Below are 56,680 nucleotides of genomic sequence, written 5' to 3'. Positions count from 1 at the left end.
CACCGACACCACCAGCGTGACATCCGTGACCGTCGATCCGTTCGTCAGTTGGCCCTCGACCGTCGCCTCCTCACCCAGCGCGGTGGCCGGGGTCAGGAAGACCGGGAGCTTGCCGTAGTGCAGGGCGATCGCGCCGCCGAACAGCAGTCCGGCCACGGCCAGGGCCGAGAGCATGGCACCGGGCCCACCGCGGGGATCGGGACGGCTGGGCGGGCTGGGACGGCGCCGGCCGTTGTCGTCCGCCATGAATCACCCTTCTGCGCACATCTCGGGCCAGCATCGTGCTCAGTGAACGGCTGATCTGACAAGGGCCGCGGCCGTCGGCGGGCACGCCTTCCGAGGTGCGCGTGACTGTGGATGTGAACCACGCCACTCGTCCGTTATGTGCCCTTCACCTCGATGACACGTGATGATGTCGGCGTGGACGTTCGCGTCGCCACCGCCGAGGACCTCCCCGCCTTGGCGGCGACCCTCGCGGACGCCTTCGGTCAGGATCCGGTGTGGACGTGGATGATTCCCGATCGCGACCGGCACCGGCGCCTGACCAGGCTTTTCGGGGCGTTGCTCGGGCATGCCCTGCCTCGCGGGCAGGTCCGGACGACGCTGGACCGGCAAGCCGTGGCGGTGTGGTCGGCGCCGGGCCAATGGCAACTTCCCCTGCCCTCGGTAGCGCGTGCGGCGCCGCACCTGATCCGCAGCGCTGGCCCCCGCCTGCCCCGGCTGCTGCGCCGGCTCGGCGAGATCGAGCGAACGCATCACCAGCAGCCGCCGGGGCACTGGTACCTGGAGTTCATCGGCACGGCCGCCCCGGTTCGGGGCCAAGGGCACGGAACCGCCCTGCTCGGCGAGGCGTTCGGGCGGTTCGACGGCGCCCCGGTGTACCTGGAGTCGTCGAACCCCCGAAACCTGCCCTTCTACCGGCGCCACGGGTTCGAGGTGACCGGCCAGGTGCCGGTGACCTCAGGCCCGCCGCACTGGATGATGTGGCGTCACTGACGCCGGTAGACGCTGACCGCCCATTCCTCGATCGTGGCCAGATCGGGCTCGGCGGGCAGGGGAGTGCGCCCGGTCTCCAGCGCCTGCACCACCTCGGCCGCGACCGCGTCGATCTCGGCCAGCACCACGCTCAGCTCTCGCACCTGCCCGGACTTCACCTCCAGCACCCGCTGCCGCTCGTCCTGCGGCATCGGCAGAGTCAGCCGGCCGTGCTGCACCAGTTCCCGGCCCTGCATCGCCAGCCGCAGGGCGTGGGAGGCGTACTTCACGTCGTATCCGAACCGTTCGACCAGCTCAGGTCGGTTCGGCACCTTGCGCCCACCGTTGGTCAGGGCATCGCGCTGGGCCTGCATGAAGCCCAGGAAACGCCGGGCCGCCTCCTGCGACAGGAACGCCTGCTGCAGCCCCCGCAGCTCGTGCCCGAGCTCGTTGCAGAACATCAGCTGCGACTCGGGGGCGAACAGCGGCAGCAGCGCGGTCGGGTTCCCCTTCACCGCCAGCTGCAGATACTTGCGCAGGCCGTACATCACCAGATCGGTGTCACCTGGTCCGGAGCGCGCTCCTTCGGCCTGCGACCGGGCCACATAGCTGTCGCGCACGCTGCGCAGCCCGAGCAGCCAGTGGGCCGGCTCGACGTACACGCCCATCTCGTCATGGTCGTCGGTGCCCGCGATCGCGATGCCGTGCAGCCCCGAGCCCACCGTGGAGCGCAGGATCTGGCCGGTCTCGGCCACCTCCCGGTCCCCGTACTCCAGTACCGGAACGGCCAGCAGTTCTCGCGCACCCATGACGACCTCCTGGTTTTGGGCAGTCGGATATCGTGCAACATCCGGCGCCCCCGGCGCACGCGATTTGTTTTCGGTCCCCCCAGAAGAACGGTGCGGTGGTACGGCAGATGAGCCGAGTGATCACGAACGAGGCGCAGCTGCGCGAGATCGTCGAACTGCCCCACCCGGACATCGCGAACAAGGCGGTCGACCGGATCGACCCCGAGTCCCGGCGGTTCATCGAGCTCAGCCCGTTCTTCCTGCTGGCCACCACCGCGCCGGACGGCAGCTGCGACGTCTCGCCCCGGGGCGACCCGGCCGGCAACGTGCTGGTGCTGGACGAGAAGACGATCGCGTTCGGCGACCGCAAGGGCAATCGCCGCCTGGACAGCCTGCGCAACATCCTGCAGTCGCCGCGGGTGGGCATGCTCTTCGTGGTGCCGGGGATCAGCGACACGATCCGGGTGAACGGCACGGCCCGGATCGTCGCCGAGGCGCCCTACCTGGAGCGGATGACGGTGCAGGGCAGCACCCCGCACCTGAGCGTCGAGATCACCGTGGAAGAACTGTTCAGCCACTGCAGCAAGGCGTTCGTGCGCTCCAGGATCTGGGACACCGGCACCTGGCCCGAGCGCAAGGCGGTGCCCACCGGTGGCCAGATCGCCAAGAGCCAGCGCAACCTCCAGGTCGAGGCCCAGGTGATCGACGACATGCTCGCCCTGGACTCCCGGCACGGCCTCTACTGAAGGTGCTGGTCCAGGAAGGCCAGTAGGGCGTCGAACGTGGGGGCGGGGCTGTCGGACCGGCTGACCTGGCCGTTGCGGCTGGTGTGGACCACGACGCTCGGGGCCGGGTCGGCGCCGCTCAGGTAGGCATCGGTGTGGCCGACGTCCTGCACGAGCGTGAAAGTGGCTGGGGCGCCGGCGTTGTTGTAGGCGGCGAAGAGCAGCTGGGACTGGTTGTAGGGCACGAGGGCGTCGGTGCTGCCGTGCGCAATCCAGATCGGCGGCGCGGAACTGGTGACGTACGTGGTCGGGTTGGCCCGGCGGGTGGCCTTGGGATCGGACTGGATGGCGAAACCCATCAGCTGGGATTCCGGGGACGAGGCGGGGTTGTGCTTCTGGCCGCCCCGGATTCGGTGCTCGTCCATGGAGAGGAAGTCCGTGGGACCGAAGAGATCGATGACCGCCTGGACCGCGCTGGATTCCGAGGCATTACCGAGATCGCCCTCGAGGAAGTCACTTCCGGCCGATACCCCGGCCATCACGGCGCCCCAGCCTCCGCTGCTCGTGCCCATGGCCGCGAAACGGCTCTTGTCCAGGTTGTATTCGCCGGCGTGGGCACGCAGCCAGCGGATCGCGGCCTTGATGTCGTGCACCTGGGCGGGGAACTTCGCCTGGTCCGAGCTGCGGACGTTCACGCCCACCACCGCGTAGCCGTGCGGGGCCCACCGATCGGCCAGGCCTTCGGCGGTGGTGGCGCCGCTGAGCTCGGACGAGGTGGATTTGGTGTCGTCACTGCCGAAGGCCGATCCGGCCTGGAAAAGGACGACCGGAAAAGGCCCTTCGCCCACGGACGGGACGTAGAGATCGAGGAGGTGCCCTCGTCCCACATTTTCGGCGTAGGAGAGATCGATGTGACGAGTGTAGACGTCGGCCGGGCTTTCGGTAGTTTCCGCGGTTTGCGGGGTTTCGGCGGCGCTGTCCTGAGATTTTCCTGTGCAGGCGGTCAGTCCGGCGGCCACCAGCGCACCCAGTCCGGCCCGGCGGGTGAAGCGGGGTACCGGGATCAGGCGGGCACTGGCGGCGGGGAAGGACATGTCCCCAGGCTACGTTCGCAGCGCCGGAATCGGGAGAACGCCGACTCAGGGCTCTCTCAGCTGGACCGAAACGCCTCAAGTGCTCCGGTGATCGGGACGACAACCAGCTGGGGCAGATTCGGGCGGGGGATCGGACCAGGGATGCAGGATCCGGAGGGGACCAGGGTGTCGTGGACCGGGCGTTCCGGCACGACCCTGGAGCGGTCACGATGGATCTTCGGCGTGCTCACGCTGGCCTCCACCGTGTTCACCATGCCGCACATGCTGGCCGCGGCCGCCGACGACTGGGACACCCTGAGCGTCTCGCTCGTCATCCTGCTGGTGTCCTGGACGGTCAGCTACCGCCTCGCCCGGGTCGGCATCTTCAACGACGTGGCCGAGGCCCTGGCCCTGATCGGGGTGATGTCCAGCCTGGACGAGCCCGCGGTGGCGTTCGGCTTCGTCTTCCCGATGATCTGGTTCCGCTCGCTGTACGGCTCCAACCTCCAGGTGGCGGTGCGGATCGTGCTGTACGAGATCTCGCTGATCTTGGAGGTACCGGCCTCGCACCTGCTCGGGCAGCCCGACGATCCGCACGCCTGGGCCTTCCTGCTCGGCGGGATGACCGGTTACGTGGCCAGCGGTCTGGCCGGTCGCTGGGTCGGGGCCGAGAGCATCGGCCGGGACCTGAGCGTGGGCCGTGAGCGCATGGTGGCCGAAAAGGGTACCGCTCTGCTCGGACTCACCGATCCGGCCGCGATCCGCGAGATCGCCTGGTCCGCCCATGCCGAGATCGTCCGTTCGTCCAAGGATTTGCGGATAGTCAAGCTCGACATGCGGGGCGAGGGACTGGTCCTGGACCGCACACTGGGGACTTTCGCCGCTGAGGTCGGGCCGATGACCTTGGCCGACATCGGGGTGGACCCTTCCGAGGGGCTGGACCACGAGGACGGGGTGATCGGCCCGCTGGCGATTCCGCTGCTCGACCGGGCTGTCGGCCGGGCCTGCACCTGGATGGTCCTGCGGTTCAGCAACTACGGTTTCGTGGCGTACATCGTTCTCGGGCACCCGCAACGGCTGGAACCGGAGCTGCTGTCCGCGGTGCGCAGCGTGTGCAACCAGACCGCGCTGGCCATGCAGAACAGCCGGGTGCACAGCCAGCTCAGCGAACAGGCGCTCACCGACGGCCTGACCGGGCTGGCCAACCGGGCCGGTTTCACCGAGGCGGTGCACCAGATGTCGGCCCGGCGCGAAGACCAGTCGCTGGCCGTCCTGTTCGTCGACCTGGACGACTTCAAGGAGGTCAACGACACGCTCGGCCACAAGGCCGGCGACGAACTGCTGCTCCAGGTGGCGAATCTGCTGCGCAGTGTGACCCGGGCGCAGGTGGACGTGGTGGCCCGGCTGGGCGGCGACGAGTTCGCCGTCCTGTTGCACAACACCCCGCTGGAGATCGCTGAGCAGGTAGCCGAGCGGATCGTGCTGGGCGTCTCGGTGCTGGAGGTGACCAACGGCCTCGAGGTGGGGGCCAGCATCGGGGTGGCGATGGCCTCGGCCAAGGTGCGGATCGAGGACCTGCTGGTGCATGCCGACGTGGCCATGTATGCGGCCAAAGCGCACGGCAAGGGCCGGATCCAGGCCTACCACCCCGGGCTGCTCAAGAGACCGGAGCCCGATTGAGGACGGTGTGCGCACCGGCCGCTGCCGGGTTCAGTCGTCGAGGCTGCCGGCCCGGTCGAGGGCCGGTTCGGTGTTGGCCGTCGCCTTGGCCGCGAGTTGCCTTGCCTTGTCCAGGGTCTCGGCCTCGGAGAGGCTGCCGGTGGCGCTCAGGTCCAGGTAGTACGTGCGCTGCTGGGCGTACCAGTCCAGGCTGCGGCTACGCGGGTTCCAGACCGCGAAATCGCCGAGGCCTGGGATGAGTTCGAGTTGGCCCTCGGCCACCTCCTGCTCGGACGCGGCGATGTCCCGCTCCCGCAGTTCGGTGTCGATCCGGTCCAGGGTGGAGGGGCGTGAGGTCATCGTCATCGTCGCGTCCTCGCCCAGGACCGAGTCGTCCAGGCTCCAGGTGCACCAGCCGTCGTGCTCCGAGCGCTCGTAGTCGGCCTCTCCGCCGAGGATCTGGTTCACGTCCGCCAACGGCAGCATGTAGCACTCGAGGCTGTCGTTCCCGGGCCGGTCGAACACGCTGAACGCGCCCCAGCCGACCAGGCCGATCACCACGGTGCCCACGCTCATCACTACCATCTGGGCCCACTCGGGGGCACCGTTGCGGCGGCCCCAGGGCACCTTCCGGCGCCGCAGCTGCGGGGAGTTCTTGGCCTTCGCCTCGCCGGGAGTTCCCCAGCCGGGGGCCTGGTGTTCACCGGCCGGCCGATCCTGAATACCTTCGCCGCCCGGTGACTTTGCGGCTTCTTCCGGCGTTCCGTACAGCGGGTTCACAACTGCGGCCTCGGGTCGGCAGAACAGAGCGGGTCCGGTCATTCCCTCACAGTCCGCGCGGTCGTCGCAAGGCCCGCTAATCACTTGGCCGGAGTCCGCTGGAGTCGCCGGATCCGGGTGGTCCAGTAGCGTGATCGATGAGCAACGTTCGGTACGGAAAAGTGCCGGACGTGCTCTTGGCACCGGTTTCCAGCAGGATGGGCGCGTGAAGTTGGTTCCCCTTTCGATGCGGATCCGCCGGCTGGCCCGTACCCGGCTCGGCCTGCCCCGCCTGCGCCCTGGTCAGCTCGAGGCCGTGAAGGCCCTGGCCAAGGGCCGGGACGTGATGGTCGTGATGCCCACCGGCGCGGGCAAGTCGGCGGTGTACCAGCTGGCCGGCCTGCTGCTGGACGGCCCGACCGTGGTGGTCTCCCCGCTGATCGCCCTGCAGCGCGACCAGCTGGCCAACCTGGCCCGGCACGGAGAGAACGCGGGCCTGGGCGCGGTCGCGGTCAACTCGGCGCAGAGCCGGGGCCGGACCGACGAGGCCTGGGAGTCGCTGACCGCCGGTGACGCCGAGTTCGTCTTCCTGGCCCCGGAGCAGCTGGCCAACCAGGACGTCCTGAAAAGGCTCTCCGAGCTCAAGGTCTCACTGATCGCGATCGACGAGGCGCACTGCGTCTCGGCCTGGGGGCACGACTTCCGGCCGGACTACCTGCGCCTGGGCGACGTGGTCGAGACGCTGGGCCGCCCCCGGGTTCTGGCGCTCACCGCCACCGCCGCCCCGCCGGTGCGGGCCGAGATCGTCGAGCGGCTGCGGATGAGCAACCCGGTCCAGCTGGTCACCGGATTCGACCGGCCCAACCTGGAGCTGGAGGTGCGGCGCTTCACCGAGGCCCGGCACAAGGAGAAGGCGGTCGTCGAGCGGGTCGCCGGGCTCGAGGGCAGCGGCCTGGTCTACGCGGCCACCCGGCGTGCCACCGAGGAGTACGCCGAGCAGTTGCGCGCCCAGGGCCGTACGGCCCGGGCCTACCACGCGGGACTGAAGGCGGCCGAACGCGAGGAGGTGCACCACGCGTTCCTGGCCGGTGAGGTGGACGTGGTGGTGGCCACCAACGCGTTCGGGATGGGGATCAACAAGGCGGACGTCCGGTTCGTCGTCCACGCGGACGTCCCCGATTCGATCGACTCCTACTACCAGGAGATCGGCCGGGCCGGGCGCGACGGCAACCCGGCCCTGGCCTGCCTCTACTACCGCCCCGAGGACCTCTCGCTGCGTAATTTCTTCGCCTCCGCCGGCGCGGACGAGGAGTTGCTGGCGACGGTGGCCGGTGCGGTACTCGAGCACACCAAGACGGACGGGTCGGTCGGCGTGGTCGAACTGCGTCGCGAACTGGAGTTGACCCACACCAAGCTCACCGGCGCCGTCAATCTGCTGGAACAGGCCGGGGCGCTCGCGCTGAAGGACTCGGCCCTGTCGTACACCGACGTGGACGTCCCGGCGGCGGCTGCTGTCGCGGCGGCCGAGGCGATCGACGAAGAGCACACCCAGATGGACAAGTCGCGGGTGTCGATGATGCGGGGGTACGCCGAGACGACGGGGTGCCGGCGCGACTTCCTCCTGGGCTACTTCGGCGAGGAACACCCGGACGGTGGCTGCGGCAACTGCGACTCCTGCAAGTCCGGCTCCACCGCCGAGCAGGAGGCCGAGGCCGAGGAGGTGCCGCCGGAGGTCGCGGCGGTGCAGTTCGAGACCAACCAGCGGGTCCGGCACCGGGAGTGGGGCCCGGGCGTGGTGATGCGGGACGAGGCCGACCGGATCACCGTGCTGTTCGAGCAGGTGGGCTACCGGACGCTGGCCCTGGCCGTGATCGCCGCGGACGCAACGTTGCTGGTCCGCGAGGACTAGGGCGGTTGTCCACAGGCGAGAAAAGCGGTCGCCCGAAACCGATAGAGTCTTCGGCATGGGAAGCCCGAAATCTGCAGTCGACGGTCTCGAAGCCAAATGGGGCGAGACCTGGGAGCGAGAAGGTACGTACCGGTTCGACCGGACCCGTGAGCGCTCCGAGGTCTACTCCATCGACACCCCGCCGCCGACCGTATCGGGCTCCCTGCACGTCGGCCACGTCTTCAGCTACACCCAGACCGACACCATCGCCCGGTTCCAGCGGATGTGCGGCCGTGAGGTCTTCTACCCGATGGGCTGGGACGACAACGGCCTGCCCACCGAGCGCCGGGTGGAGAACTTCTACGGCGTCCGGTGCGACCCGTCGGTCCCGTACGTCGAGGACTTCACGCCGCCGGCCAAGGTTCCGTCCAAGCGGCAGGACTTCGTCGCGGTCAGCCGGCGCAACTTCGTCGAGCTGTGCGAGCAGCTCACCGCCACCGACGAGAAGGTCTTCGAGCAGCTGTGGCGCACCCTCGGCCTGTCGGTCGACTGGTCGCTGACCTACGCCACGGTCTCGCAGTACTCGCAGAAGATCAGCCAGCGGGCGTTCCTGAAGAACTACGAGCGCGGCGAGGCGTACTCCTCGGACGCGCCCAGCCTGTGGGACACCACCTTCCAGACCGCGGTGGCCCAGGCCGAGCTGGAGGACCGGGAGCGCCCGGGCGCCTACCACGACCTGCGTTTCCACCGGGCCGACGGCCAGAGCGTCACCATCTCCACCACCCGGCCCGAGCTGTTGTCGGCCTGCGTGGCGCTGGTCGCCCACCCGGACGACGAGCGGTACCAGCCGCTGTTCGGCACCACCGTCACCACGCCGGTGTTCGGGGTCGAGGTGCCGATCGTGGCGCACCGTCTGGCCCAGCCCGACAAGGGCACCGGCATCGCGATGATCTGCACGTTCGGTGACACCACCGACGTCATCTGGTGGCGTGAGCTGGAGCTGCCCACCCGGGCGATCATCACCAAGACCGGCCGGCTCACCTCGGAGACCCCGGCCTGGCTGGAGACCGAGGCCGGGCGCGCCGCCTTCGCCCGGATCGCCGGCAAGTCGGTCTACGGCGCCCAGCAGGAGACGGTCGAGATGCTGAAGGAGGCCGGCGACCTGCTGGCCGACCCGAAGCCGATCACCCACCCGGTCAAGTTCTTCGAGAAGGGTGACCGCCCGCTCGAGATCGTCACCAGCCGGCAGTGGTACATCCGCAACGGTGGCCGCTCGGAGGAGCTGCGCACCGCCTTCGTGGGCCGCAGCAGCGAGATCGAGTGGCACCCGGAGCACATGCGGCACCGGTACGACAACTGGGTCGAGGGCCTGAACGGCGACTGGCTGGTCTCCCGGCAGCGTTTCTTCGGGGTGCCGATCCCGCTGTGGTACTCGCTGAACGCCGACGGCGAGCCGCAGTACGACAAGCCGCTGGTCCCGGACGACGCGCAGCTGCCGGTCGACCCGCAGTCGCACGTCCCGGCCGGGTACACCGCCGAGCAGCGCGACCAGCCGGGCGGTTTCACCGGTGACCCGGACGTGATGGACACCTGGGCCACCTCCTCGCTCACCCCGCAGATCGTCACCGGGTGGAGCGAGGACGAGGACCTGCACGCCCGCACCTTCCCGATGGACCTGCGCCCGCAGGGCCACGACATCATCCGGACCTGGCTGTTCTCCACCGTGGTGCGCAGCGCCCACGAGTTCGGCCAGGTGCCGTGGAAGCACGCCGCGCTCTCGGGGTGGATCCTCGACCCGGACCGCAAGAAGATGTCCAAGTCCAAGGGCAACGTCGTGGTCCCGACCGACCTGCTGGAGCAGCACGGCGCCGATGCGGTGCGGTACTGGGCCAGCAGCGCCCGCCTCGGCGTGGACACCGCCTTCGACCCGGGCCAGATGAAGATCGGCCGGCGGCTGGCGATGAAGATCGTCAACGCCTCCAAGTTCGCGCTCGGCTTCGGCTCCGCGGCCGGGGCGGTCACCGAGGGCACGATCGTCGAGCCGGTCGACGAGGCCGTGCTGACCCAGCTGATCGTCCTGGTCGAGGAAGCCACCAAGGCGTTCACGGCCTACGACTACTCGCGCGCGCTGAAGCTGACCGAAGAGTTCTTCTGGCAGTTCTGCGACGACTACCTGGAACTGGTGAAGGACCGGGCCTACGGCGAGGGCGCCGGTGCGGTCTCCGCCCAGACCGCGCTGCGGACCGCGGTCTCGGTGCTGCTGCGCCTGTTCGCGCCGTTCCTGCCCTACGTCACCGAAGAGGCCTGGTCGATGGCCACCTCGGAAGACGGCAAGCGCCTGCCCGGCTTCGGGGCCGGCTCGATCCACCGCGCTGCCTGGCCCGCCCCGGTCGAGGTCCGCGAACTGCTGCAGAACTCCGACGAGCCCGCCACCGGCGAGCTCTCGGTGCTCGCGGTGGCCGCCGACGTGCTGCGCCAGATCCGTAAGACCAAGTCCGACGCCAAGAAGTCGGTCCGCGCCGAGGTGGAAAAGGTCGTGGTCTCCGACACCCCGGCCCGGATCGCCGCCGTCCAGGCCGTGATCGGAGACCTGCGCGCCGCCGGCACGGTCGCCGAGCTGGTCACCGTGCCGGTCGACGAGGCCGACGCCAAGGTAGAGGTCACCCTGAAGGAAGCCGAACCCACCGCCGGCTGACCTTCTTGCCGAGAGCCGGTGCCTGGACGCTGAACAGCGTCCAGGCACCGGCTTTCCGCTTTCCAGGGGGCTCATCGCGGCTGCTCCATCCCGGAGAGCCTGCGCTGGGGGAGCGTGCGGCTGGGGGAGCGTGCGGCTGGTGGAGTGCGCGCTGGTGGAGTGCGCGCTGGGGGAGTGCGCGGCTGGAGGGAGTGCGCGGCTGGGGGAGTGTGCAGCTGGAGGGAGTGTGCGCTGGGGGAGTGTGCGCGGCGCCGGGGTCGCCTTGGGGTGGCGGCCTTGCGGGTATGGGCGGGCCGGGGAGTGTGCGCCACCGCATCGCGCCCGGCAAGGAGAGGCAGTCCCCGACCGTGAGGGGTTGGGCGGGCGCTGGTTCGGGCGATTCGAGAGTGCGTAAACAAAGTGCCGGAGGGCGCACTTTGTTTACATGATGTCGTGATTTCGCCGGGTAGTGGCAGGGGTGGAGAAGGAACAAGCCAGGGCTGGGTGGCGGTACGGGCCCAGATTTCCGCGGCTTCTTGTGGGTGGCACCTCAGCGAAGCTGACGAGCATTCGAAAATGTGTACACCTGGTACCGGACGTACCACATGGACACGTTGCGGCCGCCTCCCCAGCGGCCGCCCATTCTCGGTTTTGCCGGCGAACCGAGTCGCAGCCCTGGTCCGGCTCGGCGGACGGGCCCTTGCCCGCGCTGATGAACTCACCCCGCACCTGCGCCCACACTCCGTATCCACATTCCGTGGCCACGCCTCGCAACCCCGCGGCCCGTTGCCGGCCTGCACCGGCGCTCCACGCGCCGCCCAGTGAACTCGCGCCCAGTGAACTCGCACCCAGGCAACCCGCACCCAGGCAACCCGTACCCGGTCCCCGCACAGTCCCCGCGCCCACGTCTGTCTGTGCTTCTGGAACTGCCTGTGCCGCCTGGGGGAGTCGCCCGAAACTCGCCCTCCTCTCGCGGCATTGGACCGCAGCACGGCGTGGAGGTGCGGATGGGAGGCGCGGGGTTAATCTCGGGAGGAAGTGGACGGGCGGGAGTTTTGCGGGTGATGAGGCCCCGGCCACCCGGCGAGGCGGGAAATGGCCGGGCGTGCAGGGCGGGACGTGGAGGATGGTCGTGGCTCGATGACTCGTACTGGCGACGGCGCTGGTGAGCGCGATCTTGATGGCCTGCCCAACGTTGACGAAGAGGGGGAGGCCGCGCCGGACATCGATCCGGAGCCGGACATCGACGTGGCGGGTGTCGATGAGGCGGAGGACCCGGCCACCCGCACCTGGTTCCTCACTCCGAGCGAGCGGGGCAACCCCTCGTCCTCGATCGACCGGGTGCCCAGGGACGACGGCCGGGGCTGGGTTGCCGGTAATCAGGTGCGCCCGGTGGTGCACGGAGCCCAGTATTTCCGCCGGCTCCACGAAGAGCTCGACGCGCTGAAAAGTGGCGATCGGCTGTACTTTACCGACTGGCGCGGTGACCGGGACGAGAAGCTGCTGGAGGACGGGCCGACGATCGGGGAGATGCTGACCGGTCTGGCCAAGAACGGCGTTGAGGTGAGAGGGCTTCTGTGGCGCTCGCATTCGGACAGCTTCGCGTTCAGTGCTCAGGAGAATCAGCGGCTCGGCACGGAGATCAATCTGGCCGGTGGGGAAGTTCTTCTGGATCAGCGGGTTCGGCGCTTCGGGGCGCATCATCAGAAGCTTTTCGTGATCCGGCACCGGGGTGAGCCTGATCGGGACGTGGCCTTCGTCGGCGGTATCGACCTGTGTTATTCGCGCCGGGACGATGCCGAGCACCACGGGGATCCGCAGCAGGCGCCGATGGATCAGCGGTATCAGGGGCGGGCGCCCTGGCACGATGCAGCGCTGGAACTGCGCGGGCCGATCGTGGGTGATCTGCTGCGGACTTTCATTGAACGCTGGGATGATCCGACGCCGCTGGATCGCCGTACTCCCTATCGTATGCTGATCCAGCGCCGGGCCCATATGCCGCGTCGGCCGAAGAAGTTGCCCGAGTCCTTCCCGGATCCGCAGCCCAGCGGCCGTCATGCCGTGCAGATCCTGCGTACGTACGGTGCCAAGCGGCCGCGGTATCCCTTTGCCGCCGATGGCGAGCGGAGTGTGGCCCGGGCTTACGAGAAGGCTTTTCGCCAGGCCAGGAGCCTGATCTATTTCGAGGACCAGTACTTGTGGTCGAAAGTCGTGGCCGCGGGCATTGCCGAGGCTCTGCGGCGGGAGCCCGAGCTGAGGGTGATCGCGGTGGTGCCGCGGTATCCGGACCAGAACACGCCGCCGAATCGGCTGGGTCAGCTGGATGCCATCCGCACGCTGAAAGAGGCCGCGCCGGAACGGTTCGCGGTGTACGACCTGGAGAATGCCGAGGGCGTGCCGATCTATGTGCACGCCAAGGTGTGCGTGGTCGACGACGTGTGGATGACCTGCGGTTCGGACAATTTCAATCGCCGGTCCTGGACCAACGACAGCGAGCTCACCTGCGCCGTGCTGGACCCGGAGCACGATCCGCGTGAGCCTCGTCAGCTGGGCGCCCGTAAGCTGCCGCGCGAGCTGAGGTTGCAGCTGTGGGCGGAGCACCTCGGCCTCGGAACCGACGACCCGCGCCTGCTCGACCCCGCTTCGGCCTTCGACCTGTGGGCCGAAAGAGCACAAGCAATGGACGATTGGCACGCCGGCGGTCGCACGGGGGAGAGGCCGGGCGGGCACGCCCGGGTGCACCGCCCGGAGCCGATCGGACGACTTACCCGCCTGTGGGCCACCCCGGTGTACCGGACCGTCTACGATCCGGACGACCGTCCCCGTCGTCTACGCTCAAAGATCCAGTTCTAGCGGCCGGCGGACGGCTGCGCTCAGCGCGTCGAGAATCGGCAGCTGGCCCTTGACCAGCTTGGTCGCGGCGGTGGGCAGGTCGAACCAGGCCGCCCGGTCCATCTCCGGGAACCACTGCATCTTCCCCGAGCCGCGCGGCCACTCCATCTCGAACAGGTTGCTGGAGAAGGTGCTGACGTCGTGCTCACCGTGCACCGCGAAGGTGGTGATCACCTTGCCGCTGGACTGCTTGGTGTCGCCCAGCTCCAGATACGGGCCCTCCGGCGCGGGCGAGCCCATCTCTTCCCGGAACTCCCGCAAGGCCGCGGCCAGGGCGTCCTCGCCCGGCTCGAACAGCCCCTTCGGGATCGACCAGGCGTGCTCCTCCTTGCGCGCCCACAGCGGCCCACCCATGTGTGCGATCAGCACCTCGAGGTCGCCGTCGTGGTCGAACCGGTAGACCAGCATCGCTGCGCTTCTCTTCACCACGGGCGCCATCATGCCGGAACCCGGTTCACCGGCCCATCCAGTTCAACGAGCCTTCAACTGCGGCGTGCGTACCAGATCCCCTCGGCCACCCTCTGGTAACCCAGACGTTCGTACAAGGGCAGCCCGGCCACGGTCGCGACCAGCGCCGACGCCCGTTCGGGCCGGGAGGCCAGGATCGAGGTCATCACCGCAGATGCCAGTCCGGCGCCCCGATGCTCCGGCAGGGTGGCCAGCCAGTAGATGCCCAGAACTTCGCCGTCGTCGTAACTCACCGCCGCCGCCCCGGGCACTCCGTCCCGCCGGGCCAGCCAGGTGCGCCAACCGGGATCGCCCAGCACAGCCGGGGGGATGAATCCGCCCTTCACCCAAGGCTGCACCTCCGGCCGGGGGAACCCGTCCACGATGACGCGCTCGGCCGTCTCCAGTTCGGCCTGAGACGACACGGCAACCACCTCGACGCCCGCCCGCAAGGCCACCGCCACCGGCCCGGCCGGGCGCACCATCACCGGGTAGGTTAACGGCGTCACGTCATCCGGCACCCGCACCCCGCCGACCCCGAACGTGTCCTCGATCATGTTCCGGCGCCCGCGCACCGGCTCGGCGAAGAGTTCTTCGATTCGGGCCGCCGGCAACGGACGGCGCACCACGATCTGACCCCCGCCGAAAGTGTGCCGGGAGAAAACGTCCTCGGTGTCGGGCAGGCCGCCGGTGGGAAAGCCCATGGCGCTCCACCGGGCCAGATTGTTGTCGTTGAACTGGTGGATCCCGATGTCGCTCATGCGCTCTTCCTATCCCACCGTCTGACATCATCGACGCCGTGGGGTCACGTGGTCAGGTACGGCGTATGGATGCGCACGCCCGTAAGCAGGTAGCACAGGGCACGGCCGAGATCGTCCCCGACCCCGAGCGCCCCGACTCGTTCACCCTGACGGTCGAGGGCACCGCCCAGTCGCATGTCGACCTGGCCGACCCCACCCGTCTCGAGTTCGAGTACATGCGCTGGCTGGGCTTCCTGATCGACCTGGCCGCCGAACCCGGGCAGCCGATCAACGTGCTGCATCTGGGCGGCGGCGCCTGGACCCTGCCGCGCTACGTCGCGCACACCCGGCCGGGCTCGCGGCAGCGGGTGGTGGAGATCGACGAGCCGCTGATCGAGTTCGTCCGTGAGCATCTGCCGTTGCCGAAGAACTCGAACATCCGGGTCCGGGCCGGGGACGCCCGCGAGGTGCTGAGCGGGCTGACCGAGGACAGCGTGGACCTGATGATCGTGGACGTGTTCAGCGGCGCCCGGATCCCCGCCCACCTCACCTCGGCCGAGTTCACCGAGCAGGCCGCGCGCGTGCTGCGGCCGGGCGGGATCTACGCGGCGAATCTGGCCGACGGCCCGGGTCTGAACTTCGCCCGGGGGCAGGTGGCCACCGCCCAGACCCTGTTCCGGGAGACCGCCATCGTGGCCCAGCCTCCGGTGCTGCGGGGCCGCCGGTTCGGCAACCTGGTGCTGGTCGCCGGTACCGGGCCGTTGCCGCTGCGGGTGCTGGCCCGGCGTACTGCTTCGGACGTGTTCGCGGCCCGGGTGCTGGCCGGCACCGACCTGGAGAACTTCGTGGCCGGGGCCGGGCCGGTCAGCGATGCGGTGGCCGAACGCTCGCCCGAGCCGCCGCAGGGGCTTTTCAAGGGCTAAAGCGGTTGCCAGGCGGGCCGGTTGGCCCAGATGTCGTCGTAGTACTCCCGCAGCCGCAGACCGGAAGCCGCCGCCTCGTCGAGCAGAACCGTTGCGTGCCGGTGCAACTGGACGATCGAGGCCGGGCACACGGCCGCGAGCGGGCCCTCCAGCGCCTGGGCCACCGCCTCGGCCTTGCCCTCGCCGCTGGCCAGCATCAGCAGGTGGCGAGAACGGCCGATAGTGCCCAACCCCTGGGTGAGGACGTGCCTGGGCACCTCGTCGAGGGAGCTGAAGAAGCGCGCGTTGTCCTGCCGGGTACGGGCGTTCAGGGTCTTCGGCCGGGTCAGCGAGGTCAGCGCGGAGCCGGGCTCGTTGAAGGCGATGTGCCCGTTCGAGCCGATCCCGGCGATCTGCACGTCGATCCCGCCCGCGTCGATGATCGCCTGCTCGTAGCGGGCGCACTCGGCGATCGGGTCCTCGGCCGAGCCGTCCGGGCCCTGCACGGCGGTCGCCGGGATGTCCAGCCGGTCGGTCACCTCGCGCTGGATCACCGCGGCGTAGCGTTCCGGATGGTCCTTGGGCAGGCCCACGTACTCGTCGAGCATGAAGGCCCGGGCGTGGGTGAAGCTCAGCCCGCCGTCCTTGTGCCGGCGGGTGAGTTCCTCGTACAGCGGGCCCGGGGTGGAGCCGGTGGCCAGGCCGAGCACCGGGTCCGGCTTGGTGCGCAGCAGCGTCTCGATGATGTCGGCGGCCAGCGCGGCGGTCTCGAGAGGGGTGGGGAGGACAATGACTTCCATCAGGCGACGGTCCATTCTGCTCCGGGAGGAGCGGCGGTGGTGGCCTTCACCGCTGCCTTCGCCGAGGGCGGATCAGCCGGGCCAGTTGGTGCAGGCGGGTTGGCCGGGCCGGCGGTGTCGATGGGCAGCAGAGGTGGGTTGAGGGCCAGCAGTGCGGCGCCGATCGCGGCAACCGGCTGGTCGCGGGGCACGACGGTGAGCCGGGCCGCCAGATCGAGGCCGCGCAGGAAGGCCGAGCCCGTCGCCTGCCGTTCCAGGGCCTTGGCCACGGCGTGACGCAGCGGTTCACCGATCTCGGCCACCCCACCGCCGAGGACGACCAGGTCTACGTCGACGGTGAGCGCCAGCATGCGGACTCCGGCGGCCAGCGAGTCGGCCACCTCTTCCCGCAGTGCCTTGGCCGAAGGATCGCCGTCGGCGGCGGCCGCGAACAGGTCCTGGCCGGACGGCAGGTCGCTGCCCGGGCGGGTGCTCCAGCGTTCGGCGATCGCGCTGCCGGAGGCCACCGATTCCAGGCAACCGCGCTGACCGCAGCTGCACACCGGACCGGCCGAATCCACCGGGATGTGCCCGATCTCGCCGGCCGCATTGTGCGGCCCTCGGCGCAGTTCACCGTCGAGCACGACGCCCGCCGCGATGCCGGTGCCGATACTGAGGTAGGCCATGTCCACCCGGCCCAGCCGCAGGTGCGCCGCCGCCCCCAGCGCGGCCGCGTTGACGTCGTTCTCCACCACCACGGGCAGGTCCAGCCGTCGGCCGAGGCGCTCGGCCAGGGGAAGCCCGCCGGGGCCGACGCCCAGGTTCACCGCGTGGGTGATGTGGCCGCGGGCGGCGTCCACCAGGCCGGGGATGCCGATGCCGACGCCGCTGAACAGGTCACGAGGTGGTGGGACGACGCGGCCAGGCCGGGCCGGCAGCGGGTCGGAAGCGGAACGCCCGGCGCCCCGGTCCGACAACCGCTCGGCCAGAGCCTCCAGGGCCCGGGCCGCGGTGTCGACCACACCCTCCGGCCCGAGACCGGTGCTGAGCCGAACGGATTCGATCACCTCGGCCCGGCCGTCCGGCTCCGCGATCTCCACCGCCACGGCCAGCACCTTGGAACCGCCGATGTCCAGCCCGGCCAGCACCTTGCGCTCACTCACCGGGAATCGCCCGCACCCGTACCCTGAGCCCTCACCTGAGCCGTACCCAGTCTTTCCGCAGCCGCTCGCAGACTCACCGACGATCCTCCGTACGTCCATACCGCCACTGCACCTGGCACTCCCGTGGGCCGGCCCTCGGCATCCACGACCGGCCACCCGGTCTCGACCGTGATCAGGTCCGGGCGGGCCCGGGCGATCTGCTCCAGCCGGTCGGCCACCCAGGCGTGCCGATGCGCGTCCCGCACCAGCGCAACCACCGGCCGCTCCGGCACCTGCGCCAGCACCGCCACCACGTCGTCGGCGGGGGAGAGAGAACGTTTCACCGCGACCTCGAGTGGCAAGGTCCACGGTACCTCTCCCGCGGCGATCCCCGGTGTGACGTGAAACTCAAGCAGCAGAGCATTTTTCAGGTCGGGGATCTGGCTCTGGCCGCGAACGTGAAGAGCCCGTCGCGCTGCCTCCAGGCTAGCGTCCGCGACCGGCCCGGTCCCGTCCACCGAACCTGACGTCGCATTCCCGCCATCCCCGGGCGTCGGTCCGGTCGGCAGATCGCCCGACCGTACCGCGGCAACCAGCGCATCCACCCGCCGAGCAGCCTCCGCGAGCCGCTCCGGGGCCAACCGGCCGTCCGAGACCGCGGCGAGGACATCGTCCACAATCCAGCTCAGTACTGACTCCATCTCGCCGGGCGCCCGTTCCGGACCGATGCACAACAGATCCGCCCCCGCCGCCAGTGCAGCCACCGCCGCCCGCCCCGGACCGCCGTAAGGCCCGGCCACCCCGGCCATGTCCAGCGCATCGGTCACGATCACGCCGTCGAAGCCCAACTCGTCCCGCAGGATCCCGAGCACCGCCGAACTGGTCGTGGCCGGATTGGCCGCATCCACCGCCGCCAGCACCACGTGCGAGGTCATCACCGCCGGCACCCCGGCGGCCACCGCGGTCGCAAAGGGGGCCAGCTCACGCAGTCGCGCCGTCTCCAGTTCGATGTCCAGCCGCGGCATCGACAGGTGTGAGTCCTCCACCGTGGCCCCGTGACCAGGGAAGTGCTTCACACATGCCGCCACCCCGGCCGCGTGCAGCCCGTTCGTGTAGGCCACCGCATGCCGTCCGACCAGCTCAGGGGTGGCGCCGAAACTCCGCACCCCGATCACCGGGTTGTCCGGCTCGCAGTTCACGTCGGCCACCGGGCCCAGATTCAGCCCGATCCCGATCTCCCGCAGACGTTTACCGATGTCCTGGCCGACCGCCCGGGTCAGCGCGACGTCGTCCACCGCCCCGAGCACCGCATGCCCGGCCGTGCTACCACCGCGCCGGGCGTCCAAACGAGTTACGTCGCCGCCTTCTTCGTCCAAGGTGACCAGGCAGCCGTCCGTCGAGCTCTGCTGGATCTGCCCGGTCAGCTCGGTGGCCTGGGCGTCGGAACCGCTCAGGTTGGTCCCGAACAGGCACACCGAACCCAGCCCCTGCTCCAGCCTGCCGGCCAGCCATCCGGGCAGCTCCAGGCCGTGGAAGGAGGCCATCAGCACCCGGTGGGCCTGCCGCGCTACGTCGCTCATCCCTTGACCGCTCCCGCTACCAGACCCTCGGTCATCCGTCCCTGCACGATCATGAAGAACACGATGACCGGGATCGCCATCAGCGTCGAGCCGGCCATCACCCCGCCCCAGTCGGTGCCCTTGGCGCCCTCGTTGAACGTCTGCAGCCACACCGGCAGGGTCTGGTTCGCCGGCTTGTTCATCAGCACCAGGGCGAAGGTGAACTCGTTCCAGGCCTGGATGAAGGCGAACGTGCCGGTGGCCACCAGCCCGGGCGCCATCAGCGGGAACGTCACCTTGGTGAAGGCCTGGAAGCGACTGCAGCCGTCCACCATCGCGGCCTCCTCGAGTTCCAGCGGCACCCCGGCGACGAAACCGCGCAGCGTCCAGATCGTGAACGGCAGCACCACCACCAGGTACACCAGGGTCAGGCCGAGCACGGTGTTCACCAGCTGCCAGCCGTCCAGCACCTTGAACAGCGAGATCACCATGGCCTCGGCCGGGATCATCTGGACCACCAGCACGGCGACGATGAACGTGGTGCGGCCGCGGAACCGGAATCGGCTCACGGCGACCGCGGCCAGCAACGCGAAGACGATCGCCACCACGACCGTGATCAGCGTGACGGTCAGGCTGTTGCGCAGGGCGCTGAGGAAGTCGCCCTGCTCAAAAGCCTTGCGGTAGTTGCCCAGGGTGGCGTTCCAGGGCAGGAAGTTGGGGGTGTCGCTCTGGATGTCCACCCCGCGCTGGAACGAGGTGTTGATCATCCAGTACACCGGGAACATCGCGATGATCACCACGACGACGGCGGCCAGGTTCGCGGCCAGGTCACCGGGTCGGCGGCGCTTGGTCTGTTTGATCGGGGACGTGGTGGGCGCCTGGGGCGGCTGGCTCACCTTGGGTGGGCTGGTGAGGCTCACAGCTCCTCCTGACGGGTGATCTGGCGCAGGTAGAACACGGTGAACAGCAGGGTGATCAGGAGCATCACCACGGCCACCGCGGCGCCGACGTCGAACTTGTTCTCGCCGAAGGCCAGCCGGTAGGCGTACACCCCCAGAACGTTGGTGTCCCGGGCGATTCCGCCGGCCTTCTGCAGCACGTAGAACTGGGTGAACACGCGCAGGTCCCAGAGCACCGACAGCGCGGTGAGGATCAGGATCACCGGGCGCAGGAACGGCAGGATCACGTAGCGGAAGCGCTGGGCGGCCCCGGCACCGTCGAGCTCGGCCGCCTCCAGCACCTCGCCGGGCACCTGGGTCAGGCCGGCGTACAGGGTGAAGGCGACGAACGGGATGCCCATCCAGACCACGATGATCAGCGCGACACCGAAGAACGACCAGGGGTTGCTCAGCCAGGAATGGCCGTGGAAGTCCCCGCCGAACTGGGAGAGCAGCCAGTTCACCAGGCCGTAGCGGGTGTCGAAGAGCCACTGCCAGACCACGGTCGCGGACAGCGGGGGCATCGCCCAGGCGAACAGCAGCGAGACGATCAGGGCCATCCGCAGCACCCGGCCCACCCGGCGGGTGAGCAGGGCCACCAGCATGCCCAGGACCATCGTGAGGACGACGGCGGCGGCGCAGAACCCGATGGTCCGGGCCAGCACCACCCAGAACTGCGAGTCCTGGAAGATACCGGTGTAGTTGTCCAGGCCGATCCAGTCCGGCGGGGCGCCGAACTGCTGCTTGAGGCCGAACTTCTGCATCGAGAGCACGAACAGCCGGCCGAACGGGTAACCCAGAACCAGGATCAGAACCAGGGACGCCGGTAGCAGCAGCGCGTACGGGAGGGCTTTGAGGCCTGCGGGCTTCTTGGGGCCCTGCCCCGCCGCAGGCTTTTCGGCCTGCGGCGGAGCGAGCGGGGGAAGGGTGCTCATTACTGGTTCAGGGCCGCGGCGATGGCTTCGTCGGCGGTCTTGGCCTCGGCGGCCACGTCCTTGCCCTGAGCGATCGCGACCAGCATGTCCGGCAGCACCGAACCGGCCTCGATCCCGGCCCAGTTCTCGCTGGCCGGGGTGAACCGGGTGTTCTCGGCCGCCTTGGCCTGGGCCACCGCGGCCTCGTCACCGGAGACCTCGCTCAGCAGCGTCTTCTTCACCGGCAGCAGGCCCAGGTCGGCCAGCTTGGTCTGGTAGCCGTCGCCGGCCAGGATCTTCAGCAGGCTGGTGGCCAGCTGTGGGTGCTCCGACTTGGCCGAGACGGCCAGGTTGGAGCCGCCCAGGAAGGCCGGGGCCGTGCTGCCGGCGGTCTTGCCGGGCAGGGCGAAAGCGCCGATCTGCTTCTCCAGCTCGGGGCAGCCGTCCTCCTCGTTGATGATCTGGCCGAGCTTCCAGCCCGGGCCCATCAGCATCCCGACCTTGCCCTTGCAGAAGTCCAGGTAGTCCTTGGCCTCGTCGGCGTCCTTCGGGGCCCCGGAGGCCTCGTCCATGATCTTCTTCACCGTGGTCAGCCCGGCGATCGACTCGGGGCTGGAGAGCTTGCCCACCCAGCTCTCGCCCTCCTTGACCGCGATGTCGCCGCCCTCGTCCCAGATGAACGGCAGCGCCGCGTACCAGTACTTGCCGGGGTAGTAGATCCCCGAGAAGTCGGACTCGCTCGCGTTGTCCTGCTTGAGCTTGACGCCGGCGGCCACGAACTCCTCGGTGGAGGTGGGGATCTCGAGCTTGGACTTCTCCATCAGGTCCTTGCGGTAGAACACCACCCGGGCACCGCCGTAGTAGGGCACGCCGTAGAACTTGCCGTCGTAGGTGCCCGACTCGACCAGGCTCTGCACCAGGTCGTCGCCGCCCAGCGCCTCCTTCTGGTCGGTGATGTCGAGCAGCGCCCCGGCTGCCTCGAAGGCCTGCGCCTGGGTGTTGCCCAGTTCCACCACGTCCGGGCTGTCGCTGCTGGACAGCGAGGTGGTCAGCTTCTCCACGATGCCGGTCCACTGCTGCCGCTCGAACTCCAGGGTGGAGCCCGGATTAGCCTTCTCGAACTCGGCCTTGGCGTAGTCGACGAGTTCCTGCGGGGTGTCCTCGCCGTTCAGCCAGAGCCGGATCGTGCCGGTCTGCGCTTCGCCTTCACTGCCGGCGTCGTCGCTGTCGCTGCCGCCACCACAGGCCGAAAGGGCGAGGGCGGTGGCGAGGCCCACTGCGGCCAGAGCACGGATCTTCACTGTTTCCTCCGTTGGAACGAGAGCGAAAATGGGTGTGTGGGAGCACCGGTCCGGCTCGCTGCTGCAGCCGGACCGTTCTTGCCTGGTTCTGGCGGGACCTGTTTTGAGACGTCCTTACTGGCGTTTCGCCGGTTGCGACCGGGACGTCGCTGATGTGGTTCGGTTCAGGAGACTCCGAGTTCACCGGAGAGCACCAGCACGGCCGAACCGAGCAGGATGCTGTTCTCGTGGAGCGTGGACAGACGGATCTCGAGGGCCTGCCCGACCACCGGCAGCACCCGCCGCCGGATCGCGGCGCCGGCCGCCTCGAGGAGAGCTCCGCCGAGCAGGTCCGGCGGGCCGGTGAGCACGACCTCGGCGAGGTCGAGCGTGCTGATCACCGGGGCGAGCGCGGTCCCGAGGCTGGTACCGGCCTGGGCCAGCACCTCCTGCTGCTCGGAATCGCTCAGGCCCTCGAGCCTTTCGCGCAGATGACCGACCGAGAGCAGCCGCTCCAGGCAGCCGGAGCGACCGCAGGCGCAGGGCAGACCGGGCTCCTCGACGATCAGATGACCGATTTCCCCGGCGGCGAACCGGTCACCCTGGACCAGCGCACCGTCGAGCAGGATCCCGGCCCCGACGCCCATGCCGACGGTGAGTACCAGCACGCCGCTGGACCTTTCACCGTCCGTCCGCCCACCCGAGCCCTCGGGACCGGAGACCGTTCTCGTCCCGGCCCCACCGAAGCTGTGCTCGGCCAGGGCGGCGGCGTTCGCGTCGTTGGCCACGTGCACCGGCCGGTCGGTGGCCTTGCGCAGAATCTCGGCCAACGGCATGTTCGACCAGCCGAGGTTGGGCGCGTTGATGACGGTGCCCTGCTGGTCCACCACACCCGGGCTGCCCACGCCGATCCCGAGCACCGGACGCTCGGCCAACTCGAGCAGTTCCAGCGCCAACTCGATGACGGCCGTCGCCGCCGCCTCGCCGGTGCGGCCCTCACGAGGAACCTGGCGGGTGGCCAGCACGGTGCCGGCCAGGTCGAGCACCGCACCGCGGAACACCACGTCGGGGTTCAGGTCAAGACTGACGATGTGCGCCGCCGCAGGCTCGAAACCCACCAGCGTGGCCGGTTTCCCGACCCGGGCGGTGCCCGCCCGAGTGCCCAGCTCGACCGCCAGCCCCTCCGCGATCAGCTCGCTGACCAGGGCGCCGATCGTCACCGGGGTGAGTGACGTGACCCGCGCCAGGTCGGCCCGGCTCTGCGGGCCGTCGCTGTACAGCGACTGCAGGACCAGGGACCGGTTGTAGACGCGGGCCTGGCCAGGCATGACCTTGGTGGTCGGGCGGAGCGCCTTCCCGGGGGTGGCTGGCATTTTTTTAGTGAAGCGTCTTTATAAAACGCCGTCAAGGCCCGATCTGCCCAGCCTTGCCGCTGTCGCCGGTAGCTGGTGACGGAGAGTAGCGCGACCTCTGGGGCCTATTCCGAAATGTGTCACCTTGGTACATCGAGTACCAGGTGTACACAAAAGGATGAGGGGCGCTCGTGGGCCAGGGCCAGGGCCAGGGCCAGGGCCGGGGGCCGGGGGCCGGGGGCCAGAGGGCCAGAGGGCCAGGGGGCCAGGGGGGGGGCAGGGGGCCAGGGGGCCGGGGCCACAGGGTCGGGGGCCAGAGGGTCGGTCACCTGAGGGGCGCTCGTGAACCGATGGCTCGCCGGTCATCGGCTCTGCTCTCTTGCCGCGCCCGAAGGTTCCTGGCCCACGGGCCCGGCCGCGGACGTCCGTTGCTCTTGAACTTACCCGTGGCCGTGCGGAACTCGCCCTGGGTTCCGCACGACCGCGAAGGGAAGATCAGGCCAGGGCGGCCTTCACGGCATCCTCGAGCGAGGTGGTGGGGCGGTTCAGCAGGGTGGAGAGGTCGCCGGTGTCCACCTGCAGCTCACCGTCGCGGATGCCGCGGTCGCAGTCGGCCAGGACCTGGGCCAGGGGCGCGGGCAGGCCGATCCCGGCCAGCAGCTCGGCGTACTTCTCGGTGGGCAGGTTCTGGTACTTGATCTCCTGGCCCGACTGCCGGGTGATCTCGGCGGCCAGCTCGGCCAGGGTGAACGACTCGTCACCGCCCAGCTCGTAGACCTCGCCGCCCTTGGCCGTGAGCAGTGCTGCGATGTCGGCCTGGGCCAGATCGGCACGGCTGGCCCCGCTGATCCGCCCGCTCCCGGCGGCGCCCGCGATCGTGCCGCGTTCCAGATAGCCGGGGATCTGCTCGGTGTAGACCTCGAGGTACCAGCCGTGCCGCAGCAGCACCACGGGCAGGCCGGACGCCTTGAGGGTGGCCTCGGTGGCCAGGTGGTCGGAGGCCAGCTTCATGGTGGTGCGGTCGGCGTTGGCGATGCTGGTGTAGGCGATCAGCCCGACCTGGGCGGCCTTGGCGGCGTCGATCACGTTCTTGTGCTGCGGGATCCGGCGGCCGGGCTCGCTGGCCGAGATGAAGAGCAGCTTGCCGGCACCCTGGAAGGCCTCGGCCAGGGTCTCGGGCCGGTCGTAGTCGATCACCTTGAGCTGGACGCCTTGGTCGGCGAAGGCCTGCAGGGGCTCGAGGTTGCGGCCGCCGGCCACGATCTCGGCCGCCGGGACACCCTGGTCGAGCAGTGCCTGCAGGGCGAGACGGCCGAGCTTGCCGGTGGCGGCGGTGACGACGATGCTCATGTGGTTCCTTCGCTTTCGCTGACGGTGGGCGACAGACTATGGGAGGACCTAGAGCAGGGCGCGGCGGATGATGTCCGCGAGGGAGGTCGTGGGGCGGCCCAGTAGGTGGGACAGGTCGCCGGAGCGGACCAGCAGTTCACCCTCTTTGACGCCGCGATCGGCGTCGGCGAGCAGATCGTCCATCGGTGGTGGGATCCCGATGCTGCTCAAGACCTTCTGATACTCCTCGGTGGGAAGATCCTGGTAGCCAACTGTTCTGCCGGTCTGGCGGCTCACTTCGGCGGCCAGTTCGGCCAGAGTGAAGGCCTGGTCGCCGCCCATCTCGTAGATCTCGCCGCCCTTGCCGTTCAGCAGCGCAACCACGTCGGCCTCGGCCAGGTCAGCCCGGGTGGCCGCGCTGACCCGTCCGGAACCGGCTGCCCCGATGATCGCGCCGCTCTCCAGCGCGGCCGGGATCTGGTCGGTGTAGTTCTCCGCGTACCAGCCGTGCCGCAGCAGAACCGTAGGCAGGCCAGAGGCTTTCAGCGCGTTCTCGGTGACCAGGTCTTCGGAGGCCAGCCTGACCGTGGTGGTGTCGCAGCGGGCCACGCTGGTGTAGGCGATCAGGCTCACCCCGGCCGCCTTCGCTGCGTCCACGACGTTCTGGTGTTGCTGGATCCGGCGGCCGATCTCGGTTCCGGAGATGAACAGCACTCGCTCGGCGTCCTCGAAGGCCTGGGTCAGCGTCTGCGGCCGGTTGTAGTCGATCACCTTGAGCTGGATGCCCTGGTCGGCGAAGGGTTTGAGAGGAGCGAGGTTTCGACCGCCGGCGACGATCTGCTGGGCCGCAATGCCATGCTTCAGCAGGGCTGGGAGTACGAGTCGGCCGAGCTGACCGGTGGCGGCGGTGACGACGATAGTCATTGTCGGTTATCCCTTTTCAGATCAGTGCGAGAGTGAGACAGACGGAGGCGGCCAGGCAGGCCGCGGTACGGACGTGGTTCCAGGCGGTCCAGCGGGTCAGGTAGTGCTGCCAGTGCTGGGCCACGTCGGCGGAGGTGGGGCTGACGGTGTCCAGGGCGTTGTTCATCGGGACGTTGAAGGCACCGGTAATGCCAATGCCGCCAAGGAGATACAGCACGGCCCCGGCCAGCAGCAGTGCCCGCGTAGAGCCGTCCGTGCTGCGAAGCGCGATCACCGTGACGGCGATGGTGCCTGCTGCGGTGGCGAGCATGGCCAGCATCAGCGGTGGCCGGACCGCGGTGACGTTGATGCCCTGCATCGCGGCGACCGCCTGGCCGGGCGGGAGCCGGTTCAGCCCGGCCATCACGAAGCCGGAGAAGGCGAAGAGCACGCCGGCGAGCAGACCGCAGCCGGCGGCGGTGAGGACCACGACAAGTTCCGAGGTGCGGCTGATCTCGTTCATGACGTCTATTGAGCCCGGACCGCTGAGCGTTCTCCATGGCCGAACCGCGCAGTGGCATACGCAAGCGTCTACGATCTTCACATGGACGGAATGTCGGCGCTGCTCGACGGGCCGCGCGCCCGGGAGGCGTTCCTGCTGCGGGCCTCGCTCACCCCGCCCTGGTCGATCCGGGTGGTGGACGAAGCCCCGCTCACCCTTTGCACGGTGGTCTCCGGCTCGGCCTGTGCGCTTCCCGCCGAAGGCGGCGTCCACCGGTTGCAGGTAGGTGATGTGGCGCTGTTCAAGGGCCCTCGGCCGTACACGCTGGCCGATGAACCGGGTACCCCGCCACAGATCGATGTCCTGCCCGGGCAGGACTGCCGGCCGGTCGCCGGCTTCGACGGTGATCTGCCGATGGCCTCCTTCGGGGCGCGCAGTTGGGGCAACCACCGCGACGGCGGCACCGTGCTGGTGATCGGCACCTATCAGCTCCCGGGGGACACCAGCCGCCGCCTTCTCGATGCACTGCCCGAACTGGTGGTGCTGGCCGGTGCGGACTGGAGCAGCCCGCTGCCCGCGCTGCTGGCCGAGGAGATGCTGCGGGACGAGCCGGGGCAGAGCACGATGCTTGACCGGTTGCTCGACCTGACCCTGATGAGCGTGCTGCGGGCCTGGTTCGCCCGCCCGGAGGTGGCGGCCCCGGGCTGGTACGCGGCCTACGCAGACCCGGTGGTCGGCCCGGCGCTGCGGCTGATCCACGCGGACGTGGCCCGGGCCTGGACGGTGGAGTCGCTGGCCGCCGAGGTCGGGGTGTCCCGGGCCGGCCTGGCCCGGCGCTTTCGCGAGCTGGTCGGTGAGCCGCCGATGGCCTTCCTGACCCACTGGCGCCTGACTCTGGCCGCTGACCTGCTGCGTTCGCCCGATCTGACGTTGGCCGCGGTGGCCCGCCAGGTCGGCTACGCCACCCCGTTCGCATTGAGTGCGGCCTTCAAACGGGTGCGCGGGATGAGCCCCAGTGAGTACCGGGTGTCCGCCTGAGACTGTCGGACCCAGGGCATAGGGTGACCAAATACCCGCCCTGTACATGACAGATGGGACTACAGCAGTGAGTGAGATCCTGGTCGTTCTGGAGCGCGATGTCGTCGCCCCGCCCGACGTGACGTTCGACGCCCTGGCCGACTACTCGATCATGCGGCCGAAGATCCTGCCCGAGCAGTTCACCGGCTACCAGGTCACCGCCGGAGGCACCGGTGAGGGCACGCACATCACCTACGACCTGCACGCCACCAAGAAGCGGGTGCGGCACGTCGAGGCCGTGATCACCGAGCCGCCGGCCGGGCAGCAGCTGCTGGAGTCCGACACCCGTTCCACGCTGCGGGTGCTGTGGGACGTGGCGGCGGCGCCGGCGGGCAGCAAGGTCACCGTGAAGATCACCTGGCAGGGCGCGGGCGGGGTGAAGGGCTTCTTCGAGCGCACCTTCGCGCCGGGCGGGCTGAAGAAGATCTACGGGGCCAAGCTCGACCAGCTCCAGCAGCAGATCGCCCAGGACGCCCCGTGACCTCCGGCCCTGGTCAGCGCCCGGGTGAAGGCGTTGTGGCCACCGTCTCCGGCTCGGCCTACGCCGAGGCGATGCCCGACCGGGCCCGGCTGCACCTGCGGGTGCGGGCGGCCGAGTCGTCGGCGAAGGCCGCGGCGGATGCCTTTGCCCAGGCGCTGGCCGGGGCCCGCGGGTTGCTGGACGAGCTGGGCTGCACCTATCAGGTGGGCTCGGTGGCCTCGTGGGACGGTGGCCGGCAGGAGGATCGGCGCTCGCGGCATCAGGTCACCGGCCAGATCACCGTCACGGTTACGGATCTGAGCCTGCTGGCCGGTCTGGTCGAGCGGGTGCTGGAGGCGGAAAGGCTTGGCCTGGAGCACCTTCAGTGGGAGGTGGCGAATCTGCGGGAGCTGCGGCGGCAGGCCCGGGTCAAGGCGATCGCCGAGGCCCGCGAGGCGGCGGAGGACTACGCGGCGGCGCTGGGTCTGCGGCTCGGGCCGGTGCTGAGCGTGAACGATCCGGAAACCGGGTGCGCGCGGCCGATGTTCGCGATGGCGGCCGGATTCGGGAGGGCGCATCGGGAGAGCGCTGCGGACCGGCCGGAGATCGATCTGAGCAACACCGAGCCGGTACGGGTGGAGGGGGCGGTCACCGTGGCGTTCCTGCTCCAGGACGTGGGGTAAGTGCTTGAGGACGCGCGTGGCTGGCTTGCGGGGCGGCCGGGCGTGAGTAGCGGCGTGGGGGTAAGTGCTTGGGGACGTGCGTGGCTGGCTTTCGGGGAGCCGGGCGTTGATGGGGGCCCGAGGTAAGTGGTGAGGACGTGCGTGGCTGGGCTGAGTGGGCAGCTCGGCGGGGCTGAGACGGGCAGGGCGGGGGTGGGTGCCCTGGCGGTCCGGGGCGGCTCGCGGTACTTTCGGCCGGCGAAGATCTTGCCGGACGGTCCAGGGACGGGATGCAACCATGAGTGAGAATGCCGACTACCAGGCTACTTTCGACCTGATCGACGTCGACGGCGACGGCCTGATCTCGGCCGCCGAGCTGAAGGGCCTGATGGTCGCGCTCGGTGCCGCCGAGGTCACCGACGAGGCCGCCCTGGCCGCGCTCGCAGCGATCGACGAGGACGGCGACGGGCTGGTCTCGCTGCCCGAGCTGGCCGACTACCTCAGCGAGAACGCGCCCCGCTGAAGCAGACTCGAAAAGGCCCGGCTCCCATCCAGGGAAGCCGGGCCTTCTCGCGAACTGCGGGTGCTCAGGCGGTCGGGGCGACCTGGGAACGAGCCTGCTGCAGGTTGGTCAGCACGGTGTCGAGCACCGGCTTGTAGGTGTCCGGGTCGGCCTCGGCCAGCGAGCCGACGATCGTGGCCACCTCCTCCAGCGAGGCCACCGCCGCGGCGATCTCCCCGGCCCGCACCTGCAGCGTGGCCAGGTTGTTGAGCGCCACCGCGAGCGGCTCGCGGTACTGCTGGGGGTTCTTCTCGGCCAGCTGGCGCACGATCCGCGCGGCCTCGCCCATCGCGGCCAGACCACCCTCGTGGTCGCCGGTGCGGAACCGGATGGTGGCCACCCCGCTGAGCGCGTTCGCGGTCGGCAGCATCGCCTCGTCGGGCACCACGGTCTGCAGGAAGGTGTAGATCTTGACGGCCTCGTCGACCGCCTTGAGCGCGGCCACGTCGTCGCCGGCCGCCGCGTACTGGTCCGACATCGCGGTCAGGGCCAGGCCCAGGTTCGGCATGCCGACCGCCTGGTCCTCCTCGGCCACCTGACGCCACAGCTGGGTGGCCTCGGTGATCGCGGCCAGCGCGGGCTCGGCCGAGCCGGTGGCCGCCAGCACCAGGCTGCGGCTGTACAGCGCGTTCGCCAGGGCGTTGCGCGCCTGGCCGTCCGGCGTGCCCTCGGCCCGGCGCAGGCTCACGGCCTCGTCGATGGCCGCCAGAGCGCCCTGAGTGTCGCCGGACTCGGCGAGCTCGGCGAAACGCTCCTCCAGGGTTCTTGCCTGATCGAGCTCCCGCTCACCCAAGGGTCCGGCTCCTTACTGTTCCAACGATCACGACTGATCACCGTAACGGGCCGGACCGGGCAAGTGCCAAAAAGTCGACGCTGCGTAGCGGAAGCCGACGCAGCGCCGGTTCGGTTCATATCACCGCAGGTGGGCACGGAACACCCAGGTCCGCAGCAGGGTGAAGCGCAACGCGGTGGCCAGCAGGCTGGCCAGGACCAGGACTGTGACTTCGACGACGTGGTGCGCCGAGCCGGCCACCGAGCCCAGCAGGGCGAGCGAGCCACTGGTCAGGACCAGGGTGAGGGCGAAGACGGCCAGGCCCTGGAACTGGTGGCGCCACCAGCGGTGCGGGCCGTGCACGCCGAAGGTCAGGCTGCGGTTGGCGGCGGTGTTGCCGATGGTGGTCAGCAGCAGCGCGATCAGGTTGGCGGCCTGGGCCCCGAAGCCGTAGCGCAGCAGGGCGTAGAGCACCACGTAGGCCACGGTGCTGACCAGGCCGACGGTTGCGAAGCGGATGAGTTGCCCGGTCAGGCCCGGGGGTACGCCCTCCGGGTCGACGGTGCGACCGGTTGCCGAGATGACCGAGCCACCAGAGGACGGCTGGGCGCCTGGCAGGGGGACCGTTGCCCCCGAGGTGGCGACTTCCGTCGCCGGGTCCGCAACGACGTCTCCAGTTGGCCGGAAACCCAACGGGCGCAACTCGGCCCGGACCCCTGCCAGCGGAAGCTGCCCGGTGGTGAGGGCCTTACCTACCCGGACCACGCCGCGTAGGTCGGCCATTGCCGTGGCGACGATGTCCACGCGGCTGTCGGGGTCGTCCACCCAGTCGACCGGGACCTCATGGATGCGCAGCCCGCCGCGTTCGGCCAGGACCAGCAGTTCGGTGTCGAAGAACCAGCCGGTGTCCTCGACCAGCGGCAGTAGACGCTTGGCCACGTCGCCGCGGATGGCTTTGAAACCACACTGGGCGTCGGTGAACCCGGCGGCCAGGGTGCCGCGCAGGATGAGGTTGTAGCAGCGTGAGATCAGTTCGCGCTTGGTGCCCCGGACCACCCGCGACCCCCGGGCCAGCCGGCTGCCGATAGCCAGTTCCGAGTGCCCCGACAGCAGCGGCGCCACCAGGGGGAGGAGAGCCGTCAGGTCGGTGGAGAGGTCTACGTCCATGTAGGCCAGCACGGTGGCGTCGGACGCCGACCAGACCGCCCGCAGCGCTCTACCCCGGCCCTTCTGGTCCAGGTGTGCCACCTCGACCTCGGGGAAGCGCTCGGCCAGCTGGGTGGCCACCTCGAAAGTGCGGTCCACACTGGCGTTGTCGGCGATGGTGATCCGGAACCGGTAGGGGAAGTGGTCGCTCAGGTAGGCGTGCAGCCGCTCGACGCACGGCTGCAGGCCGGCTTCCTCGTTGTAGACCGGGACGACGACGTCCAGGGCGGGCACGGAAAGAGGCCGGGGGTCACCGGCCGCCGGGATCGGGGCGGGCACCGGCAGGGTCTGTGAGGTCGCGGGGATCGCCGTCATGGTGACAACCATGTCGGCCGTCGCTGGCACGTTCGTGGATCCGGACTGAGGGTCTGCTGTGAGACATTTCGGTCACCGGGAGTGACCGTCCGCCGTTCGAGTGAACCCGGTTCCTGTACCCATATTGCACTCGAACATGTGTTCGAGATCGACTACCGTTGAGTTCTGGGTCGAGCGTATTGTCTGAAATGTCCACACTGGAGAAAGTCGGGATCCGATGCCCAGCGTCCCTCGTATCCGCCGCGCCGCCCCGCACGGTGCGGTCTACCGCCGCGAGCTCGGAGAGGGCCTGCCGGTCGTGGCCCTGATCCGCTGGCACCACGGCATCAACCGCACCGTGCCGGCCACCGCCACCGCCTGGACCAAGGACGCCGTGGAGATCAGCTGGGAGCCCGAGATCGGAGCGGGCCTACGCACCGACTGGATCGCGGCCACCGACGTCACCCGGGAGATCGATCTACCCACCCTCGCCGACGACGTGGTGCTACCCCCGCACACCGTCTCCGGGCAGAAGGGCCGCTGGTAGCCAGGCCGGTGGCAGGGCCCTGGGATACTGCCGCGGTGTCCGAAACGCCTGAGGAGATGCCCGACCCGTTCGCCTCCACCCAGCCCTGGGCCATGCAGCTGGCCATGCGCGACGAACGCGCCGCCCGGCCAACGCATCTGGCCGTCTGTGAGGCCGCCGCGCGCGCCGTGGTCGGGTTGCTGACCGATCCCCGCAGCGGGCCGGGCGGGGAGTGGTACCCGTTCGTGCACCACTGGGCTTCGGGGCCGATCCGTAAGGTCGTGCGCCGGGGTAGGGGAATTCGCTTCACCCAGGTCCAGGAGTTGGACGGGGTGGAGGTGGAGCATGCGGGGGCTCAGGTGCGCGCGTTCGTGCCCGGCCCGATCGACCAGGTACCTGCGGCGCTGGCCAAAATGCAGGTCGGGGGTACCGACATGCCTGAGCCCGGAAAGTCTTCTGAACCGGTGGACGGCGGGCTCACCATCGCGCTGACGGCGCTGACTCCGATGACTACAGGGAAGTCGGCGGCTCAGAGCGGTCACGCGGCCCAGTTGGCTTTGCGGTCGATGGGGGACGAGGCGCGCTCACGTTGGGCGGAAAACGGCTGGGCGGTGCGGGTGGTCACCCCGGAGGGAGCCGGCTGGGCCGAGGCGGTGCGCCGGGCGAGGGTCGCGGTGCACGACGGCGGGTTCACCGAAGTGGCTCCTGGTACCCAAACTGCTGTGGCTTGGTGGTGAGCTGCGCGCTTTGGTGCGCGCCGCGTCCTCAATCAGTTCTTGTCCTGCACGTGGTCCAGGCAGATCGCGGCGGTGACCACCAGGAAGCGTTCCAGCACGGTGATCTCAGGGCCGAACTGGATCGGGTAGTGGTGGGTGCCGCTGAACATTCCGTTGCTGAGTCGCTGCACGGTGGCCAGAACGGTCTCGTCCGCGGCGTCGATCACCTCGAACTCGCTGCTCACCCACGACGCTCCGGACAGCAGCATCTGCCGGCCGGTGACGCAGAGAATCCGCAGCCGGGAGGAGAAAAGCGCGAACTCCCGGGAGATCGAGCCCAGCGCCAGCCCCTGCGCGTCGTACAGCTCGTAGGTGCCGTCGTTGAACAGTGAGCCGCTGCGCTGTAACTCGGCCGCGATCACCCCGTCGGCGTCGTGGAAGACCTGCCGGCTGGTGACCAGACCGCCGAAGAACATGCTGGCGGCGGAGGTGTCGGCGCTTAGGGAGGCGACCGGCTGGTGCTGCGGGGTGTGCACTGTGTAACCGCCCTCCCCGAACATCGCCGCGTTCTCGAGCACTTCGAGTTCGGCGTTGTTGAAGAGCGCGGCCTCCAGGGAGGAGGTGAGCCGCCCCTCGTCGGCCGCTGGTGGCGGGGGAGCCTCGCCCCCTGGGGTACCCCAGGCCGGCGCGTCGGTGGAAGGCGTGGGGTTACCCCACTCGGGAGCGCTCCCGGAAGGCTCCGGTGTGCCCCAGATGGGGTTGCCCTGGTCTGTCATGAAACCGAGGTTAGACCGCGCGCCGTCCCCAGACCTCGGCGTTCACCTTCTTCTTCCGCCCGAGTTCGTCGAGAAAAGTCACCGCCAGGAGAGCCAGCATCCGGTTCGGGGCCTCCAGCACCGGATCGAAAGTGAGCTCGTACCGGAAGGTGCCGGTCATGAAGCCGTTGCTCTCCCGGGCGACCTCGGCCAGCACCCGGCCGCCAGTGTCCTTCAGGCGATAGTCGGGGGCGGCCCAGTCGTGCCCGCTCAGCCGCATCAGCCGTTCGTCCGCAGTGACAACGATCAAATGGGGGGACGTTGCCGGCGCCTCGCGCACGATCGTCCCGATCGGCTTCCCGGACTTGGGATCGAAGACGTCCAGCCGGGGCCGGCGTTCGTACCGTCCGGCTCGTACCAGGTCGGCGATCTTCCGGCGGGTCTCGCGCTCGGTGAGCACGTGAGGGGTGGGCGGCAGCGCGCCGAGGAACCAGTTGGCCGGGGCACTCAGCTTCTCCAGCCGGGCCAGCACGATGTCGTGGCCGGTGGGGCGGATCTCGTGGGAGTGCTGCGGCGAGGAGGTCTCCGGATCGCGGTCCGGGGCGAAGCGGGTGACGGTGAACGTGCCGGCCTGGGCCAGGCTCTCCAGCAGCGAGCCCGAGGTGAACGCTTTCGCGGCGGGGCTACCCCAGTCGGGGGTGGTCATACCCCGACCCTAAGCCGGGGGTGGGTGGGCATGATCGCGGCGGTGGCAAAGTTCTTGGGCCGTTTGCCGCGATCATGCCCTGCGGTTCAGTGCCCGCGGGTGACCCAGGCGTCGTAGTCCTTGCCCTCGGTGCCGATCACCGTGGAGTCGCCGTGCCCGGTGAGCACCTCGGTGTTCTCCGGGAGGGTGAGCAGCCGGGTCCGGATCGAGTCCAGGATGGTCGGGAAGCTGCTGTACGAACGGCCGGTGGCGCCCGGTCCGCCGCAGAACAGCGTGTCCCCGCTGAGCAGCTTGTTCAGCGCCGGTACGTACAGGCAGACCGCGCCGGGGGAGTGCCCCGGCGTGTGCAGGACCTGGACCTCGGCCCCGGCCACGGTGATGATCTGCCGGTCGGACAGCTTCTTCGGCTCGTAGTCGGAGTGCACCACGTCCCAGAGCATCCGGTCCTGCGGGTGCAGGTACACCGGGGCGTCCCCGGCCACCTCGATCGCGGCGTTGATGTGGTCGTTGTGCCCGTGCGTGCACACCACGCCCACCAGCGTGCGCGAGCCGATCGCGGCGCGGATCGGGGCGGCCTGGTGGGCCGCGTCGACCACCAGCACCTCCTCGTCGTCGCCGAGCAGCCAGACGTTGTTGTCGACGTCGAAGTTCTGGCCGTCCAGCGAGAACACCCCGCTGGTGACCACCTTCTCGACCCGCAGCGGCCCGCTCACAGCAGGACCACCGAGCGCAGGACCTCGCCGGTCTTCATCTTGGCGAACGAGGCCTCGACGTCCTCCAGGCCGATCGTCTCGGAGACGAACTTCTCCAGCGGCAGCCGGCCCTGCAGGTGCAGGTCGACCATCGTCGGGAAGTCGCGGCTGGGCAGGCAGTCGCCGTACCAGGAGGACTTCAGCGAGCCACCCCGGCCGAACACGTCGATCAGCGGGACCTCCAGTTGCATGCTGGGGTCCGGCACCCCGACCAGGACCACGGTCCCGGCCAGGTCGCGCGCGTAGAACGCGGTCTTCCAGGTCTCCGGCCGGCCGACCGCGTCGACCACCAGGTCGGCGCCGAAGCCACCGGTGAGCTCCTGAACGGCCTTGACCGGGTCGCCCGACCTGGAGTTGACCGTGTGGGTGGCGCCGAACTCCCTGGCCCATTCCAGCTTCTGGTCGTCCAGGTCGACGGCGATGATCGTCTTGGCACCGGCCAGCCGGGCCCCGGCGATCGCCGCGTTGCCCACGCCGCCGCAGCCGATCACCGCGACGGTGTCGTCCCGGCCGACGTTGCCGGTGTTCAGGGCCGCGCCCAGCCCGGCCATCACGCCGCAGCCGAGCAGCCCGGCCACCTCGGGCTTGACCGCCGGGTCGACCTTGGTGCACTGGCCGGCGGCGACCAGGGTCTTCTCGATGAACGCGCCGATGCCCAGGGCGGGGGACAGTTCGGTGCCGTCCTGCAGGGTCATCTTCTGCTGGGCGTTGTGGGTGTTGAAGCACAGGTGCGGGCGCCCCCGCAGACACGCCCGGCACGAGCCGCACACCGCGCGCCAGTTCAGGATCACGAAGTCGCCCGGGGCCACGTCGGTGACCCCCTCGCCCACGCTCTCGACGATCCCGGCCGCCTCGTGGCCGAGCAGGAAGGGGTAGTCGTCGTTGATGCCGCCTTCTCGATAGTGCAGATCGGTGTGGCAGACCCCGCAGGCCTGCACCTTCACCACGGCCTCGCCCGGACCCGGATCGGGGACGGTGATCGTCTCGATCGACACCGGCGCGCCCTTCGCCAGTGACACAACTCCGCGCACCTGCTGCGACATACTCGTCCGGCCTCCTGTTCGTTCTGACTCAACCGGCTGCTGACGACCCTATGCGCTCGGTGTGTCACCACGGCAGAGGCGGTCACGGGCGTTGCGCCGAGTTGCGCCCCGACCTCAGCCACGGACGGCGATCCCGCTGTGCGGTTCCACCGCGCGGGTGCCTCCTGGCCCTCACCTCGAGGGTGGGGGCATCTCCGCTGATCGGTGGAGGGTTCGACCCTGGCGGTGAGAGACCGACTCGGGCACAATGATCGGCGACACGCGTCCGTGGACGGGTGCCTGCGGCTCAGAAGCCTGAGTTGAGGTCGTTGGGGAAGACGAACCTCAAACCGGGTCGAGGAGGGCCAGATGTCGGGTGCCATCACGCGAGGCGTGCTGTTTGTGCATTCCGCGCCGAGCGCGTTGTGCCCACATGTGGAATGGGCAGCGGGCGGCGTACTAGGGCTGCGCTTGTCGCTGGACTGGATCGAGCAGCCGGCGGCGCCAGGGTTGTACCGGACAGAGCTGTCCTGGCAGGCACCGCAGGGTATGGGTGCGCGGCTGACCTCTGCCCTGCGCGGCTGGGCGCATCTTCGGTTCGAGGTGACCGAGGAGGCCAGCGCGGGGGTGGACGGCGGCCGTTGGAGCCATACCCCGGAGCTGGGGATCTTCCATGCCGTGACGGACGTCCACGGCAACGTGATGGTGCCCGAGGACCGGATCCGGGCCGCGATGGAGATCGGTCATGCCGATCCGCTGCTGATGCAGCGCGAGCTCGACCTGGCCCTGGGCCGGGCCTGGGACGACGAGCTCGAGCCGTTCCGCTACGCCGGTGACGGCGCCCCGGTGCGCTGGCTGCACCGCGTCGGCTGAACTTTCGGCAACGTCGGAAAGGGCCGGTCCCCAACCCGGGGGGACCGGCCCTTTCGACGTTCTGCCGGCTCAGGCGCTGCGGAACACCAGGCCGACGTTGTGACCGCCGAACCCGAAGGCGTTGTTCACCGCCGCGCGCTCACCGTCGGGCAGCTTGCGCGGATCCTTGTTCACCACGTCCAGGGTGATCTTCGGGTCCTGGCTGTCCAGGTTGGTGGTCGGCGGGGCGATCCCGTCCCGCACGGCCAGCACCGTGAAGATCGACTCCAGCGCCCCCGCCGCGCCGAGCAGGTGCCCGGTCATCGACTTGGTCGCCGAGACCGCCACGCTGTCGGTCGCCTCGCCCAGGGCCAGGCGGATGGCCTGCGCCTCGGCGACGTCGCCGACCGGGGTGGAGGTGGCGTGCGCGTTCAGGTGCACGATGTCCGAGGCGGCCAGGTCGCTGTCGGCCAGCGCCGCCCGCATGGCCCGGGCCGCGCCCTTGCCCTCCGGCTCGGGAGCCGAGATGTGATAGCCGTCGGAGGTGACCCCGACCCCGGCCAGCACCGCGTGGATCGTGGCGCCGCGGGCCTTGGCGTGGGCCATCGACTCCAGCACCACCGCGCCGGAACCCTCACCCATCACGAAGCCGTTGCGCTCGACGTCGTACGGGCGCGAGGCCCGGGTGATGTCGTCGTTCCACTTCGACAGCGCCTGCATCGCCGCGAACGCGCCGATCGTGACCGGGTGGATGCAGCCCTCGGTACCGCCGGCCACCACCACGTCCGCCAGACCGCGACGGATCAGGTCGGCGCCCTGGGCGATCGCCTCGGCCCCGGACGCGCACGCCGAGACCGGCGTGTGCACCCCGGCGCGGGCACCGAGGTCGAGCCCGACCGCGGCGGCCGGGCCGTTCGGCATCAGCATCGGCACGGTCATCGGCAGCATCCGCCGCGCGCCCTTGTCGTTCAGCGTGTCGTACGCGTTGAGCACGGTGTGCAGGCCGCCGATGCCGGAGGCCATGCACACGCCCAGACGCTCCTTCTCGACCTCGGGGGCGCCGGCGTGGGCCCACGCCTCCCGGGACGCGATCAGCGCGTACTGACCGCTGGGGTCGAGCCGGCGGATCTCCTGCGGAGTGAGCTTCTCCGAGGCGGGCTGGGCCAGGCTGCAGGCGAACGTGACCGGAAGCGTGGGGTACCGCTCCGTCCAGATCTCACCGATCGGCCGGGCGCCGGAGCTGCCCGCGAGCAGCGCGTCCCAGGTGGTCTGCACGTCGCCGCCGAGCGGGCTGGTGGCACCCAGCCCGGTGACGGCGATCGCCCTGTCGTCTGAACCCGGCATGAAGGTCAGGCCTTCGCCGTCTCGGCGTTGCTGATGTAGGAGACGGCGTCCTGGACGGTCTTCAGGCCGCCCACGGCCTCGTCCGGGATCTCCACGTCGAACTTGTCCTGGGCGTTGACGACGATCGTCATCATCGACAGCGAGTCGATGTCCAGGTCGTCGGTGAAGGACTTCTCCAGCTGCACGTCGCCGGCCGGGATGCCGGTCTCCTCAGCGACGAGCTCGGCGAGTCCGGCGAGGATCTCGTCCTGGGTGTGCGCCATGGTTTTGCTCCATTTCGTCAGTGTTGCTTCTTGCGGTGCGATGTACGGCGTGAGGACTGTACGGCGTCGGCGCCGGCCCCACCCGTGTCTGCCCCGGCCGAATGCACCAGGGGCGAGAAAATCAGGGGAGCGCGACGACCTGCGCCGAGTAGCTCAGCCCGGCGCCGAAACCGATCAGCAGGGCGAGCCCTCCGGAGGGTACCTGGCCCTCGGTGACGACGCGGTCCAGGGCCAGTGGGATACTCCCGGCCGTGGTGTTGCCGGCGTCGACCACGTCGCGCGCGACCACCACGTGCTCGGGCACCTTGAGCTGCTTGGCCATCTGGTCGATGATCCGGATGTTGGCCTGGTGCGGGACGAAGGCGGCCAGGTCGGCCACGTCCACCTCGGCCGCCTCGAGCGCCTTGCGGGCCACGTCGGCCATCTGCCAGACCGCCCAGCGGAAGATCTTCGGGCCCATCATGGTCAGCACCGGCCAGTCCGGTTCGCCGCCCGCCTGGACGGCGTCGCGGTACTCGGTCCAGGAAGCGGTCTGGTACAGCGCTTCCCACTGATCGGCGTCGCCGCCCCAGATCGTCGGGCCGATGCCCGGGGTGTCGCTCGGGCCGATCACGGCCGCGCCGGCGCCGTCGCCGAAGATCATCGCGCTGCCCCGGTCGCGGGGGTCGATCACGTCGGTCATCCGGTCCACGCCGACCAGCAGCACGTGCCGGGCGGAGCCGCCGCGGATCAGGTCGTTGGCCACGGCGACGCCGTGGGTGAACCCGGCGCAGGCGGTGGACAGGTCGAACGTGGTGGCCTGACCGGCGCCGATCCGGGCCGCGGTGAGCGCGGCGGCGGAGGGCATCGAGACCATGTGGGTGCTGGTGGCGACCAGCACGGCGTCGACGTCGGCCGGGGCCAGCCCGGCCCGCTCGATCGCCTGCTGCGCGGCCGGCGCGGCCAGGTCGACGACGGTCTCCCCGGGCGCGGCGAAGCGCCGGGTGATGATCCCGGTGCGCTCCCGGATCCACTGGTCCGAGGAGTCGAGCACCTCGCAGATCTCGTCGTTGGTGACGATCCGGTCGGGCCGCCGGGCCCCGGTGGCCAGGATCCGGGCGTACTCGGCGCCGCGCCGGCTGCCGATGCGGGTCATGATCCCTCGCTCAGCAGTGACTTGGCGGGCTCGGCGTGCTTCTCGATCAGTGCCTTCGCGGCGGGCAGGTCGTCCGGCGTCTTCAGGGCGACCAGCTCGACCCCGGGCAGCGCGCGCTTGGCGATCCCGGTCAGGGTGCCGGCCGGCGGCAGCTCCAGCAGGCCGGTGACGCCGAGCTCGCGGAAGGTCTCCATGCACAGGTCCCAGCGCACCGGGCGGCTGATCTGCCGCACGATCCGGCCCAGCACCTCGCGGCCGTCGTCGACCACCGCGCCGTCGGCGTTGGAGGCCAGGCGGACCCGGGCGTCGTGCGTGCTGATCGCCCGGCTGTAGCCCTCGAGCACGTCCACCGCGGGGGCCATGAACTCGGTGTGGAAGGCACCGGCCACCTTCAGCGGGCGCACCCGGGCCTTGGCCGGCGGCTCGGCCTTCAGCCGCTCCAGGTTCTCCAGCGTGCCGGCCGCGACCACCTGGCCGGTCATGTTCATGTTCGCCGGGGTGAGGTCGAGGCGCTTCAGGGTCTCCAGCACCTCGTCCGGGTCACCGCCCAGCAGCGCGCTCATCCCGGTCGGGGTGGCCGCCGCGGCCTGGGCCATCGCCCGGCCGCGCTCGCGCACCAGCACCATCGCCTGCTCGGCGGTGATCACGCCGGCGGCCGCGGCCGCGGTGATCTCGCCGACCGAGTGCCCGGCGCCGACCCCGATCTGCCGGTAGGCGTCGGCCGGGCTCGGGAACAGGGTGAGCAGCGAGACCAGCCCGGCGGCGACCAGCAGCGGCTGGGCGACGGCGGTGTCCTGGATGGTCTCCGCGTCCGAGGTGGTGCCGTGCCCGACCAGGTCGATGTCGGCGACCGCGGACAGCCAGTTCAGCCGGTCGGCAGCCGCGGGCTCCTCGAGCCAGGGCTGCAGGAAGCCGGGAGTCTGGGAGCCCTGTCCGGGCGCAACGATGACGAGCACGGACTCAACGATGCGCCGCCCAGCGGCTCGGCGGACGGCATGGAGCGCACGAAGCTTTTCGCATGCCTTTGGAGACTTCCTACAAAGAGTCGCTGGACGACATCCGGTCAGGTCTGCGGATCGCTGACCCGACCTGCGATGATGGCAATGCGTAACACGAAGGCACCCCGCGCGTCAGTAGGGTCCCACCTAGTGATGTCACTCACGCGCCGGAGCCGGTAGCGAACCGTGTTGGGGTGCACGAACAACGCCCGGGCCGCCCCCTCCAGCGATCCGCCGAGCTCCACGTAGGTCCAGACCGTGTCCAGCAGGTGCGCCGCGCCCTCGGTCAACGGGCGGTAGGCCTGCTCGATCAAGGTGCGGCGGGCCTCGGTGTCCCCGGTCAGCAGCCGTTCGGGCAGAAGGTCGTCGCTCTCCACCGGCCGGGGGGCACCCGGCCAGGCCCGGGCCGCGCTGAGGCCGGACACCGCCGCCCGGGCCGACTCCGAGGCCGCCATCAGCCCGTTCACGGCCGGGCCGACCACCACCGGGCCGGGGCCGAAGTACTGCACCAGGTCGGTCACCAGCGCCCCCGGGTCGTCGCCGTGGCCCAGGATCAGGATCAGCCGTTCGCCCTGGAGACCGATCAGCAGGTCGCCGCCGCCGCTGCGGGCGGTGCTGCGCAGGCTTTCTCTGCTCTCCTCGAGCGTGGCCGCCGAGGCCTCACCGGCCACCACGACGACCTTGGTGGTGGCGCCCCAGTTCAGCGCCGCGGCCCGGGAACGCAGGTCCTCGCTCTCGGCCCCGCGCATCACCGCGTCCACGACCATGGCTTCCAGGCGGGCGTCCCAGGAGCCTCGGGACTCGGCCGCCCGGGCGTAGATCTCCGCGGCGGCGAAGGCCACGTCCCGGGAGTAACGCAGTACGGACTCGCGCAGGTGCTGCTCGGCGTCGGGGGCGGCGATCGCGGGGACGTGCTCCTCGACGGAGTCGACCACGGTGCGGACCATCTGCAGCGCGTGCTGCAGCGAGATGGAACGGGTCAGCTCGCGCGGGGCGGTGCCGAAGACGTCGGCGGTGATCTGCACCTCGCCGTCCGGCTGCTGGTACCAGGCGATGAAGGCGGAGATGGCGGCGTGGGCGATCAGCCCCACCCAGGAGCGGTCCTGCGCGCTCATCGCGCGGTACCAGGGCAGCGTCTCCTCCATCCGGCGGACGGCCTCGCCGGCGAGGGTGCCCCGGGCCGCCCTCAGGTTGGCGATGGTTGCCTCGTCCGCTGTCACCACGCTGACGAGATTAAGGCCTGACCTGCGTGAGCGGGCTCCGGGTGGGTCCTGTCAAGGAGTCCTCGGCCCCGGTCGCCGACCGGTTACGGCGGCGTACGCTGCACAGACGCCCGCGGCACAGGGCAGCACCGGTCGCCGTGGGTGGGCAGCACGCGTTAGGGTCGAGACGGTCCTACGTCACACAGGAGGCACTCAGAGGCAGCACCCGGGTCACCTGGCCGTCACCCGACGGGCCTGTATCTCCGGTGAGGCGTGGCGGATCGATTCTGCACGGAACGCACCACGAATACAGCCAGCACACACAGCACCAGGACTGCACCGCAGGTTGCCGAAAGGGGCGATATGTCAGCGCTGGATCGGCTGAAGCGGCGCTCGGCGGACGACACCGTCGCCGGCGGCGGCCGTCTGGAGACGGTCGCGGCTCACTCTGTCGAGACCCCGGTCGAGCTCGGGGGCGGCGATCTGCACGCCACCGACGAGGACCGCAGCGAGGAGGAAGCGCTGCGCGCCCGGCTGGGAGAAGACCCCAACGACGTGGTCGCGTTCGACCGGCTGGCCGAGATCGTCGGCGCCATGGCCGCGGAGAACCACGAGGGCGGTGACCCTCAGCGCGCGGCGGAGGACTCCGTCTGGGCGCTGGCCGAGGAGGTCGCCCAGAGTCAGCGGGCCTGGTACCCGCTGATCCAGCTGGCCCGGCTCTCGATCGACGACGACCGGGAGACGGCGCTGCGCCGGCTCAGCACGGCGGCCGACCGGGACAGCACCGGCGACGCACTGGCCCAGGGCCTGGAGATGCTGCGCGAGGCCGGGCACCCGAACGACGCGCTGAACCTCGGGGTCGGGCACTGGCGCCCGAAGGAGCACGTGCTCCCCGCCGCTCGCGAGCTGATCCTGGCCGCGATCGAGGTGGAGCGGCTCAGCGAGGCCCGGCGCCATCTGGCCGCCCTGGCCGAGCACCCCGACCAGCAGGCCGTCCAGGCCCTGCGGCAGGAGATCGGCGACCGGCTCGGCCCGCCCACCGGCTCGATGCCCATCACCGGCGGCGCCTCCGGCATCGCCACCATCTTCTAGCTGCACCTTCTGAAGGGCCGCCCCGGGCGTTCTCGGGCGGCCCTTCGGCCTGTCCGGGCCCCTGCGGTTCGGAGGCGGGATCGGGAAGACAAAGCACGTCATAGCGTCGTTTTGTCTTCCCGATCAACACGGCGAGCGATAACAGGCCTTGCTAGCGGGTGGGTGGAAGGAGAGCGAGTAGAAGAGCTGGCCCCGAGCGGAGGGGCTGATGGGGAGCGTGGCTTGTGGTTGGAGAAGCCCGTCAGGACAGGGGTTGTGTGAGCGTGGGTTGGGTTGGAGGAACTGGCCCGGTGTGAGTCCGGGTTGCGTTGGCCAAGCCGGCCCCGAGCGGGAGGGCCCGGTGGGAGCGTGGGGCGGGCGAGCGTCCTCAATCAGGCAGGCAAAAGCCGAGGGGCCGCCGGGAAGTCTCCCCAGCAGCCCCTCGCCTGACGAACGGACTACGCGTCGCCGCCCGCCGTGCCGGTGGTGCCGGCCCGGACGTTCAGCAGGTCGTACTTGTCCACGGCCTTCTGCGGGATGTCCGCGGCGATCTCACCGCGGGCGGCCAGCAGCTGCAGCACCCGCACCACGACCGACGGGCTGTCGATGCCGAAGTAGCGGCGGGCCGCCGGGCGGGTGTCGGAGATGCCGAAGCCGTCGGCGCCGAGGGAGACGAACTCCTGCGGCACCCACTGCCGGATCTGGTCCGGTACCGCCCGCATGTAGTCGGTGACCGCGACCACCGGACCGGCGGCCCCCTCGAGCTTCTGCGTGACGAACGGCTTGCGGGCCGGCTCCGAGGGGTTCAGGAAGCTGTGGTTGTCCGCCGCCAGGGCGTCGCGGCGCAGCTCGGTCCAGCTGGTCACGCTCCACACGTCGGCGGCCACGCCCCAGTCGTTGGCCAGCAGGGTCTGCGCCTCCAGGGCCCACGGCACCGAGACCCCCGAGGCCAGGATCTGGGCCTTCGGGCCGGACGCCTGACCGGCCGGCCGCAGCTGGTAGATGCCCTTGAGAATGCCCTCGACATCGACGTTCTCGGGAGCCGGGGGCTGCACGATCGGCTCGTTGTAGACGGTCAGGTAGTAGAAGATGTCCTCCGGCGACTCGCCGTACATCCGCCGCAGGCCGTCCTTCATGATGTGCCCGATCTCGTACCCGTAGGCCGGGTCGTAGATCACCGCCGCCGGGTTGGTCGAGGCCAGCAGCGGGGAGTGCCCGTCGGCGTGCTGCAGGCCCTCGCCGGTCAGCGTGGTCCGCCCGGCGGTGGCGCCGATCAGGAAGCCCCGGGACATCTGGTCGGCCGCGGCCCACAGGCTGTCACCGGTGCGCTGGAAGCCGAACATCGAGTAGAAGACGTAGACCGGGACCATCGGCTCGCCGTGCGTGGCGTACGAGGTGCCGGCCGCCTGGAACGCCCCGACCGAACCGGCCTCGTTGATGCCCACGTGCAGGATCTGCCCGGAGACCGACTCGGTGTAGGCGAGCATCAGCTCACGGTCGACCGAGGTGTACTGCTGGCCGTGCGGGTTGTAGATCTTGGCGGTCGGGAAGAACGAGTCCATCCCGAAGGTGCGCGCCTCGTCCGGGATGATCGGCACCACCCGGGGGCCGAAGTCCTTGTCCCGCATCAGGTCCCGCAGGATCCGGACGAACGCCATGGTGGTGGCGACCTGCTGCTTGCCCGAGCCCTTGTTGGCGCCGGCGTAGGCCTTGTCGTCGGGGAGCTTCAGCGAGCCCGCGCTGTGCCGGCGCGAGGGCACGGCCCCGCCGAGCTTGCGCCGGCGGTCCTTCAGGTACTGCAGCGTCTCGTCGTTCTCGCCCGGGTGGAAGTACGGCGGCAGGTACTTGTCCGCCTCCAGCTGGGCGTCGCTGATCGGGATGCGCAGGCCGTCGCGGAACGCCTTGAGGTCGTCCAGCGTGAGCTTCTTCATCTGGTGGGTGGCGTTACGGCCGGCGAAGTGCGTGCCCAGGCCGTAGCCCTTGATCGTCTTGGCCAGGATCACCGTGGGCTGGCCGTTGTGCTCGACCGCCGCCCGGTAGGCCGCGTAGACCTTGCGGTAGTCGTGCCCACCGCGCTTGAGGTTCCACCAGATGTCGTCGTCCGAGAGCTTCTCGACCAGCTTGAGGGTGCGCGGGTCACGGCCGAAGAAGTGCTCGCGGATGTACGCGCCGTCCTCGGCCCGGAAGGTCTGGTAGTCGCCGTCGGGCGTGATGTTCATCAGGTTGACCAGGGCGTGGTCGCGGTCGGCGGCCAGCAGCGGGTCCCACTCGCGGCCCCAGACCACCTTGATCACGTTCCAGCCGGCGCCGCGGAACTGCGCCTCCAGCTCCTGGATGATCTTGCCGTTGCCACGCACCGGGCCGTCCAGGCGCTGCAGGTTGCAGTTCACCACGAAGGTCAGGTTGTCCAGCTCTTCCTGGGCGGCGACCTGGAGGAAACCGCGGCTCTCCGGCTCGTCCATCTCGCCGTCGCCGAGGAAGGCCCAGACGTGCTGCTGGGAGGTGTCCTTGATGCCCCGGTTGTGCAGGTACTTGTTGAACGAGGCCTGGTAGACCGCGTTCATCGGGCCCAGGCCCATCGAGACGGTCGGGAACTCCCAGAAATCCGGCATCAGCCGCGGGTGCGGGTACGAGGACAGACCGCCGGCCGGGTGCGAGCGCTCCTGGCGGAAGCCGTCGAGCTGGTCGGCGGACAGCCGGCCCTCGAGGAACGCCCGGGCGTACACGCCGGGGGAGGCGTGGCCCTGGAAGAAGACCTGGTCACCGCCACCCGGGTGATCCTTGCCCCGGAAGAAGTGGTTGAAGCCGACCTCGTAGAGCGAGGCCGAGGAGGCGTAGGAGGAGATGTGACCGCCGACGCCGATGTCCGGGCGCTGGGCGCGGTGCACCATCACCGCGGCGTTCCAGCGGACCCACCGGCGGGCGGTGCGCTCGGCCTCTTCGTCACCCGGGAACCAGGGCTCGGCCTCCGGCGGGATGGTGTTGACGTAGTCGGTGGCCGTGAGACTCGGCACACCGACACCGCGCTCGCGGGCGCGCTGCAGCAGGGACTGCATCAGGTAGCGGGCCCGCTGACGGCCCTGACCGTCGATGGCCGCGTCCAGGGACGCGATCCACTCAGCGGTCTCCTCAGGATCGATGTCGGGCAGCCGGCTCGGCAGCCCGTTCAGGATCGGGCCTGATGATTCTCGTCCGACCACGACGTCCCTCCTGGATTTAGGACAACGATGTGAAACCATGCCGAACCCGCCGGATCGCGACCGGTCCGGGCCCTATCTTGGCTGACGGGCGGCGGTGACGTCACCGGTACCCCGTCGTTCACGGCGTCCGTGGCGGCCTTGCCCTCCAGCCTCCAGTGTGCCCCTTCGGGATCGGGGTGGGCACGGCGGGGCGGGTCCTGATCACCGGGCCCGGGCGTGTCGGCGGCGTGTCGCGGTGGTTACCCGGGCATGTCGGGCGTGCAGCCCGATCCGGAAAACCATGTGCGGGAGGAAGTGCCGGGGCGGGATGCTCACCCTGTGTCGGCCGCTCGCCTGTGCACCGGCCGTCGATCGTTCGGGCAAAAACACGACGTGCGAGGTGGCGGGGCGGTTGCGCGGCACCGAGGGGATGGAGTCCACTAGCCTGACCAGCCTGGTGATGGTTGCATCATCGCTGGACCACCGAAGTGGTGGGCGAGCGGGTCGGACGATCCGTTCGGGAAGACGAGCGGCCCTACGGGGCTGCCAGTGCCGCCGCGCGGGAGCGTTGGCAGCGGAGGAGGTCAGTGAGGTGGGCGCGACCGCGGAGCCCGCGGCTGAGCAGTCCATGGCCGGCCGGCTTGGACTCAAGCCCGGTCAGTTCGTACAGGAGTTCGGGTACGACGACGACGTGGACGACGAGCTGCGGCTCGCAATCGAGACGCTGACGGGCAACGAACTGGCCGATGAGGACGCGCAGGAGGTTGCCGACGCAGTCCTCTTCTGGTGGCGAGACGACGACGGCGATCTCGTTGACGCGCTCATCTCTGGGCTGACGAACCTGGCCGAGGGCGGGATCATCTGGCTGCTGACGCCGAAGGCGGGCCGGGAAGGCCACGTCGAGCACAGCGAGATCGAGGAATCGGCCCCGACCGCCGGGCTGCACGCGACCAGCACGATCAGCGTGTGCCGGGACTGGACCGGGACGAGACTGGCCACCCCGAAGGCCGGCCGCCGCTGAGGTTCCTGACAGACTGGGTTCCGCACGCCGGATCATGATCCGGCGTGCGGAACGGTCATGGGCCCGGGCGAGAGGAAACAGGCGCAGATGTCACTCCAGATCGGTCAGCCGGCTCCCGGCTTCGCTCTGAAGAGCGAGCACGGCGAGGTGGTCGAACTGTCGGCCTTCCAGGGCGAGAAGAACGTCGCGCTGGTGTTCTACCCGTTCGCCTTCTCCGGGATCTGCACCGGTGAGCTGTGTGAGATCCGGGACAATCTGGCGGCCTTCGAGGACGGCGGGGTACAGGTCCTGGCGATCTCCTGCGACCCCATGTTCGCCCTGCGGACCTGGGCCGATGCCGAGAAGTACCCGTTCCCGCTGCTGTCCGACTTCTGGCCGCACGGGGCGGTGGCGCAGGCCTACGGGGTCTTCAACGAGACCACCGGCAGCTCGGTTCGCGGTACCTTCCTGATCGACAAGGACGGCGTGCTGCGCTGGAGCATCGTCAACGGCATGGGCGAGGCCCGGTCGCTGGACGGCTACCGCGAGGCCATCGCCGCTTTGTAGAACGTCGCTCCGGACCGCTTGCCGGTCCGGAGCCGGGGCCTGTAGCTCAGTTGGTAGAGCACCGCGTTTACACCGCGGGTGTCGTCGGTTCGAGACCGGCCGGGCCCACTTTCTCCCTGGAGAGCTGCATGATGCGTCAGGTGGCGCACGCGAGGTTCTTTTCAACCGCGGACGCCGTGGGCACCGCCCGTAGGTGCCGGCAGGTGCGGTAGTGGGCGGGTTTTCGTAGCGGTTCGTTCAGACCGGCATCTGCTGTTCCGGTGCCCCGGAGCCCTCGCGCGGGCCGGATGCGTAGACCGACAGCGCGGTGGCCTGTGGAAGCAGGGTCCGGGCGGACGGGCCGGGCTGCCAGGCCCCACCGGTGCGCTCGGCCAGGTCCAGACCGGTCAGCGCCGGCAGCAGGTGCATCAGGGCGTTGCGGATCTCCTGCGGCCCGGCCGGGTACGCGCGGTCGGTCTCGCTGAGCACGATGCCGACCAGCGTCTCCTCGTCGAGCGCGCCCCGGGCGGCCAGGGCCCCCACCCCCAGCCCGGCCACGCTGGCGGTGAAGGTTCCGGGAGCGAACCAGGAGCGGAGCTTGCGCACGATGAACAACTCGTCGCGCACCCGGCCGGCCCCGGCCACCAGCAGCCCGCAGCTGCGCAGGATGCCGTGCAGCACGGACAGCGGGGGCATCCCGGTGAAATGCTGCCAGCGTGGGCGCAGATCGTGCATGCTGCGCACGATCTCGAGCGGAAGGTGGCTGCCGGAACCCAGTTCCGGAGCGTCGTCGGCCAGCCGGAGCAGCTGCTGCACGGATTCCGGCACCACCCCGGCCATTTGGCGCACCCGCAGATCGGTGAGCTCCTGATCGAACTCCGGCGAATGCGGGGCCCAGAACATCTCGCGCATGCTCTCGGGCAGCTCGCGCAGCCGGGCCGCGTACTCCCGCGGGCCGCCGGTGCTGTCCGGCGGGCAGACCCCCTCGCCGTAGACGCAGCCCACCCGATCGCCACCGGGCCCGAGCACCAGCACGTCGTGCGCCCAGCGGGACTGCGGATCGTAGAGGTAGCCGAAGCTGCGCCCCAGGTCGGTGAGCACGTCCTCGACGGCGCCGGGCAGGTAGGTGACCGGCCCCGAGATGAACTGGTACGGCTCCAGACTCAGCCAGCCGACCCCGATCTGGAGCAGGTCGTGTAGCTCGCCCAGCGTGCTGTCGGCCGGGACGTCGAGCACCCGCAGAACTCTCGGTTCGACGTCGCGGAGTGTCACTTTCAGGCGGGTCGTCTGCACTTGCGGGAGATTACGTCAGGCGGAACGGGTTTTCGTGCCTGATCGGGCGAAACTGCAGCGGGCGTTGCAGTAGGAGTGCAGAGACCGGCGAGTAGACGATCAGCGCCGGGGTGGGGCGGTCGAGGCGCGGACCACCAGGCTGGTGGACAGCTCCACGTGGTGCGAGTCCACCGAGGCCCCGGCCGCCAGTTGCAGCGCGGTGCGCACGGCCACCCGCCCCATCTCCCGCAGCGGCTGGCGCACCACGGTCAGCGGGGGCGAACAGAACTCGGCCAGCTGGGTGTCGTCGAAGCCGATCACGCTCACGTCCTCGGGCACCCGCAGGCCGCGGCGGCGGCAGGCCTCGATCAGGCCCACGGCGATCTCGTCGCTGCCGGCGAAGACCGCGGTGGGCGGGTTGGGGGAGTCGAGCAGGGCGCCGCCGCCGTTCAGCCCGGCGGCGTAGCGGAAGGTCAGGTGCTGGGCCAGCTTCGGGGCCACGGGGTAACCGGCAGCCTCCAGGGTGGCGCGAAAACCTTGCCAGCGCGCCTGATTGCAGCCCGCCTCGGCATCGCCGCCCAGGTAGGCCAGGCGGGTGTGCCCCAGGGAGAGCAGGTGCTCGGCGGCGGTGGTCCCGCCGGCGTAGTTGGTGGAGCCGACACTGGTGACGTCGGCGCCGGCCGGGGTTAGCGGGTCCACCACGACCAGCGGGACGTTGGCCCGGGCCAGGGCGGTGGACTCCTCGGGGGTCATCTCGTTGCTGACGCTGATCACCGCGCAGCGCCCGGCCTTGGCCACCGCCAAGGCCCAGGCCGTGGCGGTCGAGGCGCCCCGGCCCTTGCTCAGCATCACCGACACGCCGGGCTCGGCGGCGGCCTGCAGCACGCCCTCCATGACCTCGTTGCTGTAGGCCGCCAAGGGCCCGGCGAAGACCACCTCGATGGTGGTCTGCCGGCTGCCGCCCCGGCCGGTGTAGTAGTGCTGGCGCAGCAGTTCCTCGACCATCGCGCGGGTGCCGGGGGAGACGTCGTCGCGCCCGTTCACCACCTTGGAGACGGTGGCGATCGAGACTCCCGCGGCCTCGGCGATGGTCGCCAACGTTGCCCGTGCGGGCCTGGAGCTCATGTGAGCCTCCTTCACCAGGGCTCCAGGCCCATAGCAGGTCAGCGGCCGAAGCCGGCGGTCAGACCGCTCAGCAGCTGTCGCCGGCCGATCACGTAGAGCGTGAGGATCGGCAGGGTGGTCAGCACGACCGCGGCGGCCACGGCCGGCACGTTCACGCCGTACTGCCCCTGGAAGGACCACAGCGCCAGGGGCAGGGTGCGCTGGTTCGGATCGGTGGTCAGCACCAGCGGCAGCAGGAAGCCGTTCCAGATCGTCAGCGCGTTGTAGATACCGACCGTGACCAGCGCCGGCCGGGTCAGCGGAAAGGCCAGCGACCAGGCGGTACGCCACTCGCTGGCCCCGTCCAGGCGCATCGACTCGAACAGTTCCTTGGGCACGTCACGGATGAAGTTGGACAGGATCAGCACGGTCAGCGGGATGGCGAAGGCGATCGAGGGCAGGATGATCGCCAGCAGGGTGTCGTACATCTGCAGCCGGATGATGATCAGGTACACCGGGATGATCACCGCCTGCAGCGGGATCGCCAGACCGGCCAGGAACAGCAGGTTCACCGAGCGCAGGAACCGCCCGTCACCGGCCCGGACGATCGCGAACGCGGCCATGAACGAGATCAGCACGGCCGGCACCACCGCGCCCAGGGTGACGATCGCGGTGTTCGCGAAGTACCGGGGGAAGCCCGACTCCATCACGAAACTGTAGTTCTCGAAGCTGATCTCACCGGGTGGGGCGAGCGGGTTGGTGGTGTAGTAGTTGGCCCGGGTCTTCACGCTGGTCAGGACGATCCAGTAGACCGGCAGGATCACCACGACCAGCCAGAACAGCCCGCCCAGGCCACCGATCCAGTTCAGCTGCAGGAACTTACGGACGTCGGTGCGCGGCTCGGGCGCCCGGGTCCCGGTGGGTGCCGGGGCGGTCACGGTGCTCACATCCCCTCCAGTTGGCTGCCGGCGTCCCGGCCGCCGCCCAGGCGCCGCAGGGCCAGCGCCAGCAGCAGGCCGACGACGACCAGGATCACCGCGATCGCGCTGGCCGGGCCCATCAGGTTGGCCCGGAAACCGCGGATGTACATGTCCAGGGCCAGCGCCCGGGTGGCGTCGCCGGGACCACCGGCGGTGAGCACCCAGATCAGGTCGAAGAAGGTCAGCGACCCGATCACCATCAGGGTGGAGGAGGCGATCACGGTGTTCTTCAGCTGCGGCAGGGTGATGCTGAAGAACTGCCGCAGCCGCCCGGCCCCGTCCAGCTGCGCGGCCTCGTACAGCGAGACCGGGATCTGCCGGACCGCGCCCTGGTAGATCAGCGTGTGGAACGGGATGAACTGCCAGGACACCACGAACACCACGGTGGCCAGGGCGAGAGTGGGCTCACCGAGCCAGTCCTGGACCAGGAAGTCGATCCCGAGCCCGGCACCGAGGCCGAAGTTGGGGTCCAGCAGCGCCTTGAAGGTGATCGCGATCGCGGCCTGGCTGAGCAGCAGCGGCACGAAGAACAGCACGGCCAGCACCCCGCGGTAGCGCTGCTTGCCGGCCAGGAACACGCCCAGCAGCAGACTCAGCGGGGTCTGGAACGCCCAGGACAGCGCCATCACCTCGAACGTCACCCACAGCGCGTTCGGCAGACCGGGATCGGTGAGCACCTCGCGCCAGCTGTCGAACCCGGCCGGGCGGATGTCGCCGATCCCGTTCCACTCGGTGAAGCTCAGGGCGAACACGCCGATCAGCGGGATCACCGCGAAGGCCACGAACATCACCAGCGCGGGCAGCACCATCCAGGCGATCGAGCCCTGCCGGACCGTGTGCGAGGCGGTCCGGCCGGGAACGACCTCGGAGGGTGGAACCTGAACCGGGACGGTCATTTCCCGATGACCGCGTTCATGCTCTCGGCGAACTCTTCCGGGGTGATGTCGAGCTGGAAGAGCTTGGCGATGTTGGCCAGCAGTTCCTCGGCGGCGGTGGGGCTGAGCGCCTGGTCCCAGGACTGCGAGAACACCGAGGCGGTGCTGGCCGTGTCGTAGACGAACTGCAGCCACTCGGCGTCGTCCAGACCCTCGAACTTGCTGTCCACGCCGACCACGATCGGGACCTGACCGGCCATGTTGACCCAGTCGGTCTGCTCGGCGTCGGAGAGCACCTGGGTGGCGAAGAACTCCTTGGCGGCGGTCTTCTGCTCCTCGGTGGCCTTGGACGAGAGCGAGTAGTACTGGCCCGGGTTGCCGTAGGTGTTGCTCGCGTCGCCGGTACCGCCGGCCACCGGCGGGAAGTTCATGTAGCCCAGGTTGCCGCTGCTGACGATGTCGCTCTCTTCCTTCATCGAGCCGTACGTCCAGGCGCCGTGCAGCATCATCGCGGCCTTGCCCGAGGTGAGCAGGGCCTGGTCGGCGTTGGTGTCGGCGGTGATCGAGGAGAAGCCCTTGATGAAACCGTCGGCCTTGACCAGCTTCTGGATCTCACCGAGGGCCTTGATCGCGGCCGGGTCGGACCAGGCGTTCGGGGTGCCGTCGAACACCGCCTGGAAGATCTCCGGGCCGCCGATCCGGTCGAACAGGAACTCCAGCCACATCATGTTGGTCCAGCGGGACTGCCCGGCCAGCGAGAACGGGGCGATCTTCTTGTCGTTGAACTGCGGAACCAGGGCGAGGATGTCCTCCCACGACGTCGGCGGCTGCAGCCCGGCGTCGGCGAAAACCTGCTTGTTCCAGAACAGCACGATCGGGGTGACGGTCTCGGCCGGGACCGCGTAGATCTTCCCGTCGACCGTGGCGGCCGCGAAGGCCGCGGGGAAACGCCGTTCCTTCTGGTCCGGGTTCTCGTCGAACCACGGGGTCAGGTCCTCCACCGCACCGGCGTCCACCCAGCTGGCCAGGCCACCGCCGCCCCAGCCCCAGATCACCGTCGGCGCCTGCCCGGCCCCGATCGCGACCTTGATCTTCTCCTTGTACGCGTCGTTCTGGAAGGCCGTGCCCTTGATCGCGGAGTCCGGCTCGGCCTTGTTGAACCGGTCCAGCGAGTTGCGGCGGATGGTCTCGTTGGGGTCGACCGAGAGGTACCAGTAGCTGCCTCCCGAGCCCTCGCCACCTCCGCCGTTCTCGGTTCCGGGACCGGAACTTCCGCAGGCGGCCAGCGTGGCCCCGGCGATCGGGAGTCCCAGGCTGAGGGCGAGGAAGCTTCTGCGGGACGGGCTGGGCTTGCGCATGGGATCCACGGTGATCTCCATCGGGTACCGGCCGCGGCGGCCGCGGCGCAACGGACGCAGCGGGGCGGAACAGCGCCCCGATGCGCTGGGAGAGTTCGGTAGAGCAGGAAACTGTCGTTCGGATCGGCCGCTCCTCCGGGAAGAAGAGATGCCGCATTTGTCGGAAGTTCTCGAAAGCTAGTTTCGCCGCCGGGCGGTGTCAACCCTTGCGTCCGGGTCTGTCCCTGCCGGACAGTGAATCCGTCGACGAACGGACAACCGTTGTCCGGAACAGTTTTTGAGGACGTCCGGATCGTTGGGCGCTCGAAAACTTTTCGACGTCTCACGAAGGAGTGAGCAGTGCAGCCTTGGCAGGATCCCAGTCGCGCAGTGGCCGAGCGGGTGGAGGATCTCCTCGCCCGGATGAGCATCGAGGAGAAGGCCGGGCAGCTCGGCAGTCGCTGGCTGGGTAACACCCCGCGACCGCCGGCCGACGGTGCTCAGGAGCCCGGGGCCCAGAGCGCTCCGATGGAGGACGCGTTCGCGCACGAGGGTGGTCAGGTGTCACTGGAGCAGGCGGCCCGGTTCGGGCTCGGTCACCTCACCCGGGTCTACGGCAGCGCACCGGTGAGTCCGGCCGAGGGCGCGGCGGAGCTGGCGCGGCAGCAGAGCGTGGTGGTGGAGAGCTCGCGGCTGGGGATCCCGGCGATTGCGCACGAGGAATGCCTGACCGGCGTGACTACCTACGGGGCAACGGTTTATCCGGCGGCTATCGCCTGGGCGGCCACCTTCGACCCGGAGCTGATCGGGCAGATGGCCGCGGCGATCGGCCGCGACCTGGCCCGGCTGGGTGTGCATCAAGGGCTTTCACCGCTGATGGACGTGGTGCGCGACTATCGCTGGGGGCGCGTCGAAGAGACCCTCGGGGAAGACCCGTACCTGGTTTCGGAACTCGGATCGGCTTACGTCCAGGGGCTGCAGAGCGCGGGAATCATTGCCACGCTGAAGCACTTCGTCGGTTACTCGGCCTCGCGGGCCGGGCGTAACCACGGGCCGGCCTCCCTGGGGCGGCGCGAGATCCTCGACCTTCTGCTCCCGCCGTTCGAGGCCGCGGTGAAGGCCGGAGCCGGTTCGGTGATGCACTCCTACAACGACAACGATGCGGTACCGGCCGGTGTCGACCACTGGTTGCTGAACGAGATTCTCAGGGAGGATTGGGGTTTCGAGGGGACGGTGGTGTCCGACTACTGGGCCACTCCGTTCCTGGCCAGCATGCACCGCGTGGTCGAGGACTACGCCGGGGCGGCAGCCGAAACCCTCAAGGCGGGAATGGATGTCGAGCTGCCCGACACGATCTGCTTCTCGCACCTGCCGAACCTGGTGCACGACGGCGAGCTGGCGCCGGAGTACCTGGACCGGGCGGTGCGCCGGGTGCTTACCCAGAAGGCCGAACTGGGCCTGCTGGATCCGGGGTGGAACCCGAAGCCGGACGCGCCGGAGACGATCGAACTGGACCCGCCGGGCAACCGGGCCATCGCGCACCGGATCGCGCAAACGTCCATAGTTCTGCTCGACCCGGGAACCGCCCTGCCGTTGCGCCGGCCTGCCAACGTCGCGGTGATCGGCCCCTGTGCCGACGATCCCCGCACGTTCATGGGTTGTTACGCCTTCCCCAACCACGTCCTGCCCAAGTTCCCCGAGCACGACGCCGGGCTCGGCATCGAGATCCCGACCGCCCTGCAAGCCCTGCGCTCCGAACTTCAAGGTGCGCACATCGTCCATAGTTCTGGTTGTGAGGTGATGGGCCAGGACCGCTCGGGCATCCCCGCCGCGGTTGCCGCCACCGCCGAGGCCGACCTGTGCATCGCGTTCGTCGGCGACCTGGCCGGCATGTTCGGCCGCGGTTCCTCCGGAGAGGGCTGCGACGTCGACGACCTGAAACTGCCCGGTGTGCAGACCGATCTGCTCGACGCAGTGCTGGCCACCGGCACTCCGGTGGTCGTCGTCGTGGTCTCGGGGCGCCCCTACGCCCTGGGCGACCTGGCCCCGCGCGTAGCGGGCCTGGTGCAGGCGTTCATGCCGGGCGAAGAAGGCGGCGCGGCGCTGGCCGGGGTACTTTCCGGCCGGCTGGAACCGGGCGGACGACTGCCGGTCCAGATCCCGCGCAGCCCGGGCGGCCAGCCGCACACCTATCTGCAGCCGCCGCTGGGCGAGCCCAGCATGATCAGCAGCGTCGACGTGAGCCCGCTGTTCCCGTTCGGGCACGGCTGCTCCTACACCACGTTCGAGCTGAGCGAGTTCGAGGTCGATCAGACCGAGATCGCCACCGACGGCAGCTTCGAGGTGGGCGTGCTGGTGCGTAACAGTGGCGTGCGGGCCGGCACCGAGGTGGTCCAGCTCTACCTGAGCGACCCGGTGGCCTCGGTGGTGCGGCCGGTGCGCTGGCTGGCCGGTTTCGCCCGGGTCCGGCTGGAACCGGAGGAGCGGGTGCGGGTGCGGATGCAAGTGCACGCGGATCGCACCGCGCTGGTCGGCCGCGACCTGCGCCGGGTGGTCGAGCCCGGCCGGATCCGGGTGAGCCTGGGCACCTCGCTGCGTGACCTACCGTTCGAGCAGGCCGTCACCCTCGGTGGCCCGGCCCGGGTGGTCGGCGCCGACCGGGTCCTGAGTACCCCGGTGGTGCTCGAAAAAGCCTGACTTGCCGGGAATCGGCCGGTGGTTTACCCCTGAGTCGGGCCCGGGCAGATGCACAGCACCCCCTTCAGACCGTTACCGTCACACGAACGGTCGTCACACCTTTGGCGGATCATCGCCGCACGGTGATCAGACGACGGATAGGGAAGTATTTCGGTCCGGTTCGGAAGGGGTAACGACGTGGCGGTGGCACCAGCCATGCCGTGGGCCCAGGCTACCGGCCGGCCCCGCCGGGGTCGGCACCGTCTGCCCGACACCCAGGCCTCCAAGCCCGAACCGCTGTCCGGCTGGGCCAAGGCGATCCTGGCCGACATCGCGGTGCCCGCAGTCACCATGCCCGCGGAGATGCGGGTCACCGAGCTGGAGGACTGGTTCCGCGGCAACCCGCGGGCCACCACCGTGGTGGTGCCGCTGGCGGCCGGGCCGATCGTGGTCGACCGGGCCTGGTTCGACCGCTGGGTGGCCGGGGCCCTGGGGTACGGCCGCTCGGTGTTCAAGCGGATGACCCTGGCCGACCTCGACGACGTGCCCAGCATCTTCCTGAGCGCCGACACCACCATCGACGCGGCCGCGGCGGTGGTCACCGACGAGGCCCCCAGCGAGGAGTCCTCGGTCAGCACGGTCGGGGTGATCGCGACCGACGGCACGCTGATGACGGTCTCGGTGACCACGCTGTTCCGGGCGCTGTCGTACAGCTACGCCTACCAGGCCCGGCACGACGTGCTGACCGGCCTGCCGAACCGGGCCTCGCTGATGGAGTGGATGCGCGGGCACGACGCCCAGTCCGGCGACCTGACCGTGCTCTACATCGACCTCGACCGGTTCAAGGACGTCAACGACAGCCTCGGCCACGCGGTCGGCGACCAGGTGCTGCAGCTGTTCGCCGAGCGGCTGGGCAACATCGCCCGGGCCGAGGACCGGGTGGCCCGGCTCGGCGGCGACGAGTTCGCGATGGTGCTGGCCGGGGCGCTGACCCCGGAGGAGGCCCGCTCGGTGGCCGAGCGGATCGTGCACGAGGCCTCGATGCCGTTCAGCGTCACCGTCGACCACGGTGACGGCCAGCTCCTCGAGGCGGTGGCCACGATCGGCGCCAGCGTC

General features: G+C 69.9%; 51 protein-coding genes, 1 tRNA gene and 1 pseudogene (2 of these 53 only partly in view). 20 read left to right on the top strand and 33 right to left on the bottom strand.

Features of this window, described 5'->3' with window-relative positions; all coding sequences use genetic code 11:
- On the bottom strand, window positions 1-246 hold the beginning of the coding sequence (locus LR394_RS12285; RefSeq protein ID WP_231441118.1) for a DUF4352 domain-containing protein. The gene continues 294 nt to the left of window position 1, outside the view; only the first 246 of its 540 coding nucleotides appear in the window; the start codon lies at window positions 244-246; the stop codon falls past the left edge of the window.
- Window positions 247-420: 174 nt separating this feature from the next.
- On the opposite strand from LR394_RS12285, the gene LR394_RS12280 reads away from it, so the two are divergent.
- Complete coding sequence (locus tag LR394_RS12280) at window positions 421-996, top strand: GNAT family N-acetyltransferase (RefSeq protein WP_231441117.1); 576 nt, start codon at window positions 421-423, stop codon at window positions 994-996.
- Here the strand turns inward: LR394_RS12280 and LR394_RS12275 are convergent.
- Entirely contained in the window at window positions 990-1,784 is a 795-nt protein-coding gene (locus LR394_RS12275) for a nucleotidyltransferase domain-containing protein (RefSeq protein WP_231441115.1), read from the bottom strand. The two genes, LR394_RS12280 and LR394_RS12275, sit on opposite strands and share 7 nt — an antisense overlap.
- Before the next feature lie 107 nt (window positions 1,785-1,891).
- Between LR394_RS12275 and LR394_RS12270 the strand changes: the two genes are divergently transcribed.
- Window positions 1,892-2,509 carry an MSMEG_1061 family FMN-dependent PPOX-type flavoprotein gene (locus LR394_RS12270; protein ID WP_231441113.1) on the top strand — a complete coding sequence of 206 codons (618 nt, stop codon included), beginning with the start codon at window positions 1,892-1,894 and terminating at the stop codon, window positions 2,507-2,509.
- Here LR394_RS12270 and LR394_RS12265 read toward each other — a convergent pair.
- Window positions 2,503-3,582, bottom strand: coding sequence for an alpha/beta hydrolase (locus LR394_RS12265; protein WP_231441111.1), 1,080 nt, complete (start codon window positions 3,580-3,582; stop codon window positions 2,503-2,505). The genes LR394_RS12270 and LR394_RS12265 overlap by 7 nt on opposite strands.
- Before the next feature lie 222 nt (window positions 3,583-3,804).
- Here LR394_RS12265 and LR394_RS12260 point away from each other — a divergent pair, with 222 nt between their 5' ends.
- Entirely contained in the window at window positions 3,805-5,241 is a 1,437-nt protein-coding gene (locus tag LR394_RS12260; RefSeq protein WP_231441109.1) for a GGDEF domain-containing protein, read from the top strand.
- 30 nt (window positions 5,242-5,271) lie between these two features.
- Here LR394_RS12260 and LR394_RS12255 read toward each other — a convergent pair whose 3' ends face one another.
- Entirely contained in the window at window positions 5,272-6,042 is a 771-nt protein-coding gene (locus tag LR394_RS12255) for a hypothetical protein (RefSeq protein ID WP_231441108.1), read from the bottom strand.
- Window positions 6,043-6,205: 163 nt separating this feature from the next.
- Here LR394_RS12255 and LR394_RS12250 point away from each other — a divergent pair, with 163 nt between their 5' ends.
- The 3 genes from LR394_RS12250 to LR394_RS12240 all read left to right on the top strand — a co-directional run bounded on the left by LR394_RS12250 (window position 6,206) and on the right by LR394_RS12240 (window position 13,394).
- Entirely contained in the window at window positions 6,206-7,888 is a 1,683-nt protein-coding gene (locus LR394_RS12250) for a RecQ family ATP-dependent DNA helicase (protein ID WP_231441106.1), read from the top strand.
- Between the two features lie 55 nt (window positions 7,889-7,943).
- Complete coding sequence (gene valS, locus LR394_RS12245; RefSeq protein WP_231441103.1) at window positions 7,944-10,562, top strand: valine--tRNA ligase; 2,619 nt, start codon at window positions 7,944-7,946, stop codon at window positions 10,560-10,562.
- Window positions 10,563-11,681: 1,119 nt separating this feature from the next.
- Window positions 11,682-13,394 (top strand): phospholipase D family protein, encoded by a 1,713-nt coding sequence (locus LR394_RS12240; RefSeq protein WP_231441101.1) that lies wholly within the window; start codon window positions 11,682-11,684, stop codon window positions 13,392-13,394.
- Here the strand turns inward: LR394_RS12240 and LR394_RS12235 are convergent.
- Together LR394_RS12235 and LR394_RS12230 are read right to left on the bottom strand one after the other, a co-directional pair.
- The gene (locus LR394_RS12235; RefSeq protein ID WP_231441099.1) at window positions 13,377-13,862 is read right to left on the bottom strand and encodes an NUDIX domain-containing protein; all 486 of its coding nucleotides are present in this window, start codon (window positions 13,860-13,862) and stop codon (window positions 13,377-13,379) included. The two genes, LR394_RS12240 and LR394_RS12235, sit on opposite strands and share 18 nt — an antisense overlap.
- Window positions 13,863-13,915: 53 nt before the next feature.
- Complete coding sequence (locus tag LR394_RS12230; RefSeq protein ID WP_231441097.1) at window positions 13,916-14,641, bottom strand: GNAT family N-acetyltransferase; 726 nt, start codon at window positions 14,639-14,641, stop codon at window positions 13,916-13,918.
- A 65-nt stretch (window positions 14,642-14,706) separates the two neighbouring features.
- On the opposite strand from LR394_RS12230, the gene LR394_RS12225 reads away from it, so the two are divergent.
- Window positions 14,707-15,543 (top strand): spermidine synthase, encoded by an 837-nt coding sequence (locus LR394_RS12225; protein ID WP_231441095.1) that lies wholly within the window; start codon window positions 14,707-14,709, stop codon window positions 15,541-15,543.
- On the opposite strand, the gene nagB is transcribed toward LR394_RS12225, so the two are convergent.
- The 10 genes from nagB to LR394_RS12175 all read right to left on the bottom strand — a co-directional run bounded on the left by nagB (window position 15,540) and on the right by LR394_RS12175 (window position 26,241).
- On the bottom strand, window positions 15,540-16,322 hold the full coding sequence (nagB, locus tag LR394_RS12220; protein WP_231441093.1) for a glucosamine-6-phosphate deaminase: 783 nt from the start codon (window positions 16,320-16,322) through the stop codon (window positions 15,540-15,542). The genes LR394_RS12225 and nagB overlap by 4 nt on opposite strands.
- Window positions 16,322-17,464 carry an ROK family protein gene (locus LR394_RS12215; protein WP_231441090.1) on the bottom strand — a complete coding sequence of 381 codons (1,143 nt, stop codon included), beginning with the start codon at window positions 17,462-17,464 and terminating at the stop codon, window positions 16,322-16,324. Before LR394_RS12215 ends, nagB begins: the two co-directional genes overlap by 1 nt.
- Window positions 17,461-19,023 (bottom strand): glycoside hydrolase family 3 N-terminal domain-containing protein, encoded by a 1,563-nt coding sequence (locus tag LR394_RS12210; RefSeq protein ID WP_231441088.1) that lies wholly within the window; start codon window positions 19,021-19,023, stop codon window positions 17,461-17,463. Before LR394_RS12210 ends, LR394_RS12215 begins: the two co-directional genes overlap by 4 nt.
- Window positions 19,020-19,922 (bottom strand): carbohydrate ABC transporter permease, encoded by a 903-nt coding sequence (locus LR394_RS12205; RefSeq protein ID WP_231441086.1) that lies wholly within the window; start codon window positions 19,920-19,922, stop codon window positions 19,020-19,022. The genes LR394_RS12210 and LR394_RS12205 overlap by 4 nt, the downstream gene beginning before the upstream one ends.
- Window positions 19,919-20,875: a carbohydrate ABC transporter permease gene (locus tag LR394_RS12200; RefSeq protein ID WP_231441084.1), complete on the bottom strand. Its 957-nt coding sequence runs from the start codon at window positions 20,873-20,875 to the stop codon at window positions 19,919-19,921. The genes LR394_RS12205 and LR394_RS12200 overlap by 4 nt, the downstream gene beginning before the upstream one ends.
- Window positions 20,875-22,155 (bottom strand): extracellular solute-binding protein, encoded by a 1,281-nt coding sequence (locus tag LR394_RS12195; RefSeq protein ID WP_231441082.1) that lies wholly within the window; start codon window positions 22,153-22,155, stop codon window positions 20,875-20,877. Before LR394_RS12195 ends, LR394_RS12200 begins: the two co-directional genes overlap by 1 nt.
- A gap of 164 nt (window positions 22,156-22,319) precedes the next feature.
- Window positions 22,320-23,507, bottom strand: a complete 1,188-nt coding sequence (locus tag LR394_RS12190; RefSeq protein WP_231441080.1) for an ROK family protein — start codon at window positions 23,505-23,507, stop codon at window positions 22,320-22,322.
- 474 nt (window positions 23,508-23,981) lie between these two features.
- Window positions 23,982-24,836, bottom strand: coding sequence for an SDR family oxidoreductase (locus tag LR394_RS12185; RefSeq protein WP_231441079.1), 855 nt, complete (start codon window positions 24,834-24,836; stop codon window positions 23,982-23,984).
- Between the two features lie 48 nt (window positions 24,837-24,884).
- Window positions 24,885-25,739 (bottom strand): SDR family oxidoreductase, encoded by an 855-nt coding sequence (locus LR394_RS12180; protein WP_231441077.1) that lies wholly within the window; start codon window positions 25,737-25,739, stop codon window positions 24,885-24,887.
- A 16-nt stretch (window positions 25,740-25,755) separates the two neighbouring features.
- On the bottom strand, window positions 25,756-26,241 hold the full coding sequence (locus LR394_RS12175; protein ID WP_231441075.1) for an anthrone oxygenase family protein: 486 nt from the start codon (window positions 26,239-26,241) through the stop codon (window positions 25,756-25,758).
- Between the two features lie 81 nt (window positions 26,242-26,322).
- On the opposite strand from LR394_RS12175, the gene LR394_RS41500 reads away from it, so the two are divergent.
- From LR394_RS41500 to LR394_RS12150, 4 genes are all read left to right on the top strand, one after another.
- Window positions 26,323-27,258, top strand: coding sequence for an AraC family transcriptional regulator (locus LR394_RS41500; RefSeq protein ID WP_269329005.1), 936 nt, complete (start codon window positions 26,323-26,325; stop codon window positions 27,256-27,258).
- A gap of 67 nt (window positions 27,259-27,325) precedes the next feature.
- Window positions 27,326-27,778 (top strand): SRPBCC family protein, encoded by a 453-nt coding sequence (locus LR394_RS12160; protein ID WP_231441073.1) that lies wholly within the window; start codon window positions 27,326-27,328, stop codon window positions 27,776-27,778.
- Complete coding sequence (locus LR394_RS12155) at window positions 27,775-28,440, top strand: SIMPL domain-containing protein (protein WP_231441071.1); 666 nt, start codon at window positions 27,775-27,777, stop codon at window positions 28,438-28,440. Before LR394_RS12160 ends, LR394_RS12155 begins: the two co-directional genes overlap by 4 nt.
- Before the next feature lie 277 nt (window positions 28,441-28,717).
- The gene (locus tag LR394_RS12150) at window positions 28,718-28,942 is read left to right on the top strand and encodes an EF-hand domain-containing protein (protein ID WP_231441069.1); all 225 of its coding nucleotides are present in this window, start codon (window positions 28,718-28,720) and stop codon (window positions 28,940-28,942) included.
- Window positions 28,943-29,006: 64 nt separating this feature from the next.
- Here the strand turns inward: LR394_RS12150 and LR394_RS12145 are convergent, their stop codons facing one another.
- Window positions 29,007-29,774: a tetratricopeptide repeat protein gene (locus LR394_RS12145; protein ID WP_231441067.1), complete on the bottom strand. Its 768-nt coding sequence runs from the start codon at window positions 29,772-29,774 to the stop codon at window positions 29,007-29,009.
- Window positions 29,775-29,894: 120 nt separating this feature from the next.
- Window positions 29,895-31,274 (bottom strand): bifunctional glycosyltransferase family 2/GtrA family protein, encoded by a 1,380-nt coding sequence (locus LR394_RS12140; RefSeq protein ID WP_231441065.1) that lies wholly within the window; start codon window positions 31,272-31,274, stop codon window positions 29,895-29,897.
- A gap of 217 nt (window positions 31,275-31,491) precedes the next feature.
- Here LR394_RS12140 and LR394_RS12135 point away from each other — a divergent pair, with 217 nt between their 5' ends.
- Together LR394_RS12135 and LR394_RS12130 are read left to right on the top strand one after the other, a co-directional pair.
- The gene (locus LR394_RS12135) at window positions 31,492-31,800 is read left to right on the top strand and encodes a hypothetical protein (protein WP_231441063.1); all 309 of its coding nucleotides are present in this window, start codon (window positions 31,492-31,494) and stop codon (window positions 31,798-31,800) included.
- Between the two features lie 35 nt (window positions 31,801-31,835).
- Entirely contained in the window at window positions 31,836-32,516 is a 681-nt protein-coding gene (locus tag LR394_RS12130; RefSeq protein ID WP_231441062.1) for an aminoacyl-tRNA hydrolase, read from the top strand.
- Between the two features lie 32 nt (window positions 32,517-32,548).
- On the opposite strand, the gene LR394_RS12125 is transcribed toward LR394_RS12130, so the two are convergent.
- From LR394_RS12125 to LR394_RS12110, 4 genes are all read right to left on the bottom strand, one after another.
- Entirely contained in the window at window positions 32,549-33,271 is a 723-nt protein-coding gene (locus LR394_RS12125) for a phospholipid scramblase-related protein (protein WP_231441060.1), read from the bottom strand.
- A gap of 10 nt (window positions 33,272-33,281) precedes the next feature.
- Entirely contained in the window at window positions 33,282-33,956 is a 675-nt protein-coding gene (locus LR394_RS12120) for a hypothetical protein (protein WP_231441058.1), read from the bottom strand.
- Between the two features lie 86 nt (window positions 33,957-34,042).
- Window positions 34,043-34,669, bottom strand: coding sequence for an MBL fold metallo-hydrolase (locus LR394_RS12115; protein ID WP_231441056.1), 627 nt, complete (start codon window positions 34,667-34,669; stop codon window positions 34,043-34,045).
- Complete coding sequence (locus LR394_RS12110) at window positions 34,666-35,751, bottom strand: S-(hydroxymethyl)mycothiol dehydrogenase (RefSeq protein ID WP_269329004.1); 1,086 nt, start codon at window positions 35,749-35,751, stop codon at window positions 34,666-34,668. Before LR394_RS12110 ends, LR394_RS12115 begins: the two co-directional genes overlap by 4 nt.
- Before the next feature lie 348 nt (window positions 35,752-36,099).
- Here LR394_RS12110 and LR394_RS12105 point away from each other — a divergent pair, with 348 nt between their 5' ends.
- On the top strand, window positions 36,100-36,603 hold the full coding sequence (locus LR394_RS12105; protein WP_231441052.1) for a DUF3145 domain-containing protein: 504 nt from the start codon (window positions 36,100-36,102) through the stop codon (window positions 36,601-36,603).
- Between the two features lie 69 nt (window positions 36,604-36,672).
- On the opposite strand, the gene LR394_RS12100 is transcribed toward LR394_RS12105, so the two are convergent.
- From LR394_RS12100 to LR394_RS12080, 5 genes and pseudogenes are all read right to left on the bottom strand, one after another.
- Window positions 36,673-37,926, bottom strand: a complete 1,254-nt coding sequence (locus tag LR394_RS12100) for a beta-ketoacyl-[acyl-carrier-protein] synthase family protein (protein ID WP_231441050.1) — start codon at window positions 37,924-37,926, stop codon at window positions 36,673-36,675.
- Window positions 37,927-37,931: 5 nt separating this feature from the next.
- Window positions 37,932-38,189, bottom strand: coding sequence for an acyl carrier protein (locus LR394_RS12095; protein ID WP_231441048.1), 258 nt, complete (start codon window positions 38,187-38,189; stop codon window positions 37,932-37,934).
- A gap of 121 nt (window positions 38,190-38,310) precedes the next feature.
- A complete protein-coding gene (locus tag LR394_RS12090; protein ID WP_231441046.1) occupies window positions 38,311-39,324 on the bottom strand; it encodes a beta-ketoacyl-ACP synthase III in 1,014 nt (337 codons plus the stop codon).
- 29 nt (window positions 39,325-39,353) lie between these two features.
- A pseudogene (locus LR394_RS12085) lies at window positions 39,354-40,280 on the bottom strand (ACP S-malonyltransferase); the annotation flags it as partial.
- A gap of 107 nt (window positions 40,281-40,387) precedes the next feature.
- Window positions 40,388-41,545 carry a PucR family transcriptional regulator gene (locus LR394_RS12080; protein ID WP_231441042.1) on the bottom strand — a complete coding sequence of 386 codons (1,158 nt, stop codon included), beginning with the start codon at window positions 41,543-41,545 and terminating at the stop codon, window positions 40,388-40,390.
- Between the two features lie 342 nt (window positions 41,546-41,887).
- On the opposite strand from LR394_RS12080, the gene LR394_RS12075 reads away from it, so the two are divergent.
- Window positions 41,888-42,616, top strand: a complete 729-nt coding sequence (locus LR394_RS12075; RefSeq protein WP_231441040.1) for a hypothetical protein — start codon at window positions 41,888-41,890, stop codon at window positions 42,614-42,616.
- Window positions 42,617-43,053: 437 nt separating this feature from the next.
- Here LR394_RS12075 and aceE read toward each other — a convergent pair whose 3' ends face one another.
- Window positions 43,054-45,834 (bottom strand): pyruvate dehydrogenase (acetyl-transferring), homodimeric type, encoded by a 2,781-nt coding sequence (gene aceE, locus LR394_RS12070; protein WP_407937025.1) that lies wholly within the window; start codon window positions 45,832-45,834, stop codon window positions 43,054-43,056.
- Window positions 45,835-46,366: 532 nt separating this feature from the next.
- On the opposite strand from aceE, the gene LR394_RS12065 reads away from it, so the two are divergent.
- The 3 genes from LR394_RS12065 to LR394_RS12055 all read left to right on the top strand — a co-directional run bounded on the left by LR394_RS12065 (window position 46,367) and on the right by LR394_RS12055 (window position 47,449).
- Window positions 46,367-46,795: a DUF3052 domain-containing protein gene (locus LR394_RS12065; RefSeq protein ID WP_231441038.1), complete on the top strand. Its 429-nt coding sequence runs from the start codon at window positions 46,367-46,369 to the stop codon at window positions 46,793-46,795.
- 87 nt (window positions 46,796-46,882) lie between these two features.
- A complete protein-coding gene (locus LR394_RS12060) occupies window positions 46,883-47,341 on the top strand; it encodes a peroxiredoxin (protein ID WP_231441036.1) in 459 nt (152 codons plus the stop codon).
- Window positions 47,342-47,376: 35 nt separating this feature from the next.
- Window positions 47,377-47,449: transfer RNA gene (locus LR394_RS12055), tRNA-Val, on the top strand.
- Between the two features lie 129 nt (window positions 47,450-47,578).
- Here LR394_RS12055 and LR394_RS12050 read toward each other — a convergent pair.
- The 5 genes from LR394_RS12050 to LR394_RS12030 all read right to left on the bottom strand — a co-directional run bounded on the left by LR394_RS12050 (window position 47,579) and on the right by LR394_RS12030 (window position 52,909).
- Entirely contained in the window at window positions 47,579-48,613 is a 1,035-nt protein-coding gene (locus tag LR394_RS12050) for a plasmid pRiA4b ORF-3 family protein (protein ID WP_231441034.1), read from the bottom strand.
- Between the two features lie 99 nt (window positions 48,614-48,712).
- The gene (locus tag LR394_RS12045; protein ID WP_231441032.1) at window positions 48,713-49,717 is read right to left on the bottom strand and encodes a LacI family DNA-binding transcriptional regulator; all 1,005 of its coding nucleotides are present in this window, start codon (window positions 49,715-49,717) and stop codon (window positions 48,713-48,715) included.
- A gap of 38 nt (window positions 49,718-49,755) precedes the next feature.
- The gene (locus tag LR394_RS12040) at window positions 49,756-50,643 is read right to left on the bottom strand and encodes a carbohydrate ABC transporter permease (RefSeq protein WP_231441030.1); all 888 of its coding nucleotides are present in this window, start codon (window positions 50,641-50,643) and stop codon (window positions 49,756-49,758) included.
- A complete protein-coding gene (locus LR394_RS12035; RefSeq protein WP_407937036.1) occupies window positions 50,640-51,485 on the bottom strand; it encodes a carbohydrate ABC transporter permease in 846 nt (281 codons plus the stop codon). Before LR394_RS12035 ends, LR394_RS12040 begins: the two co-directional genes overlap by 4 nt.
- Window positions 51,486-51,568: 83 nt before the next feature.
- Window positions 51,569-52,909: an extracellular solute-binding protein gene (locus tag LR394_RS12030; protein ID WP_231441027.1), complete on the bottom strand. Its 1,341-nt coding sequence runs from the start codon at window positions 52,907-52,909 to the stop codon at window positions 51,569-51,571.
- Between the two features lie 339 nt (window positions 52,910-53,248).
- Between LR394_RS12030 and LR394_RS12025 the strand changes: the two genes are divergently transcribed.
- Together LR394_RS12025 and LR394_RS12020 are read left to right on the top strand one after the other, a co-directional pair.
- Entirely contained in the window at window positions 53,249-55,585 is a 2,337-nt protein-coding gene (locus LR394_RS12025) for a glycoside hydrolase family 3 N-terminal domain-containing protein (protein WP_231441025.1), read from the top strand.
- Between the two features lie 177 nt (window positions 55,586-55,762).
- Window positions 55,763-56,680, top strand: the 5' portion of a protein-coding gene (locus LR394_RS12020; protein ID WP_231441023.1) for a putative bifunctional diguanylate cyclase/phosphodiesterase. Its footprint extends 978 nt past the window's final position; 918 of the gene's 1,896 nt are visible here — the first part of the coding sequence; it begins with the start codon at window positions 55,763-55,765; the stop codon falls past the right edge of the window.

Origin of the sequence: Kineosporia babensis (genome assembly GCF_021129305.1) — a bacterium.
GTDB lineage: Bacteria > Actinomycetota > Actinomycetes > Actinomycetales > Kineosporiaceae > Kineosporia > Kineosporia babensis.
The sequence above is the reverse complement of the archived record's forward strand: the minus strand, read 5'-3'. Positions and strand labels throughout refer to the sequence as shown.

Excerpts from the sequence above, each read along its gene's own strand:
- LR394_RS12275 (WP_231441115.1), bottom strand. The coding sequence starts at position 1,784 with ATGGGTGCGCGAGAACTGCTGGCCGTTCCGGTACTGGAGTACGGGGAC.
- LR394_RS12270 (WP_231441113.1), top strand. The coding sequence starts at position 1,892 with ATGAGCCGAGTGATCACGAACGAGGCGCAGCTGCGCGAGATCGTCGAA.
- LR394_RS12265 (WP_231441111.1), bottom strand. The coding sequence starts at position 3,582 with ATGTCCTTCCCCGCCGCCAGTGCCCGCCTGATCCCGGTACCCCGCTTC.
- LR394_RS12255 (WP_231441108.1), bottom strand. The coding sequence starts at position 6,042 with ATGACCGGACCCGCTCTGTTCTGCCGACCCGAGGCCGCAGTTGTGAAC.
- valS (WP_231441103.1), top strand. The coding sequence starts at position 7,944 with ATGGGAAGCCCGAAATCTGCAGTCGACGGTCTCGAAGCCAAATGGGGC.
- LR394_RS12240 (WP_231441101.1), top strand. The coding sequence starts at position 11,682 with ATGACTCGTACTGGCGACGGCGCTGGTGAGCGCGATCTTGATGGCCTG.
- LR394_RS12230 (WP_231441097.1), bottom strand. The coding sequence starts at position 14,641 with ATGAGCGACATCGGGATCCACCAGTTCAACGACAACAATCTGGCCCGG.
- LR394_RS12225 (WP_231441095.1), top strand. The coding sequence starts at position 14,707 with ATGGATGCGCACGCCCGTAAGCAGGTAGCACAGGGCACGGCCGAGATC.
- nagB (WP_231441093.1), bottom strand. The coding sequence starts at position 16,322 with ATGGAAGTCATTGTCCTCCCCACCCCTCTCGAGACCGCCGCGCTGGCC.
- LR394_RS12210 (WP_231441088.1), bottom strand. The coding sequence starts at position 19,023 with ATGAGCGACGTAGCGCGGCAGGCCCACCGGGTGCTGATGGCCTCCTTC.
- LR394_RS12200 (WP_231441084.1), bottom strand. The coding sequence starts at position 20,875 with ATGAGCACCCTTCCCCCGCTCGCTCCGCCGCAGGCCGAAAAGCCTGCG.
- LR394_RS12190 (WP_231441080.1), bottom strand. The coding sequence starts at position 23,507 with ATGCCAGCCACCCCCGGGAAGGCGCTCCGCCCGACCACCAAGGTCATG.
- LR394_RS12185 (WP_231441079.1), bottom strand. The coding sequence starts at position 24,836 with ATGAGCATCGTCGTCACCGCCGCCACCGGCAAGCTCGGCCGTCTCGCC.
- LR394_RS12180 (WP_231441077.1), bottom strand. The coding sequence starts at position 25,739 with ATGACTATCGTCGTCACCGCCGCCACCGGTCAGCTCGGCCGACTCGTA.
- LR394_RS12175 (WP_231441075.1), bottom strand. The coding sequence starts at position 26,241 with ATGAACGAGATCAGCCGCACCTCGGAACTTGTCGTGGTCCTCACCGCC.
- LR394_RS41500 (WP_269329005.1), top strand. The coding sequence starts at position 26,323 with ATGGACGGAATGTCGGCGCTGCTCGACGGGCCGCGCGCCCGGGAGGCG.
- LR394_RS12150 (WP_231441069.1), top strand. The coding sequence starts at position 28,718 with ATGAGTGAGAATGCCGACTACCAGGCTACTTTCGACCTGATCGACGTC.
- LR394_RS12140 (WP_231441065.1), bottom strand. The coding sequence starts at position 31,274 with ATGACGGCGATCCCCGCGACCTCACAGACCCTGCCGGTGCCCGCCCCG.
- LR394_RS12135 (WP_231441063.1), top strand. The coding sequence starts at position 31,492 with ATGCCCAGCGTCCCTCGTATCCGCCGCGCCGCCCCGCACGGTGCGGTC.
- LR394_RS12125 (WP_231441060.1), bottom strand. The coding sequence starts at position 33,271 with ATGACAGACCAGGGCAACCCCATCTGGGGCACACCGGAGCCTTCCGGG.
- LR394_RS12120 (WP_231441058.1), bottom strand. The coding sequence starts at position 33,956 with ATGACCACCCCCGACTGGGGTAGCCCCGCCGCGAAAGCGTTCACCTCG.
- LR394_RS12110 (WP_269329004.1), bottom strand. The coding sequence starts at position 35,751 with ATGTCGCAGCAGGTGCGCGGAGTTGTGTCACTGGCGAAGGGCGCGCCG.
- LR394_RS12105 (WP_231441052.1), top strand. The coding sequence starts at position 36,100 with ATGTCGGGTGCCATCACGCGAGGCGTGCTGTTTGTGCATTCCGCGCCG.
- LR394_RS12100 (WP_231441050.1), bottom strand. The coding sequence starts at position 37,926 with ATGCCGGGTTCAGACGACAGGGCGATCGCCGTCACCGGGCTGGGTGCC.
- LR394_RS12095 (WP_231441048.1), bottom strand. The coding sequence starts at position 38,189 with ATGGCGCACACCCAGGACGAGATCCTCGCCGGACTCGCCGAGCTCGTC.
- LR394_RS12090 (WP_231441046.1), bottom strand. The coding sequence starts at position 39,324 with ATGACCCGCATCGGCAGCCGGCGCGGCGCCGAGTACGCCCGGATCCTG.
- LR394_RS12075 (WP_231441040.1), top strand. The coding sequence starts at position 41,888 with ATGTCAGCGCTGGATCGGCTGAAGCGGCGCTCGGCGGACGACACCGTC.
- aceE (WP_407937025.1), bottom strand. The coding sequence starts at position 45,834 with ATGGTTTCACATCGTTGTCCTAAATCCAGGAGGGACGTCGTGGTCGGA.
- LR394_RS12060 (WP_231441036.1), top strand. The coding sequence starts at position 46,883 with ATGTCACTCCAGATCGGTCAGCCGGCTCCCGGCTTCGCTCTGAAGAGC.
- LR394_RS12045 (WP_231441032.1), bottom strand. The coding sequence starts at position 49,717 with ATGAGCTCCAGGCCCGCACGGGCAACGTTGGCGACCATCGCCGAGGCC.
- LR394_RS12035 (WP_407937036.1), bottom strand. The coding sequence starts at position 51,485 with ATGGTGCTGCCCGCGCTGGTGATGTTCGTGGCCTTCGCGGTGATCCCG.
- LR394_RS12030 (WP_231441027.1), bottom strand. The coding sequence starts at position 52,909 with ATGCGCAAGCCCAGCCCGTCCCGCAGAAGCTTCCTCGCCCTCAGCCTG.